We start from the raw sequence: 56263 nt of genomic DNA, 5'->3' as shown, positions 1-56263 counted from the left end.
CGTGGGTCGAGCGAGATCATTTGGTGGCGCTGGACTTCGATCCCGATGTGATCGGTGTCGTGTCGCAGCCGTTCTGGCTGGTGTGGCGGCAGGACGGAAACAAGCAGCGTCGGCATGCACCGGACTTCTTGGTGCGAATGACTGGTTCGCGATGGTTGGTCCTGGATTCTCGGCCGGCGGAGTTGATCAGGGATCGGGATCGAGCGGCGTTCGCGGCGATGTCGCATGCGTGCGCGGCGGTGGGCTGGAGCTATGCCGTGTGGGATCGGCTGGATCCGGTGCTGGTAGCGAATCATCGCTGGTTGGGGGGCTATCGCCATCCCCGCTGTTTCGACGGGTCGGTGGCGGGCGAGCTTCTGGAAACGTTCACGCGGCCAAGGCCGTTGATGGACGGGGCTGAGGCGGTGGGCGATCCGCTGCGCACGTTGCCGGTCCTTTATCACCTGCTCTGGCGGCACTGGTTGGTCGCGGACCTGTCGGTGGTGTTGTCGCATCGCACTGCCGTGGGCGTCTCACCGAAGTTGTCGGATCTGTCGGATACGGCGCAGGGACCCTCGCACAGCGAGGCGGGCTGGTGATGCTGGAGCGGCCGGGCGTGCTCACCGTTGGTGACCGGGTGGTCTTCGGCGGTTTCGCGCATGCGGTGGTCGCGATCTCGGGGACCAAGATTCGGTTGCTGTCCGACAGTGGTGAGGCGAGCGTGGTCGCTCTGCCATTCCTGCTGGCGGCAGAGGATTTCGAGCTGGTGGGCTCGGCTCCACTGCCCAAGATCGAACCGAGAGGGCTGCTCGAGTCTTTGCCGGAGAAGGCGCTCGCGGAAGCCAGGGATTGGGAACGTCACGTGATGGAGGTCGAGACCGGGCTACCGCCCGGCGCGCCCGATGGCGCGCAGCCGCGACCGCAATTCGATCCGGCGACAGCGGTTGTCACCGATCGCGAGAAGGCCAAGGCAGTCGAGTTGAAAGTGAGCACTCGGACCGTTCAGCGTATGCGACGCCGATACCGTGATCAGGGATTGTGGGGTCTGGTCGATTCACGATACGTCCGGCTGTTGGAACCGACCGGGCAGGTCGATCCGCGCGTGGTCGCCGCAGCGACAGCGGTGATCGCCGCGCAAACCCACACCTCGACCGGCACCAAATCGCGTGTGATCGAGCAGGTTCGGCGGTTACTCGACGACGAGCACGGGCCCGGAGCAGTGCGGTTGCCGTCGAAAGCGACGTGCTATCGCCTGCCGGAAGTGCTGGCGGTTGGTCGACACACGTTCGGGTCGGCGGTGACTCGGCGCCAGACGGCGAACAAACCCGACCGGGTTTACACCCCGACCGCTGCGGCGCGGCCCGGAGAGTTGGTGCATCTGGACACGACTCCGCTGGATGTGATGGCGGTGATGGACGATGGGGTCCTCGGTCGCGCCGAGTTGGTGCTGGCGGTCGATATCGCTACCCGCACCATTTGCGCGGGGGTTCTGCGGCCGGTCGGCGCGAAATCAGTTGATGCGGCGTTGATTCTGGCACGCATGATGGTCCCCGAGCCGATGCGGCCGGGCTGGGATCAGGCGTTGGCGATGTCGGCGTCTCGGATTCCCTACCAGCGGCTGGTGTCGCTGGATGCGCGGATGGCACTGGCTGCAGCCAAACCGGTGATCGTTCCGGATACGGTGGTTGTCGACCACGGAAAGGTCTTCATTTCGGAGGTGTTCTCCCGCGCTGCGGACACCCTGGGCATCTCGGTTCAGCCCGCCCACGAGTTGACCGCGACCGACAAGGCGATCGTCGAGCGCACCTTCGGATCGATCAATACCCTGTTCTGTCAGCATGCTTCTGGCTACACCGGCCGCGATGTCACCCGCAGGGGCAAGGACGTCGAAGACCGCGCCGTTTGGCCGCTGGCGGACCTGCAAGAGTTGTTCGACGAATGGGTTCTGGCCGGATGGCAGACCCGTCCGCACGATGGTCTGCGGCATCCGTTCACCCCGAACCAGAACGCCTCACCCAACGACACCTACGCGGCGCTGATCGCTGCCGCCGGCTACGTCCCGGTCACCCTGTCCAGAACGGACTACATCGAGTTGCTGCCCGCGCACTGGCGGTCGATCAGCGACGCGGGCGTTCAGATCGACTACCGCACCTACAACAGCAACGAACTTCGGGTCTGCGCAGGTCAAAGCTCCGGGATCACGTCCAAGGGCGGACGCTGGGAAGTGCATTACGACCCTTATGACGTTTCGCGGGTTTGGGTTCGCAACCACCGCGGCCACGGATGGTTCACCGTTCCCTGGACCCACCAGAGCATCGTCCGGCAGCCTTTCGCCGACTTCACCTGGCGGGCGGCACGCAAACTCGCCGCGCAGCGCGGCGTCGACGATGCCAACGAAATGGCCGTCGCGGTCATACTGGCCGCGCTTCTACGCCGCGCCGAGGTTGGACCCGATACCAGCCGTCCGCTGGCCCGCACTGCCTCCACGCGGGCCATGACCAATCACCTTCCCGCCGAACTGGTCTCCGAGGTCGGGCGCTGGCCCACCGCGATTCCAGGACCTCCGCCGCGACCGGCGCTCGCATCAAGCGAAGCGGCCGACGACAGCGACGGCTCGACGGTGATCGAGGCTGACGGCGTCGAGGTCGTTCCCTTCGGCCTGCTAGATCCCTTCGATGAGCGGGAAGGACGCTGGTGACCTCCCTACAGCTGGACGCGCGGCACCCGCTGGCGACCAAGGAAGGATGGTCGTTATTTGTCGGGCAAGCCAATCCCGAACCACCCCAACTACTGTCGGACAACGACCTCGAGAAAATCGACGATCTCGAGCGGGATCTCTACAACGAAGCCCGCCAGGACTACCACTCCTCGCTGCTGCTGGTCGCTACACCCGATATCCGCAAGATCATTCACACCGGCCAGAAATTGATCGTCAACAACCGTGGCAAGCAACTCGGCCGCCGCGGCCTACTGATCTCCGGAGCCAGCGGGACCGGCAAGTCCACCTCGATCACCCAGTTGGGCAAGCGATTCCAACTCGACTTCGAACGCCGCAACCCGGGCATCCCCGATCGCATCCCGGTCGTCTATATCCTGATCCCTCCTGACGCCGACCCGAAATCCCTTGCCGCGGAGTTGGCGGTGTTTCTCGGACTGCCCGTCGGTCGCTTCGATGGCCCCCAAACCTTGGCGCACGCGGTTGCGGCCGTGATGCGCCGGGCGGGAACGAGACTCGTCCTAGTCGATGAGATCCACCGCCTGGATCTATCCACGAAACGCGGAAAAGTGGCCTCTGATCAGCTGAAATACTTCTTCGATACCGTCTCGGCGACCTTCGTCTATTCCGGATTGGACCTCGAGGAAACCAACCTGTTCTCCGGAGTTCGCGGGCGTCAGATCGCCGGCCGGTTCATCCCGGTCAGCACTGCCGCGTTCTCCTACAACACCATTGCCGCGAAAAACGATTGGATGAAACTTGTCGCGACGATGGAGCAATCACTGCGGCTGCATCGTCACAAGGTCGGCGCTCTCCTGGATTGGGCCTCCTATCTCCATGCTCGCACCGGCGGCATGATCGGCAGCCTTGATCAGCTCGTTTACACGAAGCGGCCAACGATGCCATCAGCGACGGCGCCGAGAAGGTCACCAAAGCTCACCTGGAAGCGGTGATCCTCGATATCGCCGCAGGCAATCAATACGAACCTCGCCGGAAGCCACGGGAATGAGCCCCGGTCTCTGGCAGCAACCAGCGATGTCACTTCCCTTCCAGGTCCGCCCAGTTGGCGGCGAAACCACCCTGTCCTATGTCTTCCGGCTCGCCAACGCCAATGACGTCATCGCCCCCACCACGTTGCTGCGCGCCATCGCTGAGCCTGCCCGCAATCAGAATCTGCACCAGTTCCTGCTGCGCGACCGCACCGAGATCAAGCTCAATCACGCTGCCCAGCTACGGCTTGCGCACTTCGCCGGGATGCCGCTTGAACGGCTGCGCCGCAGCTTGCCGTTACCCTGCCTCGCTGACAATCCATCCGAAAGCCAGTCGCCGCGCACAGCAACCCAGGGGATCGGATCGCGAACCCGCGACCACTGCGCATTCTGCTGCGCTCGAATCCCGGGAAACCCTCCGATTCAGGTCTACGTGACGCATGCCTCGATCATTTGCCGACGGCACCGTCGATGGCTCGGCACTCGATTCGAGCGAGTTCAGATCGACCTTTCCGGGTCTCCGGAGATTCTCACCGCATACCGTCGCCGCGACAGACTCTTTCGTGCTGAGGAGAATCAGCGCTGGGTCGACACACAGTTCACTGCCGCGCAGACGATCGCCCGGGCATGGTCCCGCATCACGGACTCGTTCTGGCACACGCCTCTGACCCGACGCTGGGAAGCACGATCGGCTGTTTTCGCTTCTGCGGGACAGGACCGCGCCCCTGCATCGCTGATCATGATGCCCGAAACCATGGTCATCGCCGAGGCGATCTGCGATCCGATCTGGCGCCGTCAACTCGCTACCGCTGAGCACTACTACCAGCAGAAGCGTTTCTACGACCACGTGATCGAACAGCTCGGCCTACGGCGCGGCGCGGCCTACGCCTTCAGCGCCTACAACGATCCGCTGCGAGAATGGGTCGAACAGCATCGCCTTCAGCACCGAAGCACCTACAGCACCACGAAGACCTACGCCACCAAAAAGCGGCGGACTAGACGATAAGAACACCCAGAATCCGCCACATCAGATCAGATCAGAGGGCCAGGAACCATGCTCCACAGCTTCAGATGCGAAGTGACATGCACCCCTGGACTTCCGGCCAGTTCTTGTGACTTCTTGTGATTTCTCAGCCCATCTGGCGGATTTCTCACGTGTGCAGCGGAGCACTGGCGCCCTGCCCGGCGCTGGGCGTCTCGCGGTAACGATCGTACGAGCATCGGTGTTCACCGCAGCTGCTGCTCGGCGATCACGGCCCAGTCGTCCGCTTCACGGCCGTCGGCGATTGCCTGGTCGAACACGCCTCTGAGCAGTTCGCCGAACGGCAGGGAGACCGCTTGATCGGCTGCTGCCTCCAGGGCGAGGTGGAGGTCCTTGCGCCCGAGTGCTGTGGTGAATCCGGCCGGCTGGTATCTGCGCTGCGCGATCATCGATCCATATCCGGAGTAGACGGGTCCAGGAAAGAGGGTCGAAGCCAGCAGCTCGACGAACTGACCCGGGTCGGCGCCAGCCGCGTCGGCGACGCTGACCGCCTCCCCTAGCGACTGGATCGCGCAGGCGATCAGGTAGTTGCCCAGGACCTTGGCGGTGTTGGCCTGCTCGGGCCGCTCGCCCAGGCGCCAGGTGCGCGATCCGATCGCGTCGAAGAACGGCTGAACTCGGTCAATGAGCCCGGGCTCTCCGGCGGCGAGGATGTTCAACGCACCGGCCTCCGCGACGCTGACCCGGCCGAACACCGGCGCAGCGACATAGCCGATCCCGTGCGCGGCGTGCGCCTCTGCGGCCCGGCGGGCCAGTCCAACGCTCACTGTGGCCACGTTGACGTGGACCGCCCCAGGTCGAGCCTGGTCCAGGACCCCGGAGTCCAGGAAAGCCTCCGCGAAGGCGGTGTCGTTGGGCAGGACCGAGAACACCACCGGGCACCGGAGGGCCTCCGCGACGGATGCGACGCGGAGGGCGCCGGTCTGCGCGAGTTCTTCCGCAGGCCCCGCTGAACGGTTCCACACCACGGTCTCATGGCCTGCCCGCACCAGATTGCGCGCGATCGCCCGCCCCATCCCGCCCAGACCAATGACCGCAACCTCGCCCATCGCACAACCTCCACAGTGTGAACCTTCTAAGACGGTTCACACTATGGCAGGAGTCGACGCCCATGTCGAACCGTCTAAGATGGTTCAGGTAGGTCCATGGTGGTACATGCGGAAAGGGGCGTGATCGTGGAGGCCCGTCGACTATTCCGGCTGGACAACGAGGTGCTCGCGTTCCGCTTCACCGCCACGGTGAGCGACCGGGCCGGCACGGAGCCCCTGGAGCGGCTCTTCAACCCCGGCCGGTTCGAGCTCTGGTTGCATGCCGCGGGGCTTGACGTGCCTGACGTCTCGCCCGCCGAGCTCCGGTATGCGCTAACCCTGAGAGAAGCGATCTACCGTGCGGGGCTGGCCGTGGCGGCCACCCAACGCCCCGATCCGAGTGACGCGGCGATCCTGAACGGGGCCGCGGCCGCAGGGCAGCCAAGGCCCGGCCTCGAGAACGGCCTCGCAGTCTGGCATCTCGGCAAACAAGCGCCGGTAGCGGACGCACTCGGAGTGCTTGCCGCCGACGCCATCCAAATACTCGGAGGCCCCGACCGCAGCCGGATCAAAACATGCGAAGGCCCCGGCTGCGCCGGCCTCTTTCTCGACACCAGTCGCGGCACAAACCGCCGCTGGTGCTCAATGAACACCTGCGGCAATAGGGTCAAGAAGGCCCGGCTCGCCGACAAATAGCGACTACAGGGAACCGACCTTCTCGCAAGTGGGTCGATCGATCTATGAATTTGACCGACCCTGGATGACGGAACAGGTGATCGGATATCTCTACTCAACCTCCCTACCGCTTGGCCGGCGGCTCGGCGACCACCGCGCCGAGTTCGAGCAAGAAGTCGCCGACACCCTGCACGCCAGTGTTCGTACCACTTTCCACCGCTACCAATAGATCTCGGCCCAGCCAACCGACCGTCATAGTTTGCGGGTCGCCGGCATCAGAAGTCATCAACGAATCCAGCAGACCGCCCTCCCGTCTTCAACGAAGGTTGACCTGAAATCCGCCACTTCGGATGAGAAGCTATGACTGACGACAGCGAGGCAGAAGGTGGCGACCCGCAGATCAGGCGCTCCCGCTGCGCCAGTTCATCTGAGAACCGACAGGACCGCACTGCACGCGGAATCGTTCACCGATCGTGTCGAGGGTCTGCCGGTTATGTTCCCGGTCGCGCCGATGGGTCCGAGCGAAATGCGCCACGTCGCTCATACGCCGGTGTATCGGATACCACCGGTCGAAATCGACGCCACACCGCAGGAACACCGACGGTCCGAGCGAGTCATAGACGAGGCTCAGATTGTGTAGGTGCAGCGCCATGGCCGTGTACGCGAGTGGGGCGGCCGTTGCGGTCTTCGTCCGCAGCTCGTCTGAATCAACCGCGTACAGCGGCAACTCCCGGAGCTTGTCCCGAAACATCAGGTGAGTGAGGAAGTACCCGCTGAACGAGAGGAATCCGAATGTCGCCGAACGTGTTTGAATCGAAAGCACCGAGCCGCTGGGCGACACGTAAGGCTCATAGGGTGTGCTCGTGTGCAGCAGGTAACCGGTGCAGTTCACGATCCAGCTGTCGGCTGCGGTCACCGCGGTATCACCGCTGCGAAACGTCAACTCGACCGCACCATCGCGGTCCGCCGCATCCTGGAGGTGGTCCATGACCACCGTATTCAGGCCCTGCTGAATGGTCCGCTGCTCCGCTTCAGACAACAGGCCCACGAAGAAGTTACTCGCTTGCGGGGTCACGGACAGTCCGACGGTGGCCAGCAGCCAATCCTGGACCTCGGACTCATTGGTTCCATCGAAATGGCGTGCGACGTCGATGAACAGACGGTTCGGCATGACGCCGCCCCACCAGCGGCGTGCCCCGGGCGGCACCATCCGATCGCGATTGAGGAAGATGGTCCCGGGCCCCGCAACCAGGTTCACTTCCCGGCCCGGGCAGGTCGCCATCAGTGCCGAGGCGGTGTCCATCGCGGTCTTACCACCGCCGATGATCCAGACCGGTGTGTCACTACGGGCCATTTCTCCGGTCCGCACGTCGCAGTAATTGGGTGACACCGAGTGCACCCGACTGCTCGACACAGGTATCGGGTCCATCGGCGCGACATTGGTACCGAACGCCTTGATCAGCTTGGTCGCCATGATTACGAACGGCGTGCCATCCGGGCCGGTGCAGGTGATACGCACACCGCTCTCGGTCTCCTCGTGCGACTGGTAATCGCAGCCGAAGTACTTCTCGACCTGAACGCGTTGTTCGATGACCCGCACGCAGTGCGCACAATGCTCCAGTACCTCGCTCCGGGTCGCGAGGTAGGACCGATCCTTGTGGATCGTCCACTTGATGTCGCCCGCGGTGAACAGTGAATGAGGTTGGTCCAGCCGAACATACGGATATGTGTCGACCCACATCCCGCCGGCCTGCGGGTGCCGGTCCACCAGGATGATCCTTTGATCACGGCTCAGGTAACGGCTCGCGACGAATAAGGCATTCAGCCCCGCGATCCCGGCGCCTATGACGCACACATCGCAGGAATGCGTAGCCATCGGATTCAAGTCGGGTGGTTTCATCGCAAACTCCCTGCTACCGATCATGGAACCACCGGTAGCGATTGTCAACGAACGGCGAACGGCCGTTAGTCCTTCATTGGTGGACGCAGAGTCGCACCGCCGACCATCGGTGCAGAAACAAAAGCCAGGGTGATCCGAACCGCGGCCAGCGCGGGGTTGATCAACCCACCAGGAAGGTGAGAAGACCATGACCACTGCCCCCAAGCCCGCGCTGAAGCGTGCCGTAATGGTCGCTTCGGCGTTTGCGCTCGCCGCCGGCGCGCTTCAGATCGGCACGGCTCCGGCGTACGCCGTGGCGGGTCCGACCACGAAGTACGAGTGCCGTGATGTGCAGACTCCCGGCAGCCTTTTCCCCGGTGACGAAGTGGCGTGCACGCTCACCGTGAGCACCGCCGGGAACGACTCGTTCACCAATGTTGTTGCCGAAGTGACCATTCCGAACAGCACGGTCTACCAAACCGGCGGGACTCGGCAGGGTACGCAGAAGGTCGTCTTCAATCTGGGCGAGATCACCAAGGCCAAGAGCGGATCCGCCACCCTCACCGTTATGGTCGACGGCCAAACACCCGCGAAGACCGCCATTTCCAGTGATGCGGTGGTCAAGGGCTTCGCGCCGAACGGCGCGTTCGACACGACCGCGGCATCCAATACCCTCACCACCACGACAACCGGTACCGGGCAGGGCGGTGCGAAGCTGACCGCCAAGGAAGACCGCGCCTCGGTGAATACCTTCGGCCGGGCCGAGACCCCCGTCTCCGATCTGGTCGACGCACCGGCCGGGGTCACCCCCAAGATCGTGCAGGTAACCAGCGCCGAACCCAAGAAGGGCTACGTCGGGTTCTCGATCATCGACAATGGCCAGAAGATCGCCTGGACCGCGAATTGCACTGCGACGGCAAAGGAGAAGACCGAATCCTTCACCGTCAAGATCACGGCCACTGGTCAGGCCCCCGTCGAGGCGAAAGTGACAGTCCTGCTCGGAAACAACGTGGCAAACCAGGGATTCGCGCCTCCTGCTGATTGCGCCCCGCAGCCCTGACATTCCCCCGAACCGCGCATGCGGACTTCGGATGACACGGTCGGTGCGGCTCCTCGAAGCCGCACCGACCGTGCCTTGTGCTGCGCATATTCCGAACATGCTGTGGCGCAGCGTGTTCGGCCCGCTGCGGGCAGGCCCCGGCCGCCGGATCGTCTGACCGCGTCACGACCGGACGAGTTCCTCCTCGCGTGTCGCGACCACAGGCCGGTACAGGCAGACGAAGAACAGTGTGAAGCCGACGGTCATGAGGATGTGGCCGCCACCTGCCAGGTGCGACAGCGGATTGCTCTCGGAATGCCCTTGCACGGTGCGGATCCCGATGATGGTCATGGTCGTCACGGTCCACAGGACACCGACGTTGTAGGTCCAGAAGAACCAGCGATACAGCCTTCCGGAAGACAGGGTGAACTGTTTCTCCAACCCGATGACGATCAGGAAGAACAGCGTGCCCAGCGCCAGCAGGTGGGTGTGCGTGACCGCGAGCTCGGTCTTTCCCGTGAAATTGTGGGACTTGGTGAAGTCGCGATAGAACAACCCGGCCACCAGACCGAGCACGGTATACAAGACTGCCGCGTAATAGAGCTGTTTCATCGAGTTCCCTTGTCGCGTACGTGGATCGGTCGACGGCGAAAGGGATGAAGCGGATCGCTGCGTCTATCGCCTGAGGAATTTCTGTTCATCACTCGACTACTCGGCGCCGCGACTGGTGAAGTCGAAGGATCCGCCGTCGATGCCCCAGGAGATGACCCGTTCGGGGTGAATTCGGATGATCGCGCGCTCCTGAGGCGGGAACGGTGGCTCCTCGTCATCGAGCGCCTCGGCCGTGCCGCGTACCTCGATGCCACGAATCACGTACGGCTCCAAGGAAACCTGCTGGTCTATGACGAACGACACCCGGCTGTCCGCCTCGACATTGCGGTACTTCCGACTACCCCGCATCCCCATGCCCCCGATGTCGATCGTGCCGTCGGCGTTCACCCGATAGCCGGTCGGATTGTTCTGCACAACGCCGTCGGGCGATACCGTGGCCAGCCGCCCGATCCCGGCCTCCGCGAGAAACTGCTGTTCGTTGATGGTGAAGGTCATGTCAGTTACCCCTCGGTGAATTCAGGTGTGTCCCCGGCGATCAGCCGGAAGTTGTCGGGTGCGGAAAGCGCAAGCTGTGTTGCCTGCCGCGTCCCGCGCGTCTTGCGTCGTGGCATGGGCCTTTCAGCTTCCCTTCTCAATTCTAGCAGTGATAGAAACCAGAGCAACGGTAACATTCATCCGCTACCTTGTCTAGCTGTGCTAGATTTCCGCAGGACCTGAAGGTAGTTGCCAAGGTGCGCATGGCAAATGCCGCGCGCAGCACCGCATCGCCCCAGTTCTCCTCGGCAGCACGCGCGTAGGAGCCGCTGAACAATCCTCACCTGGTACGCGCAGCTCGCCGCTCTCTCATTTATGTGGCGGGTACTGGCTGATTTCTCAGACACCTGGCAGCCGGAAAATCAGATGCTCCCCCGCAGCGACCGACGGTAACGTCGCCCGATGGTCGGACTCCCAAGGCGGCAAACGGTTTCGGCGCTCGGGAGACACTTGGGCGGAGTTCGAACGCGCTTGACGATGGCGGTGGGCGCGCTCGGTATTGCCACCTCGGGCGTATTCATCGCCCTCGCGGGCGTCTCCCCCGCGACCGCCACCTTCTTCCGCTGTGCGCTGGCCTTGCCCATCCTGTGGCCGCTCGCACGCATGGAACGTCGTCGGGAAGGCCCACCACATCGGCGGCACGGCATGGTCGCGACGCTGGCCGGGGTGCTGTTCGCTGCGGACGCACTGCTGTGGACGCAAGCGGTTTTCGAAGTCGGGGCCGGGCTGACTGCGGTACTTGTGAACGCGCAGGTCGTCATCGTCCCGGTGCTGGCCCTGCTCATCGACCGCGAGCCGATTTCGCGCACATACCGGCTGATGCTGCCGCTCATGGTCGGTGGAATCCTGCTCACCGCAGGCGTTTTCGAGTCGGTCCCCACCGGCACCGACCCACTCCGAGGCGCAGTCCACGCCCTGCTCGCCGCGCTCTGCTACGCGGTATTCCTCTTCCTACTCCGCCGCACCGCGCATGCCGGACCGCCGGTGCAGTCCTACTTCGTCATCTGCGTTTCCGCAGCGACCGTCGCGGCATTGTGGCGAGGAATGGTCTTCGCCCCGGGGTGGCCCGCCCTGGGCTGGCTCGCATTGACTGCCGCGTGTGGCCAACTCATCGGCTGGCTTGCCGTCGCCCTCGCCGCGCCCGCGCTGAGCAGCACGGTGAGCGCCGCCATCCTCATGCTGGTCCCGGTCGGCGCGCTCGCGCTGGCGGCGCTCATCCTCGGTGAAAACCCAACGGGGCTTCAACTATTCGGATGTGCCTTGATGCTCGCCGGCGCCTACACGGCGGCGACGCGGGGCTATCGCGATCAATCGGCAGGTTGATCAGGATCGGCGCCAATTGGCCTCGCAGCCGAGGCTGGGCGATGGGTAACGCTCCCGAAAAATGACTTGCGGGGTAGAGCCGCGGGTTGCCATTCTGCTGACTTGGGTTCCGATCAGGAGAGTGATGATGCGCCAGGTTTTCGATACACCCCAATCCCTCTATCGGATGGCGACTTTCGAGGACTCAGGCATTGCCTACCCACCCCACTCTCAATATCGGGATCCTTGCCCATGTCGACGCGGGTAAGACCAGCCTGACCGAGCGCCTGCTCTTCGACACGGGCGCTATTCACACACTCGGCAGTGTCGATGCCGGGACCACGCAAACCGACACCGGTGCCATCGAGCAGCAGCGCGGCATTACCGTGCGGACAGGAGTCGCCGCGTTCGCGCACCGCGGGGCGCATGTCAATGTCATTGATACGCCCGGGCATCCGGACTTTGTGGCCGAGGTCCATCGCGCGGTGGAGGTGCTGGACGCCGCCATACTCGTGGTGTCGGCGGTGGAGGGCGTACAGTCCCACACTCGGACGCTCATGCGGATGCTGCGCGGCTTGCGGGTACCGACCGTCGTCTTCGTCAACAAGGTCGATCGTCCCGGTGCACGCACCGGCGACCTCATTGTCGAGATGCGGAGAACGCTGACTCCTCATCTCCTGGCTATGACATCGGTGCGGCATGCGGGCACCGAAGTCGTGCGGGTGATCCCGGAAATACTGGCGGACAACCGTTTCCGGGACAACCTCACCGAAAGGCTCGCCGACATAGACGACGCCGTGCTGGCCCGGATCGTGGAAGGTACGGGACTCGGTCCTGGTGAATTACCGCTGCTGCTGGCCGAACAGACCGCCGCCGCCCGTATTCATCCGGTCTACTTCGGTTCGGCGCGTGGTGGGCAAGGGATTCCGGAACTGCTCAACGGCCTCATCCAACTGCTGCCATCCGTCCCCGCCCACGGCTCGTGTGCGCCCCGTGGGACCGTGTTCGCCCTCGAGCGCTCGGCTTCGGGAGCGAAGACCGCGCATCTTCGGCTGTTCGCCGGAGCACTGAGCGCACGCCAGCAGATCACCCTGGAACGTATTGCGCCCGATGGGACAATCGCGCGGAATACCGGTCGCATCGCGTCACTCGAGGTGGTTGGCCGTCGCGGAATCGACCTTCTGTCGGCGGGCGACATCGGCGCGATCAGGGGGCTGCCCTGGGTCCGCGTCGGCGATCGGCTCGCCGCACTCGATGACGCTCCAGAGGTCGGGCGGCGCGCGGACTTCCCGGCACCCGTGCTGCGCACCCTGGTCCGCACCCGCGGTGGCCCGGCAACGCGCCTGCACGCCGCACTCGAGTTGATGAGCGAACACGATCCGCTCCTGCACGTCCAACTCGAACCCGACGGCTCCATATCGATCCTGCTCTACGGGGAGATCCAAAAAGAGATCATCGCCGCGACTCTCGCCGCAGAATTCGGCATCGACGCCGAATTCCGGGACAGCGAACCGATTTACGTCGAGCAAGTCACCGGGATCGGTCATGCGATTGAAGAACTCGGCCATCGCGCGCCCAGCCCCAGCGGATACTGGGCTACTCTCGGATTGCGTGTCGCTGCGGCCACAGCGGGTTCGGGGGTCGCGTTCCTCCGGGAGACAAGGTTCGGCACGCTGCCACGCGCATTCCATTCCGCCATTGAAGAATCCGTGCACGCCTGTCTGCGGCGCGGACCGTCGGGGCATGCGATCACCGACTGCATCGTTGTGCTCACTCATACCGGTTTCGTCGGACCGATCACCACGGCCGCGGACTTCCGCGCCCTGACACCGATCGTGCTCGACCGCGCACTACGCGCAGCCGGGACGCGACTACTCGAGCCGTATCACCGATTCGAGGCCACCGTGCCGACCGCTGCCTTTGCGACCGTCTCGTCCTATTTGAGCTCACTCGCAGCAGATATCGATGACGCTGTCCCGAATTTGCGGACCTGTGTGATCCACGGATCGATTGCTGCCCGCCACGTGGATACGGTCCACCGGGCGCTCGCAGGCATCACATATGGTGAGGGCATCTGGTGGTCCCAGCCATTCGACTACCGTCCCGGTGTCGATTGAAAAGAACGCCCCAGCAACGGCGTTCGTTCAGCTGTTAACGGGCGGGCCCGAGCGCCCAGCGCACTGCGGCCGTCGCGTAGTCCGGGCGGTGCTCGGCGTAGGAGGCCGCAGCCGAACCGAACGACGAGGCATGGAGTAGCCGCACATCGTGATCCATGCCGTCACCCTATTTTGTTCCGTATGGGAACTCCCGTAGCCGCTGCAACTCTTCATCCGCGAACACCCGCGGCGCTACGACCCCATCCTGCACGCTGCTGATCAAGCCTCGTCAGCAACCAAGCGCCAATCATGTTGCCGCGCACCACGAACCGTGCGACACCGCCTGACCAGCAGCTACATGAACTTCCATCTCTGGTGAATGTTGTTGTGGGTCCTGGGCTTTGCGGGTGCTCCTAGCTGCGCCTACGGATGCCTATCCGTTCACCAGTCGGCGGATTGCGGCGGCGACTTGTTCGGGTTGTTCGGCGGGGATGATGTGTTCGGAGGCTGAATCCTCGAAGTGTGCGCCGAGCTGGTCGGCGTATCGGCGTTGGTATTCGCGCATGGTATCCAGGTTGCGGGACTGGTAGCGGGCAGCGTGGGTTGCCGAGATGACGGTGATGTCGGATTTCGGGGGTTCTGGTGGGCGGGTGCGGAATTCGGGGATGGCTGCGGCGACGGCCGCTATTTCGTGGCGGGTTTGGGCTAGGCCGGCGGGGGCGAAGTCTTCGGCCAGCATGGTGGCGTAGGTGTCGGCGGGGAATTTGCGACCGTAGGAGCGGGTCAGGATTCGCATGAGTGGCGGGATATGGCTGAGTGCCTGTTGTACTGCGAGAATGCGGTCGGTCTGTTTGACGGTGGGTGCCCAATTGTCGTAGGTGGGAGCGTTTTCCGGCGTTGGATCCATGAGGACGAGGCCGGACGGGGAGAGCGATTCCGCGGCGCGGCGCACGATCAGTCCGCCCATGCTGTGGGCGGCCAGGATTACTCGTTCTGGTGCGAGCGCCTCGACCAATGCCACCAGGGTGGCCGCCATGTCGTCGATGCTCTGTGGTTCGGGGGCGTGGCTGCTGCGGCCGCGGCCGGCGCGGTCGTAGGCGACGGTGTGCGCGACGTTCGCGAGTAGCGGTACGATCCGATCCCAGAGGGTTCGTCCGGCGCCCGCGCCGGATTCGAAAACCACCAGGGTGTCCCCGGTTCCGGCCTCTTCGTAGTAGATCTCGTTGCCGCACAACATGATTCGTCGTCCAGGTACATTTCGCATGGCGGTGACCCTCCGGTTCAATACCAACTTTGGAAACGGTACCAGAAATGGGATAGTAGGGGTATGGACCCCACCGAGCTCCTGCTGCACCCGGTGCGATTGCGCATCATCCACGCACTGTCCGGCGGCCGGTTACGTACGGCCGGAGAATTGTGCGACCGCATGCCCGACGTGCCGCGCACCAGCGTCTACCGCCAACTCGGCCTGCTCACGGACGGGGGCATGCTCGAGATCGGTGACGAGCGACGAGTGCGCGGCGCGGTGGAACGCTCCTACCGCTTGCGACCCGACCGACCGGCCATCACCGCCGACGCGGGCAGCGTGATGACCCCGGACGACCACCGCCAAGGGTTCGCGGCCGCCATGGCCGTCCTGATCGCGGAGTTCAATGCCTACCTCGATCGAGCGGACGCCGACCCCGTCGCCGACTCGGTCGGTTACCGCCAGGGCACCGTGTGGCTCAGCCCCGAAGAGCTCGAAACCATGCTCACCGGTTTCCGCGATCTCGTCGCACCGCTCGCCGCGAACCAGCCCGGGCCTGGCCGCAGACCGTACTTGATCAGCCCGATCCTCTTCCCGGGCGAGCAACCGCCATCGCCGAAGTGACAAAGCACGTTTGACGCACCGGCCGATCGAGTCAGGCGAAGCACCAAGACGCGATGAAAACGCCGAATGATGTCGCGACGAAGACGATGGCCAAAGTCTTTGCCAGCCAAGGACGCCACGAGTGCAGCTTCTCGACTCCCATGTACAACCAGCTGATGAGAACGATCGGCAGGATGGCGGGGATTATCAATGCCACCAGCGGACCGATGATCCACCCGGCGATTCGGAACTTTCCCCAGGTGATGCCGAGCAGCAGCGGGATGACGATCGCCCCGGAGAGACCGCCGACAATCGCGGCGATCGGCCGCTCCCCCATCCATGGCAGCCCCGGAACTCCGGGAACATTCAGCAGGTCCAGGGTCGCCCAAACGCCGAGCAGCACGATTACGGCCAGGGTGCCCCAGAGCGCAATTCGGTAGTGCCACTTCTGGATTGTCGTCCAGTCGACCTGCCGTGCCTCGTGCATGGTCGCGACCGTGACGGCGGACCACACCATCCAGCGACGGATGAGGCCGGTGCCGGTCGTGGCCATCGCATCCCGGAAGATTCGGTCGGCCTCATCGCGATGGATCTTGCGGCGGGCGATATAGCTCTGCGGTTCATCTTTGTTCAGCACCAGACCGTCATGCAGGATCGCCGCGGGCAGATGGGCTCCGGTCTTGGGTACCAGCCAGGTCAGGAAGGACGGCACCGAGGTGAGGTCGGTGGTCCAATGCTCCAGATCCGCGGGCACCAGAATCTCGCCGACACCTATCCCGGGAGCGTCGTCGAGATAGCCGATCCGGTGTAGCAGTCGGAATTCCTCCCGTGCACCGGCTTTGTCGTACAGCCGCTCCATGGAGATGGTGAGATCGGGTGTCGGCTCGGCCGGTGGTTCCGGTGGCCGCGGCGGTTCAGGAGTCGGCGTGGTATTGATCACCACGGCCCCGGGTGCGATCTGCTCGGCCGCTTCCTGGGCCGCCTCCCGACCGCCGTCGTAGAACGATCCGCCGCTCTGCTCGACAGTGAGCTTCATGCCCTCAGAATGACAGGAACATGCAGGACACGCGGGGTTTCCTACGGCGGCGATTCGGTCTCGGCCAAGGTCGAAGGCGGAGCGTCACTGTGACGCCATCGGTCGGAACCGGAACCCATTCCGGGGTCTCATCATTGGAGTCTCGATCTGCCCAGAGCAGGGTTATTTTCGACCCCACCCCAAATACTTCGTTTCGGCAACTACAGCTGAGACCGCACCTAATCGGCTGGGCCGCTTCAGCTCCCGCGCCCGCACCCCGGCTGGCGAAACCGATAATTTCCCGGCGGGATACATTGCGCAGGAGCTTTCGGCAATCGCAGTTCATCAACTGACCCATAGGGACGGGAGTCCGGACGTGTCCGACGCAGAACCGATCAACTGGGACCACCTCAAATCTCGGCAGCCCAGCGAGGCCGATCGCAAGGCGCTTCAACAGGAGCTGGTCGAGCGTGCCGTCGCGGTGAAAAGGGACAGTTGGGACGAGTATCGCGAGGCGTGGGCGAGCGGGGATATCGCCGGGGTCGCCTACCTGCTGCAGGACACCGAAATGCTGGAGGAACTCGGTGAACAGGAGGGGTCTGTGCTCATGGTCTTCGCGGGCAGCCTTTACGGATTCAACGGCGCTCGCAAGGACATCGAAGCCGGACTGGTCGGCACGCAGGCGTGGTTCGCCGAAGCCCGCAAGCAGCTGGATGCGCGCGGCTCCGGAGCTTGAGATCCGTCCACGCGACACGCGGCGAGACTGAGCTGAACCTCTATGGCTGAGCCGCTGTGAGTGAATTCGACACTCACAGCGGCTCATTCACTTGTGTCGAGGCACGGCTCCGGAGATTTGCGCGACCAGTTGCCAGGGGCGGCCGGTGTCGGCGACAGCTTTACCGCTGGTGAGAATTGCGCCCGAGAGGCCGCGGGCCGGGTCGGACCAACCGTATTGCGTGGTCAAACCGCTACGGCCGAAATGGGTTTCGGTGTGATGGCCGAATTTCGAGCGGCGTGCGCCGAGTTCGTATCCGGCCACCGAGACGCGGCCGGCCGCGCCGGGGATTCGGCGAGCGGGTTGGGTGGCCAACTGGAGGGTTTCGGGGCGCATGATCCGGACACCATCCAATTCGCCTCCGCGCGTCAGGATCTCGTAGAACCGAGAAAGTTCGAAGGCGGTCGTGACTAGATTGCCGGAGGGCAGTTCGGCGGTGAGGAAGGCTCGGGTGTCGGCCTCGGAGGTGGGGCCGGAGAGGCCGCCGCCCAGTGCGCGGCCCGCCAGGTGCCGCCACACGCGGGACGGTCCGGGGCCGACTTTCACGCTCGGGACGACCTCATCGACGTCTCCGGGTGCGACGCCGAAGTTGGTCCAGCGGAAGCCGAGTGGGTTCAGCACCTGCTCGCTCAGATGGTCGCGCATATGTTTGCCGGTCGCGCGTTGCACCAGCAGCCGCTGGATCAGGCCGCTGGTCAGTGCGTGGTAGACACGGAATCGCCCGGGCCGCCAACTGGGTTTCAAGTCCGCGAGTCCGTGCACGGCCAGATCCTCGTCCAGGACGAGATCGGTGCCGCGGTACGGCGGGGTGATGAATGGGACGCCCGCCGAATGCGAGAGCACATCGCCGATGGTGATCCGTTGTTTGCCGTTGGCCGCGAACTCCGGAATGTAGTGGCTCACCGGATCATTCAGCGCGAATGCGCCCTGCTCGATGAGCATGAACATCAGTGCCGCGGCGACGCCTTTGGCGGTGGAGAATCCGCAGAACGGCATATCGGGTGTGATGAGTCGTTTCGGCGCGTCGGGTGCATCCGCGGGTCCATTGCCCCAGCCGTGGCCGATCGCCCGGTTGAGCAGGATCTTGCCGTCGCGGCGCAGGCAGATCTGGATCGCGGGGGTGGTGCCGAGGCGATACCAATCCTGTACGGACTCCCAGATCGCCTCGATCGCGCTCGGGTCGACGCCGGCGGTGGCGGCCTCGTCCTCCGGTCCGGCGGTCGTCACGGTTTCCAGCTTCGGGTCGATCGTTATCGCACCTGGGCTCATTCGACCAGGATAGAGAGGACCGATCGGTAGAGATCATTGCGCGCGCTGAGGATTCCATGAGAACTCGCCGGATTCGCCTCGACGCGCGGGGACACGAAAGTGAATTCGGACCTCCGGCTGACGTTTTCGCCGCCGCGCAGGCAGCATGGTGATCATGCGCGTGCTGATTCAGGTTCGTCCGACAGTCGATCTGGTTGCCGCAGTGGCCGATCCCGCTGTCCATGTCACCGCCGCCGAAGTGCTCGGCGGATTGCCCGATGTGGTTATCGACCACACCTACACACCGGTCGCGGTCCCGGGATATCGGCAGGACAGTGCTGTCCCGTACTCCATGGCACCCGAACACGCGACGGTGCTGGTGCGAGGCGAGATCGCCGACGAGGACCTCGCCACCGTCGTGCCACGACTGACCGAGTCCGCCGCGATCACCGGCATCTTCGCCGATCCGGTCGTCGAAGGTGTGCTTACCTGCGGCGACACCGGTCCCGTCGGGACATCGAGGGATGTCGGAACCCTGTTGCACACAACCGAATTCGCTACGGCCGGGCTCACCGGCGCGGCGGTCGCGCTCGCCATTGTGGACACCGGTATCAATGCCGCGTTCGTGGAAAAAATCCACGGCGGCTCGGTCAACATCGACGCGCAACGCAGTTGGAATCCGCCGGGCGTCACCGGCAAGCCCGGGCAATTCCCGGTCGATCACGGCAGTATGTGCGCCTTCGACGCGCTGATCGCCGCACCGCAGGCCAGTCTGCTCGACTTCCCGGTGCTGCGCAGTACCCGGCACGGCGGCACCACGATGGATGGACTGCTGTCCGATGCCCTCGCGGGCTACGCGCAGCTGCGCACGGTGCTCACCGACCAGCCCGCCGCCACCCGTGCGCTCGTGGTCAGCAACAGTTGGGGTTCGTTCTCGTCGCAGTGGGACTTCCCGGTCGGGAATCCGGGCAATTACTCGGACAATCCGTCGCATCCGTTCAATGTGATCGTCGGCTCGCTGGAGTCCGCCGGAGCCGACATCCTTTTCGCCGCGGGCAATTGCGGCCGCGACTGCCCCGACGGTCGCTGCGCGTATAAGGACAAGCCGATCGGCGGCGCGAATTCGCATGCGAGCGTGCTGAGTATCGGCGGCGTCGACACCACCAATACGCGGGTCGGCTACTCCTCCCAGGGCCCGGGTCGGCTCACCGCTCGGAAGCCGGACGTCTGCACCTACACCCATTTCCTCGGCTCAACCGCGTTCGGCGCGGGCACACCCGACACCGGAACCTCCGCGGCCACCCCCGTCGCCGCCGGCCTGGTCGCCGCCATCCGCACGCACTGGCCCGCCACCACCGTGTCTCCGGCGCAGCTTCGGGACATGCTGCGCCGCAATACGATCCGACGCGGAACGACGGATTTCGACTATGACTACGGCTACGGCGTCATCGATAGCGCCGGCGTGCTCACCGAACTCCGCGAGATCGAGGTCCGCGCGTAGCGTGGAGGCATGCCGCTGCTCACCCTCCGACTATCGGCAGACGCGACATTGGCCGACGCACTGAAAACCCTGCGCCTGACGGAGGACGAGGTCGATATGCCCTTCGGCCTCGTCCCCGTCGACCCGGCCGCAGGATTGTTCGCGCTGCGGGTGAGCGACACGGCAGCGGCACGACTCACCACGGGCGTCCCCCTCGTTCAGATCTACGCGGACCCGCGCATCAGCCCGACCGAGAGTGACGCGTAACAACCGCAGCGACAACCGGATCCGCGCTTGGTCAGGCGATTTCGCCGATATTGCCGATCGCGCGATGCAGGGTGACGCGGCCGTCGTCCAATTGGTAGGTCACGCAGGCGATCGCGCATTCGCCGGCCGCGACGCGTTCGGAGATGATGATCGAGCGTTGCATGAGTACGCGGGCGGTCTCCTCGACGTGCCGGGCTTCGAGGTCGTCCACCTCCTCGAGGCCCTCGCGGCGGCCGATGAGGATGGAGGGTGTGACGCGTTCGACGATGCTGCGAATGAATCCGCCTGGGACATCACCATTGTCGAGTGCCTCGATGGTGGCGCGCACCGCGCCGCAGCTGTCATGGCCGAGCACCACGATGAGCGGAACATCCAGTACGTGCACACCGTATTCGATGGATCCGAGCACCGAGCTGTCGATGACATGCCCGGCGGTGCGGACCACGAACATATCGCCCAGGCCCTGATCGAAGATGATCTCGGCCGCGACCCGGGAGTCACCACAGCCGAACAGAATCGCATGCGGTTGCTGTCCGCCGACGAGCTTGGCCCGGGCGATGGCACCCTGACTCGGGTGCTGCAGTGTGCCATTGACGAAGCGCTCATTTCCCTCGCGCAGCGACTTCCAGGCACCAATCGGATCGGAGTGCGGCATAAGCCCCAATCTTCCATAGCGGATCCGAGCCGACAGCGGCAATTCAGTTACGGTCTAGCAAATCTCCAATCTGCGCCGGCCTTCCCGCAGGCGAAGAACGAGCCGGACCTTATCCGCTTTCCTTGGGAGCTCAGCACATCAGACCGATGGGTATGCGAACATATGTTCGTGTCCATTGGTGAGCAGAGTCGTGGGGAGCGCCCTGAGCGGGCCGCGATTCTGCATGCTGACCTGGACTCTTTCTATGCTTCGGTGGAGCAGCGGGATAATCCTCGGTTGCGGGGGCGGCCGGTGTTGGTGGGGTCGGGGGTGGTGTTGGCGGCCAGTTATGAGGCGAAGGCGTTCGGAGTGCGGACGCCGATGAATTCACGGCAGGCGTTGCGGCTGTGTCCGCATGCGGTTGTGGTGCTGCCACGAATGTCGGCGTACTCGGCGGCCAGTAAGGCGGTGTTCGAGATATTTCGGGATACCACTCCGGAAGTGGAGGGCATCTCGATTGATGAAGCCTTCCTGGATGTGAGTGGGTTGTGGCGGATCGCGGGATCGCCGGTGGAGATCGCGCGGGAGTTGCGGGAGCGGGTTCGGCGGGAGGTGGGTTTGCCGATCTCCGTGGGGGTGGCGCGGACCAAGTTTCTGGCGAAGGTGGCCAGTGCGGTGTCGAAACCCGATGGGCTGCTGGAGGTTCCGCCGGATCGGGAGTTGGAGTTTCTGCATCCGCTGCCCGTGGAGCGGTTGTGGGGTGTAGGCGAGGTGAAGGCGCGGGAATTGCGGGAGCGTGGGATCACCCGGGTCGGGCAGTTGGCCGAGATGGGTGAGGGACCTTTGGCGGGGGTGCTCGGGCCCGCCGCCGGACGGCATTTGCATGCGCTGTCCTGGGCGCGGGATCCGCGGCGGGTGGAGACCGGGAAGCGGCGGCGGTCGATCGGTGCGCAACGGGCGCTGGGTCGCCGGGTACGGACCGACGACGAGATCGAGGCGTATCTGCTCGGATTGGCGGATCGGCTCGGTCACCGATTACGCGCGGCTCGGCGAGTGTGCCGAACCGTGGTGTTGCGCTTGCGATTCGATGATTTCGGGCGGGCCACCCGCTCGCATTCGATGGCGGAGGCGACCGATAGCGGCGAGGCCATTCTGCGGGCGGCGCGCACTCTGCTCGCCTCCGCGCTGCCGCTGATTCACGAGCGCGGACTGACGCTGGTCGGGTTGGCATTGACCAATCTCGATGACGCCGAGACCATGCAACTCTCACTCCCGTTGGAGCATCGCGCGGAATCGACGCTCGACTCGACCCTGGATGCCCTGCGCGACCGCTTCGGCGCGGGCACGGTCACGCGCGCGGCACTGCTCGGGCGCGGCGAGGGGCTGTCGGTTCCCATCCTGCCGGACTGACCCGAGCGCGCGAAAAGCAGTCAACCTCGGGCGGGCGTGATGAGTTGCCTGAGCATGTTCCGCGACAGCGGCGGCGAGGCAGGGCAGGATTGGGGGATGCTGAACACCATCGCCCCCGAGGACACCGCGCTGCGGGTCGCGCTCTGGCGCGCATTGCATGTCGAGGTCGATCCGCTGCCGCATGTACTCGAAGACGTGATCGGCTTGGAGTTGGCCGCGCCCGGCGATAGCTGGCGGCAGCGGCCGGATATGAATCCGGAGGTCATGGCCCGGGTGCGCGCGACCATTGTGGCGCGGGCTCGGCTGATCGACGATCTGGTCGCCGAGCAGGCGGCGCTCGGGGTCGATCAGTATGTGCTGCTGGGTGCGGGAATCGATACTTTCGCGCAGCGGCGGCCCGATATCGCCTCGCGCATAAGGATTTTCGAGGTCGATCAGACCGGGCCGCAGGAGTGGAAGCGCCGTCGTCTGATCGAGTCGGGTTATGGTGTGCCGGAGCATCTCACACTGGTTCCGGTCGATTTCGAGGCGCAGTCCTGGTGGGATCGGCTGGTGGTGCACGGATTCGATCCGGCGCGGCCCGCGGTGGTCGCATCGCTCGGTGTGACCATGTATCTCACCGCCGAGGCGAATGCCGATACTTTCCGGCAGGCCGCCGAGCTCGCGCCCGGTTCGACGTTCGTCACCACGTTCACACTGCCGTTGCCGCTGGTGGAACCGGCGGAGCAGCCCGGCCGCGCCAATACCGAACGGATGGCCCGGGCCGCGGGCAATGCGTTCATCAGCTTCTACTCCCCCGATGAAATCGTCTCGCTCGCAATGGATTCCGGGTTCGCGGCGGCACGGCATGTTTCCGCCGACGAGCTTGCCGACCGGTATTTCCCCCACCGCCCCGATGGTTTGCGCCCGTCCAGCTCCGAGCAGATTTTGATCGCCACCATTTAGCAACCGATGGTTGCGTGTTGCCGGGTCGTCGACTAACGTGATGTGCAACCAAACGTTGCACATGGAGGTCGGTATGACGAGTCTCGAATTTGGCAGCATTGAACGGGAAATACACGTGGACGCCCCACCCGAGGTGGTGTTCGAAGTGGTCAGCAGCCCCGAGCATATTTCGGAGTGGTGGACCGATGACGCCTCGTTCGAGGTGCGGCCCGGCGCGGTCGGTGAACTCGTCTGGGGCGACTGCGCCAAAGTCATGCCGATGACCGTGGTCACCGCCGAACCGCCCCGGGTATTCGCGTTCCGGTGGTGCTATCCCGACGATAAGGCCGACGATTCGGTCAATTCGATGCTGGTGACCTTCGAGCTCACCCCGTCCGGCAGCGGTACGAAGATCCGCATGGTCGAGACCGGATTCCGTGAAATGGGCTGGGAGGTGGCCAAGCTGGAGGAGCAGTACCAGGAGCATGTCGACGGGTGGGATACCTTCATCCCCCGCCTCGGAAACTACATCGCGGGGCTGGTGTCCACGCTATGACGATTGTCGTCGACGACGACCTGTGGTCCGCGATCGGCGATCCGACCCGTCGCCGCATGCTCGACCTGCTGCTGGCCGATGGCGATGGCACGGCCACCAGCCTCAGCGAACGACTACCCGTCACCCGGCAGGCCATTGCCAAGCACCTCGGCGTGCTCGACCGAGTCGGTCTGGTGCACGGCACACCCGCCGGGCGTGAGCGCAGATACCGGGTGGACGAGACGCAATTAGCGCGTGCCGTAGCGCAATTGGCCTCGGTCGGCTCCGAATGGGACGCCCGACTGCGCCGGATCAAACGTCTCGCCGAGGCGATCGCGCGCGCCGGCGAACAGCGCTCCGCGCAATAGACCCGCGAATTCATCGAAGTACAACCAACATGGAAAGAAGATCCGAAATGGTGAACATCCTGCATCGCGTGGCAATCAAATCGTCCACGGCCGAGGTCTATTCGGCGCTGACCAGCGCCGAGGGACTGGCGGGTTGGTGGGCAACCGATACCACCGGCAAAGGCAATGACGTCGGCGGCATACTCCAATTCCGTTTCGCCGCAGGCGGATTCGATCTGAAGGTGATCGAACTGGACCCCGGCAAGCATGTGCAGTGGGAGGTCGTCGAGGGACCCGAGGAGTGGGTCGGCACCCGCGTGGACTGGTCTCTACAGCAGGCCGACGATTACGCCGTCGTAATGTTCGAGCATCGGGGCTGGAAGGAGCCGGTCGAGTTCATGTACCACTGCAGCACCAAGTGGGCGATATTCCTGATGAGCCTGAAGTCGCTGGTGGAGACCGGCGAGGGCGCACCGGATCCCCGCGATGTGAAGATCGACAACTGGAACTGATCGCGGCGCGGCGGCTGGTCGCCGGTGGTCGGCGATCGTTCGATACCCGGCCATGCTCGATGCAACGCATCCTGCCGGTAAGGCCGGGCGCGCTGATCACCGGCGACATAGCTATAGGCCGCGGAAATACCCGGTTCGTGCGCGAATAATCCGGTCGCCGACCGGAATTCACAGCGGTCTCCCAGCTCGGAGCCAGCGTTCTCACCGCCGCACCCGCGAGACTCCCGGCGGTGACCGTCACCATCGCGGAATCCGCACCGCCCGTATCGACGCCCCCCGCCGAGCTCTCCACGGTTCAGTTGCCACCCGCCCGGAAATGGGAGCGACTTGGATTGGTAGTGCTCCTGGTGGGCACGGCCGTGGCCTATCTGTGGAATATCACCGTCAACGGTATGGGCAACGGCTTCTATGCCGCCGCGGTGTGGTCGGGGTCCTCGAATTGGAAGGCGCTGCTGTTCGGGTCATTGGATCCGGGCAACTTCATCACTGTCGACAAGCCACCGGTCTCGCAGTGGGTGATGGCGCTGTCGGGACAGCTGTTCGGTTTCAGCAGTGCGAGCATGCTTGCACCGCAAGCACTTATGGCGGTCGCCGCGGTCGCGTTCATGTACGGCGCGGTGACACGCGTGACCGCGAGTCGCACGGCCGGACTGCTCGCGGGCTTGGTCCTGGTCGTGACGCCCGTGGTGGCCTTGATGTTCCGTTTCAATAATCCCGATGCCGTCATGGTGTTGCTCATGACCGCGGCCGCCTACTGCACGATTCGCGCGTTGCCGAAGGCGAGTATGCGCTGGCTGATGCTGGCGGGCATCGCACTCGGTTTCGCGTTCCTGGCGAAAATGCTCGAGGGTTTGATGGTGCTGCCCGCCCTGGGGCTGGCGTATCTGGTGGTCGCGCCGACGTCACTGCGCAATCGATTCGCGCACCTGTTCGCGGCGGCGGGCGCGCTGATCGTCTCCTCGGGTTGGTATGTGCTGCTGACCATCTTGTGGCCGCAGGACTCGCGGCCGTATCTTGCGGGATCCAAGGACAACACCTTCATGGATCTGGTGCTCGGCTACAACGGATTCGCGCGGTACCTCGGACACAACCATCAGGGTGGCCGCAATCCCTTCGAACTCCCCGAGGGCTATCAGATGCCGCACGGCGTCGAGCAGCGCTTCGGCGGTGGTTTCGGTTCCGGCCGGGACCGCATGTTCACCGGAGAGATCGGCTTCGAGATCTCGTGGCTACTGCCGGCCGCGCTCCTCGCCTTCGTCCTGGTCCTGATCGCCCGCGGCCGGTCTCCGCGCACCGACCTGATGCGCGGCGCGGCACTGGTTTTCGGGCTGTGGCTGATTATCGACGGCATCGCCTTCTCCGGCATGAAGGGCGGCATGCACGCCTATTACACGCTCGCCGTCGCGCCGGCGATCGCCGGTGTGCTCGCACTCGGGGTACACGAATTGTGGCGACGCCGGACCGACGCGTTCGGCCGAATCGGCGGTGCCGCACTGATTCTCACCATGGGTGGTTGGGCCTTCGCACTGCTGCAGCGCAATTCCGGCTGGCAGCCCTGGCTGCGCTGGACGATTCTGGCAGTGACGATCCTGGTGGCGCTCAGCCTGATTCTGGCGTCTCTGCCACCAGCCAAGCGTGCACCGAGCCGTGACCGGATCACATCACTACTGCTCGTGACAGGCGTCCTCGCCGGTCTGGCAGGTTCGGTCGCCTACACCGCGGCCACTCTCCCGGAGTCACACACCGGCGGAGGTCCGACCGTGGGCCCGCCCGCGCCCGCCAAGGATCTCGGCCCACTCAGCGCCTTCCGCAGTCAAATGAGCATGATGACGGGAACCGGCGACGTCGACCCACAATTGCTCGCCATGCTGAAGGCCGCCAACACCAAATGGTCGGCCGCGATCGACCGTTCCGGCCCGGCAGCCGGGCTCGAATTGGCCAGTCGTACTTCGGTAATCGCCATCGGCGGCTTCACCTCTGAAGACCCGGTCCCGACCCTCCCGCAATTCCAGCAGTACGTGAACGACCACCAGATCACCTACTACATAGTCCCCGAAGTGACACTGCCCGACTCGTGGCGAACCGACAAGAAGCCGACCGACGCGACCGCCCCGAACCCGGATCCGCAACCGAACCCTGCTATCTGGCGTCCCGCAGGCAACAAGCAAATCCTCGACTGGGTCATGGCGCACTACACCGAACAGCACATCGCCAACCTCGCCGTCTTCGACCTCACCGCACCGGCCCACTGACGGCTGTCGCGCGGCGGGTGAGATCGCTATCGGGTCGTCTGGGATGCGGCTGCGGTCGCATCCAGGTCGGCGAGTGAAAGTAGGTGGCGGGGTGGGTCTTTCCGGATGATGGTGGAGTCCACCTGTAGCTTGCCGTCAACATGCAGGAGTTCACCGGGCGCCAGGAGCCGCCAGGATGGGTCGGAGTCCATGCGTTCGGTAGCGATCACAACCGCCGCGCGGTCTGCGAGTTGTCCACTGGAGGCTTGGATTCCGATGCGGCCGTGATGGTTCAAGTGTCCGCTGCCGTTCGGTCCGCCCGGTGCGCGTTCGAGAACGAATAGGTCATGGGTGTCCGGGTAGCGCACCGCCCACATTTCGGTGGCCGTGGTCAGTATCAGGTTGAGGGCGTAGACGGGGAGGTTGTCGGCGATCCATCGCACAGCGTCGGCAATGCCCGCGCTGACATCTCCCCCATGCCGATCGGTGCACTTCGTTATGAGCGCGAAGAACCGCTCCGAATCGGTCTCACCGTGCACCAGATCTCGGTATTCACACAGCTCCGCATCCAATTCGCGCAAACCCTGCAGGACGCCATTGTGCGCGAACAGGCGATCGCGCTGCTCGAACGGGTGAGTATTCTCCGGCCGTAACCCACCCGTGGAGGCATATCGGACATGGGCGATAAAGGTTGTCGACTCGCGTTCCCGCGCCTCCAGCGCGAAGTCGGCGTCCCGATACGCCGCGATCGGCTGCTTCTCCACCAGCGGCTTCCCGCCGGCCGAAAACGTCCCCAACCCGACCCCATCCGGCTCACGATGGCTCTGCCGCACCAAACTGTCCGGCGCGTTCAACAGCCAGAACGTGGCCTTCACCCGCTGCGGCGCAGCCGACAAACCGAAAAGGCGGCACACGGCATCCTCCTGGATCGCAGTCCTCGAAACAGTGGAAAATCGCAGAGCGGCAACACCGCCACGATAGTCCGCCGTCCAGCACCACCCCGCCTCGCGACCCTGGTCTGACGGTCCGACACCAGCTTGCGGCCCGATACAGCGACACCGGTCAGTCCATCAACGCTCGGACCTCGTCCCTACGGTGCCGACGCGACCATAGCCGAACCTACTGACATGGTGCATAAACGCGGACTGAATCGGTCAGGGAGGGGCGCGAGCGCGCAAGGTGGAAGGCGTTCATGATCGTGTCATGGTTAGCGAAACACCGAGCGGTGAGCAATTTCGGTTTGTAGTCGAGGCCGCCTTCACCCTGACAGGTCGCGGGACTGCCGTCGCTGGATACATCGAGTCCGGCGTAACGGCCGTTGGCGACCGGCTCAGGGTAGTGCGAGCCGACGGTCGGCCAGGCCCGTCGGACACCTGCATCGGAATCGATTCGGTGAATAGGGCCAACCGGCAGCCGGGGGATCCGGCACCGATCGGCCTCATCTTCCGAGAACTTCGAAAATCAGACTTCGAGACCGGCGATGTCATCGTCAGCGATGCCACAGTTTCGTAGCGGTCGATCCAGGAGGCACGTGCGTGACTGGGCCGCATTCGAAATATCCCGCCGCCCAAGGAAGTTGGCATCGCACATGACCGATGTAGTACGTCAGAAGATGAATCAGGACATCATCGACGAGTTTCGCGCCAATGGCGGCAAGGTGGGTGGGCAGTTCGCGGGACACGAACTGCTGTTGCTGACCACGACCGGGGCGCACAGCGGTGAGCCGCGTACCTGGCCGCTCGGGTTCTATATCGACGATGACCGCTGGGTTGTGTTCGCCGCCAATGGTGGTCGCCCGAATCGCCCGGGCTGGTACTACAACCTCGTGGCGCATCCCGAGGCCACGGTCGAGGTGGGCACCGAGACGTTGCCTGTACAAGCTGTCGTCACCACGGGCGCGGAGCGGGAGCGGCTTTGGGTCCGGTCTGTCGAAGCCTTTCCCTTCATAGCCGATTTCCAGGCGAAGGTGCCCTGGAAGATTCCGGTAATCACGTTGTCCCGCAACGCGAACTGATCCGCCGACCTGCACGCTGTGTGATCCCTGATCGCACGGCAGGGCACGGCGTGTCCGGGAATCGGACGCTACCGTGTATCCGAGACCGGTCGAATGGCGGCGGGAAGACTGATCGGCCGGCCGAGGAGTACGGGGGAGAATTCATGCTGGAAGTTGTGCATCTGGTGCGTCGATTCGGCGAGAACGTTGCCGTTGATGATGTGTCGTTCGTCGTCCAGCCGGGCGCGTTGACCGGATTCGTCGGGGGGAATGGTGCGGGCAAGACCACGACCATGCGAATGGTTATGGGGGTCTTGGCCACTCATGGCGGGGAGGTTCGCTGGCGGGGGCGTGCGGTGACGGCTGCGGATCGGCGGGCGTTCGGGTATATGCCCGAGGAGCGTGGGCTGTATCCGAAACAGCCGGTGCTGGATCAGTTGATTTATCTGGCACGGTTGCGGGGATTGTCTGTCGTCGAGGCCAAGCGGCAGGCGCGGGTGCTGCTGGAGCGGTTTCAGCTCGGTGATCGGGGGCGGGACAAGCTGGAGTCGCTGTCCCTGGGTAATCAGCAGCGGGTGCAGATTGCGGCGGCGGTCATCACCCATCCGACCGCGCTGATTCTCGATGAGCCGTTCTCGGGGGCTGGACCCGGTGGCCGTCGACGCCATGGCCGAACTGCTGGGAGAGTATGCTGCCCAAGGAGTTCCGGTGCTGTTCTCCTCGCATCAACTCGATCTGGTGGAGCGGCTCTGCGACCACCTGGTGATCCTCGCCAAGGGCAAGGTGGTGGCGCAGGGCGCGGCCGCCGACCTGCGGAGCACCGGTCCGGCGCGGTATCGCCTCGCGTTCACCGGCGATACCGACTGGCTCGGCGGATTCGCCGGTGTGAATGTGCTGGAGCGCAACGGCTCCGGTGTCCTGTTCGAATTGACCGGCGCGACCACCGACGAACTGCTGACCGCCGCGCTGGCGAACGGTTCGGTGCGTGAATTGGCCGAGGTGCGGCCGTCGGTGTCGGAGATCTATCGCGAGGTGACCGCATGAACCGCGAAACCGCCGAAACCACAGTCGATTCCGCGCCCTCGGGGGTATGGCGGATTGTCGCCGCCCGGGAAATCGCGGTGAAGCTGCGTGACCGCAATTTCCTGGTGTCCACGATTCTGACGGTGTTGGTGATCGTCGCCTCGCTCGCCATCAGCGCCTTCGCGAGCAGCCGCCCGACCACCGTCGATGTGGGCATTGTCGGCGCGGAGGCCGTCCCGATCGTCACCACCGCGAATACGCTGGCGGACAGTGCGAACAAGAAGATCACCTTCACCGCGCATGAGGTCGCCGATACGAGCACGCTCGAACAGCAGGTGAAGGATGAGATGGTCACCGTCGGTCTGCTGCCCGATGCGAGTGGCTGGCGGTTGATCGGAAAATCCGCGAAGAACGACGACGCCTCGACCTATCTGACCGCGGCGGTGCGCCAGATCACCTTGCAGCGCAATGCCGTTGCGGCGGGGACCTCCATCGAGCAGTTGTCTCGCGGCAGTGCGGTCAGCTACGACCTGATCGACAAGGCTGCGGTGGATCCGGCACTGGCCAAGGTGGTGTCGATCGTCTTCGCCTTCCTGTTCTATCTGTCGTCGATTCTGTTCGGCCTGTCCATCGCGCAGAGTGTGGTCGAGGAGAAGCAGAATCGGATTGTCGAAATTCTCGCGAGCGCGATTCCCCTGCGGCAGTTGCTGATCGGCAAGGTCGTCGGCAATACGGTGATGGCGTTCGGTCAGCTCGTCCTGTTCGGCGGCGCGGGGCTGATCGGACTGGCGGCCATCGGCAAGGGTGATCAGGTCACTCAAATCGCCGGTGCCGCAGGATGGTTCATTATCTTCTTCGTCGTCAGCTTCCTGGCCCTGGCCAGCCTCTGGGCGGTCGCCGGTGCGCTGGCCACGCGCAATGAGGACCTGCAATCCACCTCGACTCCACTGTCGATGTCCATCATGCTGGTGCTGTTCGCCGGAATCTTCCTCAGCGGCACCGGTCGGGTAATCGCCTCGTATGTCCCGATAGTCAGCATTGTCGCCATGCCCGGCCGCCTCGCCGACGGTAGCGCCGCCTGGTGGGAACCGTTCATCGCCCTGATCATCACCGCCGCGGCCACATACGGCATCGTGGTGACCGCCGAGAAGCTCTACCGGCGTTCGCTCATGCAAACCCAGGGCCGCCTCACAATTCGCCAAGCCCTGCGAGTGGAGGACTGAACGACCTCATATCTCTTGCGGCAGCGGAAGATTCGGTTAGCTTGGGCGGCATGGGACTTTCTGCTGCCGAGGTGTTCGACGAACTCGGTAAGGATTATGAGAAGGCGTTCGCCGGGCTGACGGCGCACCGTGAGGAACTCGAGTGGCTGTTGAATCAGCTTTCCGCCGGAGCCACCGTGCTCGACATCGGATGCGGGACGGGGCGGCCGACGGCTGAGGTGTTGGTGGCCGCGGGGTTCGACGTCACCGGTTGTGATGTTTCGCCCGGGATGATCGAGATCGCTCGTGAGCAGGTTCCGGGTGCGCGGTTCGAGGTCGCGGATTTGCGGACGCTGTCGTATCCGGCCGGAAGTTGGAGCGCGGTGACGGCGTTCTTTCCGCTGCTGCAGTTGACCCGGGCCGAAATCGATGCGGCGCTGGTGAAATTCGCCGGATGGCTGGCGCCGGGCGGGGTGTTCCTGTTCGCCACGGTGCCGGCCGATGTCGAGAGCGTCGATATCGAGTTCATGGGAAAGCCGGTCACGGTCAGCAGCTATTCGCCCGAGGAGTTCCACCGCCGCCTCGCCGACGCGGGATTGGAAGTCCTGCGTCAGCGAGTCGTCGAATTCCTGCCCGATCACCCGGATGCCGTCCCGGAACATGACCTGTTCATCGCCGCCCGCAAGCGGGTGAGCGGAGCATGATCCCGGCCCATCCGGTCACCCGCCGCTATTAGGGCTTGCGGCCGATACCCGCCCAGTACCAGGCACTTTCGGCTTCGGCGACCACCGCGGGGCGATCGATGAGTTCCGGTCGCCACGATGCGACCGGAACCAGGCCCGGATCCACCAGCGTGGTGCCGGAGAACAGTTCACTGGTGTCGGACTTGCTGCGCGGATGGAACGCGATACCGGAAGCCTCCGCGGCCGCCACCACCCCGGCCATCGCCTCGGGAGCGAAATCCGCTGTGGGATGGGTGATTACGATATAGCTGCCCGACGGTACCGCCTCGAGCAGCGTGCCGATGATGTCCTGGGGCCGGTCATCGTCGGTGAAATACATCATGATCGCGACGAGCATGATCGCGACCGGCTCGGACAGATCCAGGGTGTCGGTCAAGTCGGGATTTTCCAGGATCGACCGCGGATCGTGCAGGTCGGCGTGAATGAACCGGGTGCGGCCCTGCGGGGTGCTGTCCATCAGTGCCCGGGCGTGCGCCAGCACGATCGGATCCTTGTCGACATAGACCACCCGCGCATTGGAATCGAGCTGCTGAGCGACCTCGTGAGTGTTTCCGGCCGTGGGGATTCCGGTGCCGATATCGAGGAACTGGGTGATCCCGGCGTCGGCGACCAGATGCCGGACCGCGCGGGACAGGAAGGCGCGATTGGCGCGCGCCATGGCCTTGATGGTGGGAACGTGCTCGGCGATCGCGTCGCCGAGCGCCCGGTCCGCCGGGTAGTTCTCCTTGCCGCCGAGCCAATAGTCGTAGACCCGCGCCTCATGGGCGATGGTGGTGTCGATCTCGGTCGGCAGTTGGAAAGCGTTGTCGGGCATGGGTTCTCTGTTCCGATCGTGTCGCTGGCGAGTGATGTCTACGCGGGTCGGGTAGTGCGGAGAGTGTCGAGAAACTCGATGGTCTGCTCGGGCGGCGCGGCGCACACGCACAGGCGGGCCCAGATCGTGTTGAATTGGTCCACGTCGCCGGGCCGATCCAGGAATTGCGGGCCCGACGGGTGCGGGAAATGCGCGAGATCACTCAACTCGGTGGCAGCGAACCGCAGCATGGTGAACGGGGTACCGCAGATGGCCGGGCCGCCGATGTGATCGGGCAGCACCTGCACGGTGATATTCGGGCGCGCCGCCAACTCGGCGAGATGCTCCAATTGGCCTTGCCAGACCGCGTTTCCACCGATCTGGCGCCGTACCGCGGCCTCCTCGACGACGAACCACGCCTTCGGCGCGCCGGCGCGCGTGAGCAGCCGCTGACGCCGTGTCAGCAATTCGAGTCGGCGGTGGATATCCACCGCCGGTTCCTGGTCGGCAATGGCGAATACGGTGTGCGCGTAGGACGGCGTCCACACCAGGTCGGGCAGCAAACTCGGTGCGTAACAGCGGATCAATGCCGAGGCGTCCTCGAGGGCCAGATAGGTGTCCGGGCGCGCCGTTGCCAGATCCGCACCGGCCTGCCACCGCCCGATCGCATTGGCGCGCTGCGCCAATCGCCGGAATTCGGACCGCGTGACGGCATCGCACACACCGTAGACGGTCAGCAGATCGTCGATATCCCTGGCGCGGAAACTCACTCGACCGGCTTCGAGCCGGCTGATCTTGGAATGCGAGGCGCGGATCGCCCGCCCGGCGGTTTCACCACTGATTCCGGCCGCCTCGCGCAGCCGCCGCAGCCGCAGCCCGAGCACCCGGCGCAGCAGTGCCGGATCCTCGTCCGGATCGTCTTCGGCGCTGGTCGCCACGCCGGCGGTCAAATCCTCGATCACTGCCACTCCTGTCGGCTTCGGTGTCGCGAACACGAGTGTGCCACAGCCAATTACACCGCACCTCGGGAAACTGTGCACGTGCCGATGCACGTGCATCAAGGTATGCTGCGTGCGGGAGTCGGCCGGGACTCCTATTGGGGGCCCACATGGAAAAGTGCTACACCACCGCAGGATTCGGCTCCGCAGCCCACGACAGGCTCGGAATCGCCGACGTCGTCCGATCATATGGACTGGATACGGTGCACCGCAGGATCGAGCAGCTACGTGTTACCGGAATGCATTATGCGGCAACGGCTATCGAGCGTGAGCTGGCGGCCACACTGCTGACCGGACCACCCGATCTCTTGGAGCGGCGGTCGGCGTGAACGTTCACCTGTCCGCGCCGACCTCGAAAGAGGCAGCTCCGAGGCGGACATTCGCAGCAAGCTGAAGGACCACTTCACTCCCGAAGTCCGGAACGGTTTGGTGGAAAACCGTTTTCGGGAGATCATGGGCGCGTGTCGAGCGGTGCGGGCGAGGTCCCGAGGCGGCGGGCGGGCGTTTCGCCACGCAAGGTTTTCGCCGAGAGGTTGACGGCGCTGTTCGACGCGGCCGGAAGCCCGACCCTGCGATCTGTCGCGTCCGCGGCGGCCGCACGGATGGCGGCCGCGGGCGGGAGCAACCCGGCCACGGTGCAGCGGATCAGCGATTGGCGCACCGGCAAAGCCGTTCCGGCCGAGTTCGAATCGCTACTGCCCGTGCTGCTCACCCTGATCGAAAAGGCCACCAAGGCAGGCGCGCCCGCACCCGAATTGATCAAACTGCCCGCGTGGAAGGCGATCTGGCGGGCCGCGCAGGCCCGCGGCCCCGAGTTCGAAACCGCCTGCCCCTATCTGGGTTTGACCGCCTACGGCCCCGGCGACCGCGAATGGTTCTTCGGCAGAACTCGCGCGACCGCGGAGATCGCGGATCTGCTGCGCCGGACGGTGGACGGCCCGGACGCGGGTCCGGTCGTGGTCATCGGGGCCTCCGGGGCCGGTAAATCCTCGGTGTTGCACGCGGGCGTGATCCCGGCGCTGCGGGCCGACCGGGACTGGAGCGTCGCCAGCATGACTCCCGGTACCCGACCGTCCAAAACCCTGGCAGAGCTGCTGGACCCACCCGGCGACGCCGCCGAGCGCCCCGATCTCGTTGTCATCGACCAATTCGAGGAGACCTTCACACTCTGCCAGGACGAACCCGAACGCGAGAGGTTCCTGCGCGCGCTCGCCACCCTGCACGAGAACGCCCGCACCGCGGTGATTCTCGCGGTGCGCGCCGACTTCTACCCGCACTGCCTGGCCTACCCGGTGCTCGAGGACGCGATCAACGCCCGCTGCTACGCGTTGGGACCGATGCGGGTGGCCGAACTCGGCGAGGCCATCACCGGACCCGCCCAGGCGGCCGGTCTGAACTTCGAGCCCGGCCTGCCCGAATTGGTCGTCACCGAACTGTGCGGCCTGGGCGCGGGACATGATCGGCGCAGCTACGATCCCGGCGGGCTACCGTTGTTCTCGCACGTCATGGCCACCACCTGGCAGCATCGCGCGGGCGCTCGGCTGACAGTCGCCGGCTACCGCAAGGCCGGCGGGGTCGCGGGATCGGTGGCCGCCACCGCCGAACAAGCCTGGCAGGCATTGAGCTCCGCCGAGCAGGCCGCCGCCAAAGAACTACTCCTGCATCTGGTCACCGTCGGCGTCGACAGCCGGGATACCAGACGGCGGGTTCCGCGCGCGGAATTGCTCACTCGCACAGGCAATTCCGATGCCGCGCAGACGGCTCTGATCCGCCTGATCGACGCACGGTTGATCACCGCGGACTCGACCGGCGTCGCCGAGCCCGCTACCGCTGCCGCACCGACCGGCATTGCCGAACGCCCTGTCGCTGCCGCACCGGCGGGTGGCGCGGAACCTGAGAGCGGCGCAGCGCGGGAGATCGTGTGGTTCACCCACGAGATCGTGCTGGATGCCTGGCCCCGCCTGCGCGCCTGGATCGACGAGGGCCGCGTCGATCACCTGATCCGGCAGCGACTGGAGCTCGACGCCGCCGAATGGGCTGCGGCGCAGCGGGATCCCGCCCTGCTGTATCAAGGTGCGCGGCTCACCACCGCCGAACAGGCGGGCGAGACACCCGGCGGTGTCATCGGCGAATTCCTCACCGCCGCGCAGACCACCCGCACGCGCACCCGCAGACTCGCCCTCGCCACCCGCAGCGTGCTCGCGCTGCTGGGCGTCGGGGTACTGGTGCTCGGCATCGCCGCCTACGCCCAAACCAGGCTCTCGGCGCAGGAACACGAAAACGCCGATCTGGTAGCGACATTGGCCGAGGCCGACAGTGTCCGGGGCACCGATCCGTCACTCTCCGCCCAGCTGGAACTGGTCGCCGACCGGCTGCATCCCGGCGACCCGGATATCCGCTCGCGCCTGCTGCGCACCCAGAACCTCCCGCTGTCGGCACCCCTGGCCGGGCATCGGGGTGCGGTGAAACAGGTGGTGTACCGGCCCGACGGACGAGTGCTGGCCTCGGCGGGGCAGGACGGCACCGTGCGGATGTGGGATGTCGCCGACCTCGCCCACGCCACTCCGCTCGGAGCACCGCTGGACTGCGGAAACGGCTCCACCGCAACGGTGTTCAGCCCGGACGGCAGGCTGCTCGCCGCCGCGTGCGGGACCGAGATCCGGCTCTGGAACGTCGCCGATCCGGCGCATCCGAATCAGCTCGCATCACCCGGTGCGGGCAAGGTGAGCGCGCTCGCCATCGGTCCGGACGGCAAGACCCTGGCCGCGACCGACGGTACGAACGTGACGCTGTGGAGCATCGAAAACCCCTCCGCGCCAGTGCAATCCACTCGGCTGCCCAGCGCCGGGCCGGTGCCGGCCATCGCCTTCGGGCCGGGCGGCCTGGCGGTCGCGGGCGGGCACACCGTCCAGTTCTGGTCGCCCGGTCCGACAACAGCAGCCCTGGGCGCGCCGATCACGGTGCCGGGTCCGGAGATTCAGGCCATGGCCATGAGCCGCGACGGCACCACGCTGGCGGTCGGCGGCGGCGATGACGCGTTCGTGGCGACCGGCAACGCCGATGCCACCGTGACTCTGTGGGACCTGGCCCAGCGACAACCGGTGCAGATGGGCAGCCCACTCGTGGTGACCACCAAATCCGAATTGCGGTCGCTCGCTTTCGATCCCGAGGGCAGCATCCTGGCCACCGGTGACCGCGACAACGTCACCCTGTGGTCCATCGTCGACCGTGCCCACCCGACCCGTCTGGGCGAACCCCTGGCCGCGCCGTCACCGCCGTGCCCGGACGCCAGTAACTTCCAGCCCTGCCGGGACAGCCCGAGCACCTTGGCCTTCGCCGCCGACGGGCACACCGTCGCCGTCGGCGGCGCGCAGGGCGGGTTACGACTGTGGTCGCTCCCGCCCGCGGTGATCGGTGGCCGCATCGGCTGGTCCGCCAACTCCGGGGCGCTGAGTGCGGTCGGCACCATGGCGACCAGCGTGGTGGACGGTCGAATCGAGCTCTGGGACATACACGATCGTCAATCGGTGCGCCTGCTGGCCGACCTGGGGCCCGGCCCCGGCCGGGACTTCACCGGCACTCCCTCACTCAGCGACGACGGCCGCCTGACGATCACCACCGCGGGACCGCACGCGGGGGTGCAACTGCTCGATGTCGGCGATCCCGCGCACGTCCGCTCGCTCTACCGATTCCCCGACGCCATCGCGGGCTGGTTCGGTCAGGGCGGCCGCGTACTGGTGACCCTGGAGTCGCTGTGGGGGGCGCGCCTATGGGACCTGTCGGATCCCGCGCAGCCGGTCGCGATCAGCCCCCTCATCGAAATAGGTTCGGCCCCTGTCGGTTTGGCGGGTATCGCGATTCCGCACAGCGGTCACTTGATGGTGACCCTCGCCCCCGACAAGAATGCCGCCGGAGCACCCGAGTATCTGATCAAGCTCTGGGATATCACCCACCGCGGCAGCGTGACCGAGCTCGATCGCATCGCCGGCGATCCCGCGCACCCCGTCGGGGCATTCGGCCTCACCCCCGATGAGCGCACCATGGTCACCCTGTCCGCGAACACCCTGCGGATCTGGGATATAAGTGACCCGGTGCAGGCCCATCCGCTCGGGGAGCCGATCATCGGGCACGCCTTCAATATCCAATCGGTCGACTTCAGCCCCGACGGCACCCTCATGGCGACCGCCGGCGCGGATTCCACGGTGCGGCTGTGGGACTTTCACGATCGCGCCCACCCGCGCCCCCTCGGGCAGAGCATCACCATGCCGAGCCACACCACCTGGAATTTGAGTTTCGATCCCGCCGGTGGACGGCTGATCGGCGTCGGCAACAGCGTCATGAGCATCTGGGATCTCGACGAAGACCAAGCGCGGCAACGGATCTGCGCCGACACCCACGGCGTGCTCACCCGCGAGGTCTGGGCCGCGCATCTGCCACGACTCCCCTACTCCCCGCCCTGTCCGGAGGCGAAATGAGCCGAAACCGCCTGCGGGCCATGCTTTTCACCGCGGTACTCACCCTCACCGGGACCGCCGCCGCCACCGCGGACACCCCGCCGGCACGCGAGCGGGCGCAGGTCGGCGGCGGATCCGGGCTGGCCATGCTGCGCGGTGGACCGCTGACCGACCATTCCATCGTGTACCTGTGCACGCTCACCGCCATCGGCTATGACGCGGCGGGCAACCTCATCGGACTCACCAACGCGCACTGCGAATACGACGGTGATCGACAGTGGCTCGGCGACCTGGTGCTGCTCGAATCCGAGGCGTTCGCCCCCGGTGCGACCGTGCCCGATCTGCATCTGCTGGGCCGCATCGAATACATCAGTGGCGGCAACCCGGTCGTACCCGGCCCGAACGGTCCGGGACTGGACTATGCCGTCATCGTCTTCGACAAATCGGCCGTCGAACCGGTCGCGACCGTCGGCGAGACCACCATCCGCGCTCTCGGCGACCCGCCCCCGAACGGCACCCCGGTGTGCAAACAGGGCGCGACCAGCGCCCGCACCTGCGGCGTCACGCTCGCCACCGCGGGTCCGTACCTGCTGACCACGGTCCCCGAGTACCCCGGCGACTCCGGCGCTCCCGTCGTCATGGGCGACACCCTCATCGGCAACCAATGGTCTTGGGGTGCGGGCACTTCCATGACCGCCATCCTGGCCGACCTCGATCGCCGCGGCGGCGTCGGCGCGGGCTTCCATCTCTGATACCCAGTCGATCAACCGGTCGAATGGCCCGAATCGGGCTCCTGCGCGGCCGCCGGCGAGTAGTTTTCGGTCGTGGCGGACTACATCATCATCGGTTCCGGGAGCGCCGGAGCCATTATCGCTCGCAGACTCGCCGACACCGGCGCCGCCGTCACGCTGATCGAGGCGGGTCGGCGTGACAACACCAGGCTGGTACGCAAACCCGGCCTGATCGGCCCGATGCACAGCGTGCCCCAACTGAAGAAGAAGATCGATTGGGGCCACTACACCGTCGAGCAGAAGCATGCGCTGGGCCGCACCATCCCGCAGACGCACGGCAAAGTGGTCGGTGGTTCGAGCTCTGTCAACGGCATGGTGTTCGTGCGCGGCAACCGGCGCAACTTCGACGATTGGGCCGCGGAAGGCAACACGGGCTGGTCGTATGACGACGTGCTGCCGAGCTTCAAGAAGTTCGAATCCTTCGAGGACGGCGCGAACCAGTTCCGTGGTGACGCCGGTCCGATCAAGGTGATCCGCGCCCGCGATCTGACGCCCGCCTCCGAATCGTTCATGCGAGCGCTGACCGAAACCACCGGCGTAGCAAGCAATCCCGACTACAACGGGGCGGAACAGGAAGGCGTTTCGCTGTTCCAGCAGAGCAACAGCGACGGGTTGCGTTACAGCACCTCGGTCGGATATCTCGACGATCGCCCGAAAAACCTTATGGTGCTGCCGAATACACAGGTGGTGCGCATCCTGATCGAGAACGGCCGGGCGACCGGCGTGGAGTACCGGACCGAGCACGGAATCGAAGTATTGCGGGCCGAGCGTGAGGTGATCGTCAGCGCGGGCACCTTCGGCTCCGCACAACTGCTCATGCTCTCGGGCATCGGACCGGCCGACCATCTACGCGCCTTCGGTATCGACGTCGTCGCCGACCTCCCGGTGGGCGACAACCTCCACGACCATCTGTTCGTTCCGATGACCTTCGCCATGCCGACCGCCGTGAACCGGTCCTCACCAGGGTATTTCGCCCGCGCGTTGGTGCGAGAGTCGTTGCGCAACAACAGCACCTGGCTGGCGCGCAGCGTATTCGAAGTGGTTTCCTTCCTGCGCACCCCGCACGCGGCAGGCGCACCCGACCTGCAGCTGCACGTGCTGCCGTGGGGATATCCCGACCCGAATCAGGATGCCCCGATTCGCCACACCCCCGATCCGCGGCGGTCACTGACGATTCTGGTGACGATGATCTATCCGCGGAGTCGTGGCACCTTACGACTGACCTCGGCCGACCCCACCGCGGCACCCGCCATCGACCCCAACTATCTCGCCGAACAGCGCGATCTCGACACGCTGGTATACGGGATGGAGCTGACCCGGGAAGTCATGGGCGCCAAGTCGATTCGCGACGCGGTGGACACCGAGATCTCCCCCGGTCCGCAATACCCCGCCCGGGCGGATCTGGCGGCCGAGGTCCCGAACCGGGCAACCACCGTCTACCACCCCGTCGGCACCTGCCGCATGGGTGTGGACGAACGCGCGGTGGTGGACCCGACATTGCGCGTACGCGGCGTGCTGGGACTACGGGTCGCGGACGCGTCGATCATGCCCAGCATCGTCGGCGGCAACACCAACGCCGCCACCATGATGATCGGCGAACACGCCGCCTCACTCATCCTGGGCTGAACCGCTGGTGGCGAATCCGCTGTTGCACATCGACTTTCACCGGCTGTCGTGCATCGAGTCATTCAGTTGGGCACCGTTACCCGGCGGCGCGCAGCAGGCCGTGCGCGGCCACCGAGGCCACCAATTCGCCGGTGCGCGTGAAGATTTGGATTCGCTCGAACATCCGGCCGGCGCCCGCGAATGGGCTCTCACAGCGCAGCAATAGCCAGTCGTGCAGGGTGAACGGGCGGTGGAAGGTGATGGTCTGCGAGAGCATGGCCGCTGCCCCGCGGCCGCCGCGTCGGATCATCTCGGCCTGCGGATACGGGCGCATCGCGACCGGGCCGAGGAAACCCTCGCTGGCGTGAGCCAGTAGCGCGCGGGCGATCCCGGGTAGGTCGGGTGCCTTCTCGCAGCGCATCCATACGTCCAGTGTCGGCGGGCCCGCGAGGTCGAGAGCCACCGCGGCGGCTCCGCCGATCGTGCGAACTTCCCAGGGCAGCAGCGCACATGGCAGGTCCGCGCACTCCTCCGGCCCGGGTACGTCCGCGACCGCGCCGTGCGCGAGGAAGTCGGGTTCGTCGACGCTGAGCATGACCAGCACTCGTGCGTGCTCGCGCCCGTCCTGCTGGAACGACACTTGTACGGTCGCCAGCGCCCGCCCCGACTGCACGACCTCGACCTCGACATCGACTTCGCGATCGGCGTACCCGCCGCGCGGGAAGACACCGTGCAGGGATTGCACCGCCATGTGCGGCACCGTGCGTTCGGCGGCGACCACGGCCTGCGCGAGGGTCTGGCTGCCCAAGGTGGTCGGCAGTGTCGAGGTCACGTTCCGTGCGCGGAATCGTCCCGGCCCGACCGCACCGAGGTCGAGCACTTCGAGGAGGTCGGCCAGGTCGATGACCGGCCACAGATCGGTTCCACCAGCCATCGCGAAATGCTCACACACACATCCGATTCCGGAAAATCCGAGTAGCGGTGAGTGGGACCGCCATTCCGCTGAGCCGCCTGGTTCTCCTCCAGCCGCACCGCCGTCCCGGCGAGTTTGTCAGCGGCTTCGGCAAATACGACACCGAGTGCGGCACGCGCTCCGTCCTCGTTCTCCGATGCGGTGAGCAGCGCCGGGCCGTACGGCGCTATGACTTCCCAGATCTGAGGATGCAGTCTGGCGGCGATGGCGAGTAACTTGCTGTAACTCATGACGATCACTGCTCCCGTGGTTGCTTCCACAATCAGCGTGGACCGCTGTCACCTGCGTGTATCGAGTAGCGAACTACGCGAATCGGACTGATCTGGGTGACCGGGGCGCGCCGAGGGCGTCATGGCAGGAGGATCGACTCCGTGAATCAACCATCGAGATCGGCGAGGCAACCCTCGAACGCGCTGCTGGTCATTTCCGCGGTGTGCGCGGTCGCCGTTGCCGGTCTGCTTCTGGTCACGGTCCTCGTCAGCGCCACCGGCGGCGGCACCGCGAACTCCAAAGCGGCTGCACCCCAGCCACAATCGTCTGTCGCACCTATTCCGGCACCCGCCGCGCCCATCCCCGCGGCGACCGAATCGAGCTTGGCGCCCCCGGCTCCCACCCTGGCGCCCGCCGAATCGAGGCTCGACCCGGCGACCGTGGCGGCCGCACTCCCGTCGGTGCTGCGCAAGAGCTACGGGATCGCCGATGTCGAGGACGCCAGCTGCCCGGACTCGATGCCCGCTCGGGTCGGCGCGGTGTACGACTGCACCCTGACGATCGGCGGTGAGAACAAGACGGTATCGGTCCGGGTGACCACTCGCCAAGGCACCTACGAGGTGGGCAGGCCCTCCTGACATAGTCCGGAAGTGGTTCGGACTCAGTCGGTTTCGGTGGCGGGGCCGAACCACCTCGGCAGGTGGGCGAACAGGTCCCGCTGATCCGCGCCGGCCCATGCCACATGGCCGTCGGGTCGCAGCAGTACCGCCGGGGCATCCAGTTCCTCGCTGACATCCACGATGCGGTCGACCCGGTCGGACCAGCCCGCCACCGAGAGGCTGCCCGTCTGATCGAGTAGTAGTCCGCGGCCTCGACGCATCAGTTCGTAGAGGCGGCCGTGCTTCAAGGCGATGTCTCGCAACCGTTTCCCGAGCAGGGCGTGGCCTTCACCGAAGTCGTAGTGCACCGACAGGGCGGTGATCTTCTCGGTCAGGTAGCGGCTCACCTCGTCGAACTCCATCAGCTCCGCGACCAGTCGGCGGACCGCCTGAGAGTCCGGATCCGGGGACATCAGCACCTTCTGTGCGCGGGTGTTGTCCAGGACAGCGGCGGCAACCGGACGCCGTTCGCTCTCGTAGCTGTCCAGCAGGGTCTCCGGCGCCCAGCCGTTGATCTCCGCAGCCAGCTTCCAGCCGAGGTTGAACGCGTCCTGGATACCGAGATTCAGGCCCTGCCCACCCATCGGCGGGTGCACGTGCGCAGCATCGCCCGCCAGTAATACTCGGCCGACCCGGAACTGGTCGGCAAGCCGGGTGCCGTCACCGAAACGCGAGAGCCAACGCGGATCCCGCGCGCCGAAATCGGTCCCGGCGGTCGCCACCAGTTGCTGTTTCAACTCATCCAGCGTGGGCGGAACAGTGCGATCCTCGGCCACATCGGCGGCGGGCACGACCACGCGATACACCCCGTCGCCGAGAGGCCCTGCGCCGAAGAACAATTGGGTCTTGCGGACTTCGGTCATCACGGCGGTGATGGTCTCGGGATCAGCGGTCAATGTCAGTTCACCGAGCAAGCAGTCGGATCGACTGGGTTCGCCAGGGAACTCGACACCGAGCAACTTGCGTACGGTGCTGCGCCCGCCATCGCAGCCGACCAGGTAGCGCGCTCGCAGCCGAGTTCCATCTGCCAAGTCGACATCCACCCCCTGATCGTCCTGAGCAAACCCGACCACCTCGCACTCGCGCCGGATCTCGACGCCGAGTTCGATGGCATGCGCGGTCAACAGTCGTTCGGTGACCGGCTGCGGAATGCCCAGCACATACGCGTGCGCAGTATCGAGCCGCTCCGGCTGCGGCTTCGCAATCCCCGCGAAGAACCCACCCAGCGGATGCTGCTTCCCATGCTCGAGAAACCGCTTCAGCACCCCCCGCTGATCCATGATCTCAACACTGCGCGCATGCATCCCGAGCGACCGCACAATCTCAGTAGGCGCGGCATCCTTCTCCACCACAACCACCCGCACACCCTGCAACCGCAACTCACTCGCCAACCACAACCCGGTAGGACCACCACCGGCAACAATCACGTCGATCATGAAACCCCATTCGACTCAGATATCCGCAGGTACCGACCTCGGCTGCAGATTCTGCACCACCCCCGGGGCCTTGCCGCAAGCCCCGGGGTGCGATATATGTTGAAAGGGATAAGGAGTGAACGACCCTCCCCCTCGCTTTCAATCCCCCATCAAACGAACTTCCAATTGAGGCGCCTGTTGTGCGCCGGAGCGTAGCTGCGTCGGCCCGCTCTCGTATGTCGAGGGATTCGGTGCCATCGGTAATGTGTCCGCGTTCAGCGCAACGGATCCCGTGAGGGGGCGTGAATGGGTGTACCGGGCGAATTTCGATTGGAGTCTTCTGCGGTGTGTCGAGCCGACTCCCTGGTGAAATCCAGGAGGTCTTGCGCGAGGCGGGCGGCGTGGGTCAGGTATAGGCCGTGGGGGGCGTTTTCGTAGATTTTCAGGCTGGCGTTCGGGAGAAGTTCGGAAAGGGGTTCGGCGGAGATTTCGGCTGCTACGGATGCGTCCATGTCGCCGTGGATTATCAAGGTGGGCAGGGTTATTGCGGGGAGTTCGGGGCGGAAGTCGGTCTCGATTATCGAGTGGTTGCAGGCGAGCATTGCGTGTAAGGGGACGGACATCATGGAGCTCAGGGTCCAGGCTTGAACATGTTGGGAGACAATGCGGTTGGGGAGGGTTTCGCCGAAGTAGGCGGGGGCGTTCTCGTGTAGCCAGGTGCCGAAGTCCTGTTTCCAAGAGGTTCGGATTTCTTCGACTGCGGCGGCGGGGACGCCGGACGGGTTGTCGGGAGTGGCCAGCATGAAGGGGAGGACCGGGCCTATCAGGACCAGCCGGCGGGTTCGGGCGGTGCTGTGGCGGGTGAGGTAGCGGACGATCTCGCCGGTGCCCATGGAGTGGCCGACCAAGCTGGCGTCGTATAGGTCCAGGTGGGTGAGGACGGCGCTGAGGTCGTCGGCGAGGGTGTCGTAGTCGTAGCCGTGGCCGGGGTCGTCGGAGCGGCCGTGCGAGCGGCGATCGTAGGAGATTACGCGGAAGCCGTTTTCCACGAGATCGGTTGTTTGATATTGGAATTCGGTGCTGTCGAGGCCCCAGGCGGAGCAGAAGACGATTGGGCGGCCGGTGCCGCGGTCACGGTAGAAGAGGGTGGTGCCGTCGTGTGAATCGAGGAAAGGCATTGGGGGTGAGTCCTTTTCGTGTCGGTGGTCCTGATCGGCCGCTGTCACAACACTCGGTGGTACCGCAGTGGGAGGGTCAACCGCTGATGCGAGGGCAGACTCTCCCCTCAGGGGAGACAGCAGAATGGTGGACATGCTGTCGATCGGGGACTTCGCACGCGCCACCCATATGACCGTCAAGACACTGCGGCACTATCACCGGATCGGGTTGCTCGAACCCGCCGGAGTGGACACGAGTACCGGGTATCGGCAGTACACCGCCGAGCAGATCCCCATCGCGCAGGTGATTCGCCGGTTTCGGGATTTGGATATGCCCCTCGAAGGGATTCAAGCGGTGCTCAGCGCACCTGACCTATCCACCCGCAATGAACGGATCACCGCACATCTGGTCCGGCTCGAGGATGAGCTCACTCGCACACAGCGAGCGGTCACCTCACTGCGAAACCTGCTCGCGCCCGGTACTTCCGAGAAGACACCGGCGATCGACCTACGGGCCGTTCCCGCCACACCGGCCGCAGTCATCACCGAGGTCGTGGACGCGGAGCATTCGGTGGCCTGGTTGCAGGGCGCCCTGGGCGAGCTGTCGGCGACGCTGCTCGCACAGCAGCTTCCGGCGGCCGGACCGGCGGGCGGAATCTTCAGCGACAGCTTGTTCACCGAACACCGTGGGCAGGTCACGATTTTCATCCCCTGCACCGGCAAGCTCCGCCCGCTGGGCCGGGTCACCGCCGCCGAAATCCCCGCGGCGGAGCTGGCGATCATCGAACACGCGGGCGCACCGACCGAGGTGGATCGTGCATACGGGGCGCTCGCCGATTTCGTCACCCGCCATGCCCTCGCCGTCGACGGTCCGATCCGCGAGTACTACCTCATCGGTCAGCGCGACACCTTGGACACCGCACGCTGGCGCACCGAGATCTGCTGGCCGGTGTTCCGGGTCGGGGCCACGCACCCGGTGCCCTAGACTCGGCGAGGTGTCCACCGACTCCGCCGCGCCCACCCTCGGCGGTCGGCAGGCGCGCTGGCAACCACATAATGACGAGCGGCGCGAACGGATTATTGCCGCTGCCATCGAACTGCTCGACGAGAACCCGCCGGGCGGCGAAGCGTCCATGCAGCAGATCGCCGAACGCGCCGGGCTTGCCAAATCCGTGGTGTACCGGCAGTTCTCGGGGCGGGATGAGCTGGATCGTCAGGTGCGCAGCGCGATCTGCGGCGAGTTCGCGGCCACGGTCGACGTCGCCCTGGATATCGGTGCTGGGTCGATTCGCGTGATACTGGTGCGTGCGGTCGGTGCGGTGGTCGACTGGATCGCCGAACATCCGCGCCGCGACGAATTCGTGCGGCGCGGGCCCGGCGTCGGCGATCCGGGCAATATCTCCGCCATGGTCGGACTTCAGGCCGAAATTGCCAGTCGGGCACGGCAATTGGTCTCCGGACTGGCCGGGGTGGTCGGCGTCGCGGACGAACCCGCCATCGACACCATGACCTTCGCCATCGTCACCATGACCGAATCGACCGTGAACCGCTGGACCCGGGATCCCGATCCAGCGCTGACCCGGACCCAACTCGTCACGGCGGTAGCCGGTTACGCCTGGAGTGTCCTGGACGGCGTCGCCCGCGAACACCAGCTCACCCTGGACCCGGATCGCCCGCTGCTCACTGTGCTGGGCGAACTCGCAGCGGGGACCCCGGCTCGATCAGCCCACAGCTGACCCCTTGTCATACAACGATATTCCGAGTCACAGGCGTTCGTAGAACCCGTCTATGCGGCCGCGGGCGTGGGCGCGGGCGGCGGCCAATACGGCTCGAGGCTTGGCTTTTTCGGGCGATTTCCCGCCGATAAGGGTCAGCGGGTCGGTCAATGCGAATATCTGGAAGACATAGCGGTGCGGGCCGTGACCGGCGATCGGGGCTGGGCCCGCATAACCGCGACCCCAGCCGGACCGCAGTATGCGTACACCCGGCACGGAGGTATCCGAAGCCAATGCGCCGCTGGGCAATTCGGCGACCGTGGGATCGACCAGTGCGACACAGTGCACGAACGGCACTGCGGTGGGGGCGTCCGGATCCTCGACGACCACCAGCAATTGGGCCGTCCCGGCGGGGATCCCGGCCCAGGCCAGTGCCGGGGAAATATCGCCACCGCCGATTCGCTTCGAGGCATGGACGACATCCAGCGGTTCCTCATGGGCGAAGTCGGCGCTAAAAATCTCGAAAACCTTGTCCGCCGCGAGATTCGGCATGTTCCACGCCATCGCGCTCTCCCCCGCATGCCGGTTCTTCAAGATTGTGCCGAGCAATGACATCGAATTCTCCTTGGCGAATAGGGTTTTCAGAGCTTGCGCGCGGCGGCAGGAGTCAGCGGCGGCTTCGCGAACCGCCAGATCTCCTCGGCGGCATCGAATTCCATGGTCGAGACGGCACCCGGATACCCGGACCACTCGGCCGGGACCGGGAGTCCGGGCCAGGTGTGTCCGCCACCGAATACCGTCCATTCGACGACCTCGGTACCACCGACACCACCGCTCATCCGGCGGCGGTCGGAGAATTCGGTGCGGCGGGTCTCGCCAATGGGAGAGCAGTCGTCGCGCTCGCGCCACCACGCGGCGCTCTCCGCCAATCCCCAAGTGCGGCCGCGTAGTTCACCATCGGTATCCCGGTGGCGCGAGTATCCGCCGGTGATCGGGGTGACGGGGTCGGCATCGCCATTGATGAGCATCGCCGAGACAGCGTGGGTGGCCGTCCGGTCCGTCAGCGCCTCCGGCAGTCCACCGGCGACCGCGGCGAATACCGCCACCTGATCAGCGGCCTGCACGGCCATACGGTGGGACATGAACGCGCCGTTGGAGATTCCGGCGATGACGGCCCGGCCGGCCGGACTGCCGAACTCGGTCGCGAACCAGTCGATCACGGTGCACAGGAAGCCGACATCGTCGACACCCGCCGTATCGGCGGTGGTGACGCCGCGGCCATCGGCCCAGCAACCGTCCCAGCCGTCCGGGTAGGCGACCGCGATTCCCCATTCATCGGCGCGCGCGGCGAATCGTGCCCAGTCGCGCGGGGATCGGTCCGGAGTGCCGGATCGGTTGCCGTGCAATACCAGCACCAGCGGTGCGTTGTCGCAGGACGGCGTATGTACGGCGAAGGTACGAGTGCGGCTATCGCATTTCAGTCTCACTTCGAGCAGGTCTGGGCCCACCTACCAGCCATCCTTCCGCAGGAATACAGTCAAACTGCGCAGTTTTCCTGTACTCTAATGAATCGTGAGCGAATGGACAAGCGACTGCGGACATTTGGCGGACGAGCTGCAGGCCGTGGTCGGTGCTCTGGTTCGACAGATGCGGGCGGCGTCACCGGACCGGGAACTGCCCCTGTCCCAGGTCTCGATACTCAAGCGCCTGGACCGCGAGGGGTCAGCGACCGTCGCCGATCTCGCGCGCGCCGACAAGATTCGCCATCAGTCGGCGGCCACCACCGTTGCGGCCCTGGCTGATCGCGGTCTACTGCGCCGCACCCCCGACCCCGCCGACCAGCGCCGCAAACTCCTCGAGATCACCGCAGCAGGCCGCGCGCTACTCTCCGAACGCCGCGAAGCCGGCTCCGGCCGACTCGCCACCCTCATCGAGGGCCGCCTGACCGCCACCGAACAGGGTCGGCTCGCGGACTGTCTGCCACTGCTGTATCGACTCCTCGAGTAGTGCGGTTCAGGCGGTGCGGCGGTCGGGTTCGCTGCGATAGCGCGACGGCGGGCCGTCGATGTGCAGGCGCGACCATAGTTGGCGGGCAATGGGATTCATCAGGCCGAGGTCGTGGGCGAGGGAACGCATATCGCCGAAATAGCCGGACAGGATGCGACGCGAGTGCGGGGCATCCCAGAAGGCTTCGCGCATCACCTCATCCGGGATGTCGAAGCGGCGGGCGAAGGATTTCGGCGGGGCCATGATCTCCCCTGCCAGCCAGCGCATGGCGACCGGGAACGCGACCGAACACACCGCGCGGCCCGCGGTGCCCATGCGGGAGATGTGGGCGGTGAGGAAGTCTCCGGCGAAAGAGATGTGCCGGGCCTCCTCGGCGATGTGAATCTCCATGGTGCGCAAGACCGCCGGGGGAACATTGCCGCCGTGGCGGATGAGCGCCTTCTGATAATGGTCGATCGGCTCCTCGCCGCCGAGTACCCCGATGAACAGGATGACGTGCGCGTATCCGCCCGCGACGCCGATGAACGGGGACAGCATCCGGAACAGTGGTCGCATACCGGGCACATCCACGCCGATGCGGTTCACCAGTTCCTGGAACATCTGAATGTGGTTGCACTCCTCGGTCATTTCGTGGAGGCAGTAGCGGAACTCCGGCGAACCGTTCGGGAGTTTCATGAGGTACTGCATCATTCCGCGAATGAGGACGCTCTCGAAGGCCGCGCCGACCTTGATGACATTCGCGATGCGCCAGCGGCCGATCTCGATCTGCCGTTCCAGGGGCAGGCCGCGATACCACTCGGTCGCGCCGAGCGGATCGTATTCGGGGGCCAGTATCCAGCGAGGATCGTTCGGTTCGAGCGCGAAATCCGGTGCGTCCCAATCGATATCGAGATAGGGGTCGAATTTTCGGTGTACCGAACCGTCGGACAGGGTGGCCAGCGCCGCGCGGTAGTCGGCGTCGAAGAAGTCGGTGCGAACCGAATCTGACAGCGTCATCGATGTCTCCTCAGGCGATCGGGTGGCGGTGGGCCACCTGACCATTCGAGGATATATGGGACTCTCGGTCCCACACAATAGTTCGGTGGATCGTGTCAGCGGCGATCTCGGAAGGTGCGGCGCAGGTCCGCGACCCACTCGTCGGGGATCTCCCAGGGGATGAAGTGCCCGCCGTACTCGTGTGCGGTCAGGTTGATGTGGTTGTACCAGGCGGCTCGATCGGTCTGGAGGAAGTGCTCGACCCGCTTGTCGGTGGTCACGCCGGGCGGATTTTCGTGCGCGACGAAGGTGATGCCGGCGGGTGCCTCGATCGCCGGCTGCCGATCGTGCGACGGCGTCCATGGATAGCGGTTGTGGTTGGCGTAGATCCGCATCGAGCTGCCGATCGAATTGGTGACCCAGTAGATGGTGGCGTGGGTGAGCAGCTCGTCCTTGGTGAAGACGCTTTCGATATCGCCGTGATTCTCACTCCAGGCGGTCCAGCGCTCCAGAATCCAGGAGAGCATGCCCGCCGGTGAATCCGACAGGCTGTGCGCGAGGGTGCTCGGGGCGAGCATGTGCGCGGCCAGGTGGACGGCAAAACGCTTCTCCAACTCCAGGATTCGAGCGTGTGCGTCGGCGGGCAGGCCCTCGGGAATCGGGCGGCTGCCGGTGATATCCCAGGCGCGTTCACCATTGAACATATCGAGCCGCTGACCCGAACCGATGTGGATGCCGTACAGCTCATCGGCGTACTTGTGGCCCAGCTGGCCGGTGACCAGCGCGCCCACATCGCATCCGGCGGCGGCGTACTTCTCATAGCCGAGGACCTCGGTCATGAGTGTGTGCCAAATATCGGCGACCTTCCAGAAATTCAGATCCGGACGGTCGGGTACGGGGGTGGAGAAACCGAATCCGGGGAAGGATGGGACGATCACGTCGAAGGCTTCAGCTGGATCGCCGCCGTGCGCGCCCGGATCCGCCAGCGGGTCGACGACTTTGGACCAGTGCCAGAAGGTCCAGGGCCAACCGTGCGTGAGGATCAAGGGCGTCGGGTCGGGTCCGACACCGGGTATGCGCATGAAATGCACTGGCACGCCATCGATTTCGACCCGATAGTGCTCGTACTCGTTGATCTCGGCTTCGGCTTGTCGCCAATCGAACTCGGTACGCCAGTAGTCGACCAGCTCGTGCAGGTAGGCGCGCGGCACACCATAGGACCCGTCGGCGTTGCCCGTGTCGTCGGACCAGCGGGTCAGCGCCAATCGCTGACGTAGATCGTCGAGCACCTCGTCCGGTACGTGAATTGGCGGCTGCCGCAAGGGAAATGAACGTCCCTGCCGACCGGTTTCGATGCTCAAGCTCAGCTCCTCCGTCTGTTGCGAGTCCTCCTGCCCGACCCTACCGAGGCCGGAATCATCGGCCCCGCGATGGTGTGACAGTGCCGTAATTGCCCGACTTCCAAGGCACGCACGGCGTTTCCGGAACCGGCCGTGCACCGGCAGCGGGACGAAATCGCCACCGGCAAGCCATTGGTTCGCGGTCCGGCCCGGGGTCCGGATGATCGGCGGATCCGGCGCGTCCACCAGGATCACCCGATCGGTTTGTCCGCGGGCCCGCGCGGCGGCCGCCAGCTGCGGGATATCGGTGATCGGAGTCCGCCGCGCCGGTAGACCAGGCATGCGGAAGGTTCCGGCAGGGTCCGCCCCGAAGGCGGATACCCTCCGGCCCGCCGACATCGCCGAGCCCTGCGCCCACTCTGGCAGCATCCCACGGCTTGACACGGCAGTCCATAAGCGCCCCACCAGCGCGGATCAGGTTCCATGGCGACGGTTCAGCGGCTCCCCGAAGATCGGTCATCGAGCCTGTCCCGAGGTTGATGGGCCACGGAGATCGAGTGCGGCGGTGGAGGGCACCGCTGGATTTTCTCGGCGTGTCCCTCGTGCCGCGCCGGACGACGAGAAAATTCGCTGCCGGGGTGGAGATTCCGGGTCCGCCGCACGTTCTGTGTAGTGAGGCCGCCCCCTTGCGGCCTCGCGGCCCGTAACGCGCCGCACCTGCTGTGGCCGGTGCGGGTTGTTCCGGACACCGTGACGAGAAGTTGGAGGTACGACATCGTGCTGGTTGAAGAACCACCGTCGATGTGCAACCAGCAGGGCGATCCAAGTACGGAAGGACCGCCCTATAAGGAAAAGTTCGCGCAGTTCGTCGCTCAGACCCAGGACAAGCTATATCGCCGCGCGTTCTATCTCTGCGATAACAACGACCTGGCCCAGGACCTCGTGCAGGAAGCGTACATGCGCGTGTACAAAAGCCGGGGAGATCTGACCATGCGCTATGTCATCACCGCGCTCAATACGTCGTGGTATGACTATTTGAGGATGACTCAGCGCCGACCACTGGAGAATCTCGTATGTGACCTCCCGGAATTCGCCGAACTTCCTGAAACCCGGACCGAGATCGATGCCGAATTGCACGCCGCGATCGGTGAACTTCCGGAGAAAATGCAAGCGGTCGTATTCCTCCACCACTACCAGGACATGAAACCGGCGGAGATCGCTCACCATGTGGATCTGCGCCCGGATCAGGTCAGCCGTTATCTCAATCGTGCCCGGACGAAAATCCGTGCGCGGCTCCGCGACCTTGTTCGCGCCGCCCCGCACGAGCATTGACATCAGGGCCCCTATTTATCAAAAAGCGGGAAGGGAAACCGTGGACGTTGAAAAGCGCCTCGCTGCGGATGCCCGATACATTGACGAACAGATGGCAAAAGTGAATTTCGACGCCCTGTACGCGAGGATCATGGCAGCCGCGGACGACCTCGACAACTCCGAGTGACCCAACCCTCCAACCATGGACAGGGCGCGGACCGGGCGCTACACAACCGGCTGCGCCCAGTCCCTGGGGCCGACCCTAACGGCCCGGAGGGTAATCCATTTGAGGGTTGAAGAATGGCCACACGGCCGAGGAATGCAGGTTGAAAGGATATTTAGCGCCTCTGACGGGAGTGCCGTACACACTCGGACGTCAAGAATAGAAGGCGAGATACATCAAGATTGACCCAACAGCTCGGACGGAACCGGAAACAAGGGGAATCGTTCGGAGAAGCCGCGAGTTTCCCCGAACGGATATGAGGTAGTAACTGAATTTTTACAACCACCATGAAAGGTTATCAATGCACTCGCTCTCAGTAATCGGTGTACCCGTCGTGACCGCACTTGTCTTTCTCGTCGCATTCGGCGCATTACTGCTAAACGCAGTGGTGGACCGATATGGGCTCTTGAACGATAATTTCGCCGCATACCGCGTCGATCGATCGGCGGATAGGACCTGACCTGAGTGATATCCCAGTAGTCTGATGTCCTACCGGTAAATAGGGAGAGGCAGGGACCGATCGGTACTCGGTTCCTGCCTCTCCTGCGTTGTCAGAGAGCTCCCGTTTCCTGGAGCTTGATCACCGTGTTGAAGATGAGCACGGTTATACCGCCCGCGCCGGTCCCGGTGGCCCAGATCAAGCGCAGAACCTTATAGGCGTCGGCGCGTTTCCCGGCATCGGGGCAGGAGATCGCCACGTGCGCCGAATAGGCCACGAGCACCCCCACGAAGACGACATAACCGATAACGAACCAGAACAGCATATGCACCCTTTCGAAATCGACCGTCGACGATAAAGAACGTCCGCTCGATACCGAATCTCCACATACAGTCGCTCTCGAGGTGTCAGGGGCCGGAGCTCGGGCTCTCCGCCGATCAGACTCGGGTCCAGGCCCTGCGGTGGATGGCTATCCTCGCCGGTGTGAGTGAGGTTTCGGTGCGAGCAGTGACCGGCGGTGAGGTCGCGGCACGGTTGGAGGCGATCAGCACCCTCTACCAGCAGACATTCGCAGTACCACCGAACGTGGCCGAATCCCCCGCCGAGCACCGCGCGACGATGCTGAGCCTGCTCGCGAACCCCACTTTCGGCTGCGCGCTCGCCGCCGACAGCAACGGCGAGCTGATCGGCTTCGCCTACGGGCGCACACTGACCTCCGACCGCTGGTGGGAAGGACTACGCACCCCTGTCCCCGAAGGATTCACCACCGAATGGGACGGCCGAACCTTCGCGGTCATCGACATCGGTATCAGCCCACGATGGCGACGACACCACATCGGCACCCGGCTCATGGACACCCTGCTGGCCGCACGCCCCGAGCAGCGCGCCAGCCTGGGAATGATTCCGGCACTGGAGGATACGGCCGCGTTCTACGCGGCCACCGGATGGGAGCTGGTCGGTCGGCAGGACAGCCCCCGGATGCTGGCTGGACCTCACCGATATTCGATGTCTACGTGCGAGACCTGGGAACTCCCCGAAGCCGGGAAGCGACTGGGTGACAAGTACATTCGTTGCCGACCACGTGCGAGAGGATCTACCCCCGGCCCAGTTCGGTGCGCGCCACGTCGGTCCACTCGTACGCGCCGCGGTCGCGGTTGAGCTGGATCAGCGACACCGCAGTGATGTGGACCGTGGCCTGGACGTGCGCGTCCCCGCCGGTCACCAGTCGGCTGTGGATATCGCGGATCGAGGCCGCGCCGGTCGAGTAGGCCACGGTCAGGTGTGGGTGGAACACGGTGCCTCGCTCGGGCACGTTCTCGCTTCCCCACTCCTCACCGATCGCGTCCTGAAGGTCATCGCGGATCCCTGCCAATGGCGCGAGGTCTGCGATGGGTAGTTGATGGTTTCGCTGTCCACGATCGGCGGCCCGACCTGCAGCGTGAACGATGCGCGCGCGGCGAGCCTGCGACCGGCGGCCGCGACGATCCGGTCGATATCGCCCAGATCGACTTCGTCGGTGAAACCGATGCCATGGACCGTGATGTGCAGGCCCTGCTCGGCCACCGGTGCCATGGTGGGGATTTCGGACATGATCGGTGCGAACCTGGGAACCAGCGCGCGGATGGGTGAGTCCGGACCGAAGGTGATGTGCCAGGTGAAGAAGGACCGGCTCACCGACCAGCCCGGCCGCCACCACCAGTGATCGCGGGTGAGTTCGTCTTCCCCGAGCATCACGTTCCTTCCGTCAATCGGCCAGCGCGGGAACGAATCCGGGGTCCGCGTCCCGAGCGTACGCAGTCGCGGTGCACTCGGCCCCGGTCGTCGAAATTGCCTTGACAGTGCGAGATAGGCTGGAGCCCTTGCCTGTAGCAGGCCGAGGTCCCAGAAGACGAGAATCCGATGCCTCTGATGCAGGGTCAGCCTGCCGCCGATGACCGTGGACTGTTACCGATTCCGCCGGGGCCTGGTCGAGAGCAGTTGCGACGTAAGTACCGTGCGCTCGGAGACGCGATCAATCGGGTATGGTCGGCGACGGTGAACAGCGACGTGGCGATGGACCGCGACGGCTTCCACATCGACACCGAACAGGTATCGATCGATACCGCTGACGCCGTCACGCTTATTCGTACGATCGACTTGTCCATCAGCGAACTGTCGAGTCGGGTCGACCGCCGTCGCTACGAGGAGTTGCGGAACATTGACGCCGACGGCCGAGTGGTCCGCGGGCTAACGCTCATCCGCAACTCCGAGATCCATCGGCATGTACTGGTCGATATGGACACCGAGCGCCTGATCAGCGGGACGGGTATCTGCGCATGGCGTGTTTTCCCGCAGTGGAAGGCCTACTCCGATCTCCCCGCAGATGTACGCGTTCTCGGCCAGAATGAAAGCCGCGGACCCCATGACCGCTACCAGGACTCGGTAGAGGGCCGTCTGGTGATCGAGACCCTCATGGATGTCATGCGGTTCTTCGATCGATGCGATCCGACGCTGACCCGACGCAACGCCGACGGCGATATCGTGGGCTTTCCGCTCCACCCGTTCATCGAGCACACTTACGAGTGTCGGCACCCGTACGGCCTGCGCGCAGCCGAGATGAACGACGCCCTGCTCGACCGCTGGACCCTTATGGCACCGACTGGTCGGCTTCGGCAACTCCGCCGCGCGGTTTCGTACGGCGAGACGACCCTGTATGTGGGACTGACTGACCTCGGCCATCGTGCTGAATCGTTCGTCGAGTCGGCGGATCAGATCGCCTGGGATATCGCTGGCGGCTACTCCTACAGCGCTGTCACCAGAACTGGCCAGGTCATCGCCATTACCGAGCACCACCGAATGCTCATATCCGGTGCAATCCCGCTGACCGATATCGAATTGGCCGACACCGCAACGAATGCCACCGCGATGCTTGGTCTCAACGACGAGCAAATCCGGGCATGGTGGACCACCCAACTCAATGACGCGTTCCTCTACCGCACACACCGCCGCCCTTAGACGGCGTCTCACGTCGTCGAATTTGGTTTCTGGCGTGTCGTGATGGGTTGTGCTGCATGATGTTCGGCCGTGACCGACGAGTTGTCGCTGCGCCTGGTGCCCGACGAGCTGTGGGCGGTGGTCGA

Annotated in this window: 57 protein-coding genes and 1 pseudogene (1 of these 58 cut by a window edge); 34 read left to right on the top strand and 24 right to left on the bottom strand. The window is 65.0% G+C overall.

What is annotated here, in order from left to right; translation table 11 throughout:
• The 4 genes from GFY24_RS24420 to GFY24_RS24405 all read left to right on the top strand — a co-directional run.
• Positions 1–578, top strand: the 3' portion of a protein-coding gene (locus GFY24_RS24420) for a TnsA-like heteromeric transposase endonuclease subunit (RefSeq protein ID WP_228566612.1). Its footprint begins 25 nt before the window's first position; only the last 578 of its 603 coding nucleotides appear in the window; the start codon falls outside the window, past its left edge; its stop codon occupies positions 576–578.
• Positions 578–2677: a Mu transposase C-terminal domain-containing protein gene (locus GFY24_RS24415; protein WP_153807552.1), complete on the top strand. Its 2100-nt coding sequence runs from the start codon at positions 578–580 to the stop codon at positions 2675–2677. Before GFY24_RS24420 ends, GFY24_RS24415 begins: the two co-directional genes overlap by 1 nt.
• Positions 2674–3648: an ATP-binding protein gene (locus GFY24_RS24410; protein ID WP_309231277.1), complete on the top strand. Its 975-nt coding sequence runs from the start codon at positions 2674–2676 to the stop codon at positions 3646–3648. Before GFY24_RS24415 ends, GFY24_RS24410 begins: the two co-directional genes overlap by 4 nt.
• A gap of 82 nt (positions 3649–3730) precedes the next feature.
• Positions 3731–4690, top strand: a complete 960-nt coding sequence (locus GFY24_RS24405; RefSeq protein ID WP_194853006.1) for a TniQ family protein — start codon at positions 3731–3733, stop codon at positions 4688–4690.
• 221 nt (positions 4691–4911) lie between these two features.
• Here the strand turns inward: GFY24_RS24405 and GFY24_RS24400 are convergent, their stop codons facing one another.
• Positions 4912–5775 (bottom strand): NAD(P)-dependent oxidoreductase, encoded by an 864-nt coding sequence (locus GFY24_RS24400; protein WP_153807436.1) that lies wholly within the window; start codon positions 5773–5775, stop codon positions 4912–4914.
• 96 nt (positions 5776–5871) lie between these two features.
• Between GFY24_RS24400 and GFY24_RS24395 the strand changes: the two genes are divergently transcribed.
• Positions 5872–6450: a CGNR zinc finger domain-containing protein gene (locus GFY24_RS24395; RefSeq protein ID WP_153807435.1), complete on the top strand. Its 579-nt coding sequence runs from the start codon at positions 5872–5874 to the stop codon at positions 6448–6450.
• 103 nt (positions 6451–6553) lie between these two features.
• Here GFY24_RS24395 and GFY24_RS24390 read toward each other — a convergent pair whose 3' ends face one another.
• Both GFY24_RS24390 and GFY24_RS24385 read right to left on the bottom strand, forming a co-directional pair.
• On the bottom strand, positions 6554–6715 hold the full coding sequence (locus GFY24_RS24390) for a hypothetical protein (RefSeq protein ID WP_153807434.1): 162 nt from the start codon (positions 6713–6715) through the stop codon (positions 6554–6556).
• Positions 6716–6829: 114 nt separating this feature from the next.
• Complete coding sequence (locus GFY24_RS24385; RefSeq protein ID WP_153807433.1) at positions 6830–8329, bottom strand: FAD-dependent oxidoreductase; 1500 nt, start codon at positions 8327–8329, stop codon at positions 6830–6832.
• 187 nt (positions 8330–8516) lie between these two features.
• Here GFY24_RS24385 and GFY24_RS24380 point away from each other — a divergent pair, with 187 nt between their 5' ends.
• Positions 8517–9368, top strand: a complete 852-nt coding sequence (locus tag GFY24_RS24380) for a DUF11 domain-containing protein (protein WP_153807432.1) — start codon at positions 8517–8519, stop codon at positions 9366–9368.
• 162 nt (positions 9369–9530) lie between these two features.
• On the opposite strand, the gene GFY24_RS24375 is transcribed toward GFY24_RS24380, so the two are convergent.
• Positions 9531–9959, bottom strand: coding sequence for a DUF2871 domain-containing protein (locus GFY24_RS24375; RefSeq protein ID WP_153807431.1), 429 nt, complete (start codon positions 9957–9959; stop codon positions 9531–9533).
• Between the two features lie 96 nt (positions 9960–10055).
• The gene (locus tag GFY24_RS24370) at positions 10056–10454 is read right to left on the bottom strand and encodes a PPOX class F420-dependent oxidoreductase (RefSeq protein WP_153807430.1); all 399 of its coding nucleotides are present in this window, start codon (positions 10452–10454) and stop codon (positions 10056–10058) included.
• A 516-nt stretch (positions 10455–10970) separates the two neighbouring features.
• On the opposite strand from GFY24_RS24370, the gene GFY24_RS24365 reads away from it, so the two are divergent.
• Together GFY24_RS24365 and GFY24_RS24360 are read left to right on the top strand one after the other, a co-directional pair.
• Positions 10971–11816, top strand: coding sequence for a DMT family transporter (locus GFY24_RS24365; RefSeq protein WP_153807551.1), 846 nt, complete (start codon positions 10971–10973; stop codon positions 11814–11816).
• Positions 11817–12007: 191 nt separating this feature from the next.
• The gene (locus tag GFY24_RS24360; protein ID WP_153807429.1) at positions 12008–13912 is read left to right on the top strand and encodes a GTP-binding protein; all 1905 of its coding nucleotides are present in this window, start codon (positions 12008–12010) and stop codon (positions 13910–13912) included.
• Between the two features lie 34 nt (positions 13913–13946).
• On the opposite strand, the gene GFY24_RS43030 is transcribed toward GFY24_RS24360, so the two are convergent.
• A complete protein-coding gene (locus tag GFY24_RS43030) occupies positions 13947–14069 on the bottom strand; it encodes a hypothetical protein (RefSeq protein WP_255458725.1) in 123 nt (40 codons plus the stop codon).
• 255 nt (positions 14070–14324) lie between these two features.
• Positions 14325–15155 (bottom strand): alpha/beta fold hydrolase, encoded by an 831-nt coding sequence (locus tag GFY24_RS24350; protein WP_153807428.1) that lies wholly within the window; start codon positions 15153–15155, stop codon positions 14325–14327.
• 63 nt (positions 15156–15218) lie between these two features.
• On the opposite strand from GFY24_RS24350, the gene GFY24_RS24345 reads away from it, so the two are divergent.
• Complete coding sequence (locus GFY24_RS24345) at positions 15219–15761, top strand: helix-turn-helix domain-containing protein (RefSeq protein ID WP_153807427.1); 543 nt, start codon at positions 15219–15221, stop codon at positions 15759–15761.
• Positions 15762–15792: 31 nt separating this feature from the next.
• Here GFY24_RS24345 and GFY24_RS24340 read toward each other — a convergent pair whose 3' ends face one another.
• The gene (locus GFY24_RS24340; protein WP_153807426.1) at positions 15793–16776 is read right to left on the bottom strand and encodes a DUF1353 domain-containing protein; all 984 of its coding nucleotides are present in this window, start codon (positions 16774–16776) and stop codon (positions 15793–15795) included.
• Positions 16777–17131: 355 nt separating this feature from the next.
• On the opposite strand from GFY24_RS24340, the gene GFY24_RS24335 reads away from it, so the two are divergent.
• On the top strand, positions 17132–17491 hold the full coding sequence (locus GFY24_RS24335) for a hypothetical protein (RefSeq protein WP_153807425.1): 360 nt from the start codon (positions 17132–17134) through the stop codon (positions 17489–17491).
• An 87-nt stretch (positions 17492–17578) separates the two neighbouring features.
• On the opposite strand, the gene GFY24_RS24330 is transcribed toward GFY24_RS24335, so the two are convergent.
• Positions 17579–18799, bottom strand: coding sequence for a serine hydrolase (locus GFY24_RS24330; protein WP_153807424.1), 1221 nt, complete (start codon positions 18797–18799; stop codon positions 17579–17581).
• Positions 18800–18953: 154 nt separating this feature from the next.
• Here GFY24_RS24330 and GFY24_RS24325 point away from each other — a divergent pair, with 154 nt between their 5' ends.
• Together GFY24_RS24325 and GFY24_RS24320 are read left to right on the top strand one after the other, a co-directional pair.
• Entirely contained in the window at positions 18954–20279 is a 1326-nt protein-coding gene (locus GFY24_RS24325; RefSeq protein ID WP_153807423.1) for a S8 family serine peptidase, read from the top strand.
• A gap of 9 nt (positions 20280–20288) precedes the next feature.
• A complete protein-coding gene (locus GFY24_RS24320; protein WP_153807422.1) occupies positions 20289–20525 on the top strand; it encodes a hypothetical protein in 237 nt (78 codons plus the stop codon).
• A 31-nt stretch (positions 20526–20556) separates the two neighbouring features.
• Here GFY24_RS24320 and GFY24_RS24315 read toward each other — a convergent pair whose 3' ends face one another.
• Complete coding sequence (locus GFY24_RS24315; RefSeq protein ID WP_153807421.1) at positions 20557–21180, bottom strand: carbonic anhydrase; 624 nt, start codon at positions 21178–21180, stop codon at positions 20557–20559.
• 162 nt (positions 21181–21342) lie between these two features.
• Between GFY24_RS24315 and dinB the strand changes: the two genes are divergently transcribed.
• The 6 genes from dinB to GFY24_RS24285 all read left to right on the top strand — a co-directional run bounded on the left by dinB (position 21343) and on the right by GFY24_RS24285 (position 27139).
• Positions 21343–22569, top strand: a complete 1227-nt coding sequence (gene dinB, locus GFY24_RS24310) for a DNA polymerase IV (RefSeq protein WP_153807420.1) — start codon at positions 21343–21345, stop codon at positions 22567–22569.
• Between the two features lie 96 nt (positions 22570–22665).
• Positions 22666–23514, top strand: coding sequence for a class I SAM-dependent methyltransferase (locus tag GFY24_RS24305; RefSeq protein ID WP_153807550.1), 849 nt, complete (start codon positions 22666–22668; stop codon positions 23512–23514).
• A gap of 73 nt (positions 23515–23587) precedes the next feature.
• A complete protein-coding gene (locus GFY24_RS24300) occupies positions 23588–24049 on the top strand; it encodes an SRPBCC family protein (protein WP_153807419.1) in 462 nt (153 codons plus the stop codon).
• Positions 24046–24396 (top strand): metalloregulator ArsR/SmtB family transcription factor, encoded by a 351-nt coding sequence (locus tag GFY24_RS24295; RefSeq protein WP_153807418.1) that lies wholly within the window; start codon positions 24046–24048, stop codon positions 24394–24396. Before GFY24_RS24300 ends, GFY24_RS24295 begins: the two co-directional genes overlap by 4 nt.
• Before the next feature lie 68 nt (positions 24397–24464).
• Entirely contained in the window at positions 24465–24887 is a 423-nt protein-coding gene (locus tag GFY24_RS24290) for an SRPBCC domain-containing protein (RefSeq protein WP_309231276.1), read from the top strand.
• A 230-nt stretch (positions 24888–25117) separates the two neighbouring features.
• Positions 25118–27139 carry a glycosyltransferase family 39 protein gene (locus GFY24_RS24285; RefSeq protein WP_309231275.1) on the top strand — a complete coding sequence of 674 codons (2022 nt, stop codon included), beginning with the start codon at positions 25118–25120 and terminating at the stop codon, positions 27137–27139.
• 26 nt (positions 27140–27165) lie between these two features.
• Here the strand turns inward: GFY24_RS24285 and GFY24_RS24280 are convergent, their stop codons facing one another.
• Positions 27166–28032, bottom strand: coding sequence for a class II glutamine amidotransferase (locus tag GFY24_RS24280; RefSeq protein ID WP_309231274.1), 867 nt, complete (start codon positions 28030–28032; stop codon positions 27166–27168).
• Between the two features lie 674 nt (positions 28033–28706).
• On the opposite strand from GFY24_RS24280, the gene GFY24_RS24275 reads away from it, so the two are divergent.
• The 5 genes and pseudogenes from GFY24_RS24275 (at position 28707) to GFY24_RS24260 (ending at position 32040) form a co-directional block, all read left to right on the top strand.
• Positions 28707–29132: a nitroreductase family deazaflavin-dependent oxidoreductase gene (locus GFY24_RS24275; RefSeq protein ID WP_153807415.1), complete on the top strand. Its 426-nt coding sequence runs from the start codon at positions 28707–28709 to the stop codon at positions 29130–29132.
• A gap of 143 nt (positions 29133–29275) precedes the next feature.
• A pseudogene (locus GFY24_RS43415) lies at positions 29276–29686 on the top strand (ABC transporter ATP-binding protein); the annotation flags it as partial.
• Positions 29687–29735: 49 nt separating this feature from the next.
• A complete protein-coding gene (locus tag GFY24_RS43410; RefSeq protein WP_309231273.1) occupies positions 29736–30155 on the top strand; it encodes a DUF4162 domain-containing protein in 420 nt (139 codons plus the stop codon).
• Positions 30152–31357 carry an ABC transporter permease gene (locus GFY24_RS24265; protein WP_153807414.1) on the top strand — a complete coding sequence of 402 codons (1206 nt, stop codon included), beginning with the start codon at positions 30152–30154 and terminating at the stop codon, positions 31355–31357. The genes GFY24_RS43410 and GFY24_RS24265 overlap by 4 nt, the downstream gene beginning before the upstream one ends.
• Positions 31358–31407: 50 nt before the next feature.
• Entirely contained in the window at positions 31408–32040 is a 633-nt protein-coding gene (locus tag GFY24_RS24260) for a class I SAM-dependent methyltransferase (RefSeq protein WP_153807413.1), read from the top strand.
• Between the two features lie 28 nt (positions 32041–32068).
• On the opposite strand, the gene GFY24_RS24255 is transcribed toward GFY24_RS24260, so the two are convergent.
• Together GFY24_RS24255 and GFY24_RS24250 are read right to left on the bottom strand one after the other, a co-directional pair.
• Complete coding sequence (locus GFY24_RS24255) at positions 32069–32893, bottom strand: SAM-dependent methyltransferase (protein WP_153807412.1); 825 nt, start codon at positions 32891–32893, stop codon at positions 32069–32071.
• 38 nt (positions 32894–32931) lie between these two features.
• Positions 32932–33834 carry a helix-turn-helix transcriptional regulator gene (locus GFY24_RS24250; RefSeq protein ID WP_309231272.1) on the bottom strand — a complete coding sequence of 301 codons (903 nt, stop codon included), beginning with the start codon at positions 33832–33834 and terminating at the stop codon, positions 32932–32934.
• 146 nt (positions 33835–33980) lie between these two features.
• Between GFY24_RS24250 and GFY24_RS42220 the strand changes: the two genes are divergently transcribed.
• From GFY24_RS42220 to GFY24_RS43405, 4 genes are all read left to right on the top strand, one after another.
• Positions 33981–34199: a hypothetical protein gene (locus GFY24_RS42220; protein ID WP_153807410.1), complete on the top strand. Its 219-nt coding sequence runs from the start codon at positions 33981–33983 to the stop codon at positions 34197–34199.
• 132 nt (positions 34200–34331) lie between these two features.
• Positions 34332–38345, top strand: a complete 4014-nt coding sequence (locus GFY24_RS24240) for a hypothetical protein (RefSeq protein ID WP_153807409.1) — start codon at positions 34332–34334, stop codon at positions 38343–38345.
• Positions 38342–39076 carry a peptidase S1 gene (locus GFY24_RS24235; protein WP_153807408.1) on the top strand — a complete coding sequence of 245 codons (735 nt, stop codon included), beginning with the start codon at positions 38342–38344 and terminating at the stop codon, positions 39074–39076. Before GFY24_RS24240 ends, GFY24_RS24235 begins: the two co-directional genes overlap by 4 nt.
• Positions 39077–39148: 72 nt before the next feature.
• Positions 39149–40741 (top strand): FAD-dependent oxidoreductase, encoded by a 1593-nt coding sequence (locus GFY24_RS43405; RefSeq protein ID WP_309231271.1) that lies wholly within the window; start codon positions 39149–39151, stop codon positions 40739–40741.
• 76 nt (positions 40742–40817) lie between these two features.
• Here GFY24_RS43405 and GFY24_RS24225 read toward each other — a convergent pair whose 3' ends face one another.
• Both GFY24_RS24225 and GFY24_RS24220 read right to left on the bottom strand, forming a co-directional pair.
• The gene (locus GFY24_RS24225) at positions 40818–41654 is read right to left on the bottom strand and encodes an acyl-CoA thioesterase II (protein ID WP_153807407.1); all 837 of its coding nucleotides are present in this window, start codon (positions 41652–41654) and stop codon (positions 40818–40820) included.
• A complete protein-coding gene (locus GFY24_RS24220; protein ID WP_153807406.1) occupies positions 41549–41923 on the bottom strand; it encodes a hypothetical protein in 375 nt (124 codons plus the stop codon). The genes GFY24_RS24225 and GFY24_RS24220 overlap by 106 nt, the downstream gene beginning before the upstream one ends.
• Positions 41924–42064: 141 nt before the next feature.
• Here GFY24_RS24220 and GFY24_RS43400 point away from each other — a divergent pair, with 141 nt between their 5' ends.
• Positions 42065–42541 (top strand): DUF4333 domain-containing protein, encoded by a 477-nt coding sequence (locus GFY24_RS43400; RefSeq protein ID WP_194853005.1) that lies wholly within the window; start codon positions 42065–42067, stop codon positions 42539–42541.
• Between the two features lie 23 nt (positions 42542–42564).
• On the opposite strand, the gene rox is transcribed toward GFY24_RS43400, so the two are convergent.
• Both rox and GFY24_RS24205 read right to left on the bottom strand, forming a co-directional pair.
• A complete protein-coding gene (gene rox / locus GFY24_RS24210) occupies positions 42565–43998 on the bottom strand; it encodes a rifampin monooxygenase (protein WP_153807404.1) in 1434 nt (477 codons plus the stop codon).
• A gap of 254 nt (positions 43999–44252) precedes the next feature.
• Positions 44253–45155, bottom strand: a complete 903-nt coding sequence (locus tag GFY24_RS24205) for an alpha/beta fold hydrolase (protein ID WP_194853004.1) — start codon at positions 45153–45155, stop codon at positions 44253–44255.
• Between the two features lie 133 nt (positions 45156–45288).
• On the opposite strand from GFY24_RS24205, the gene GFY24_RS24200 reads away from it, so the two are divergent.
• Both GFY24_RS24200 and GFY24_RS24195 read left to right on the top strand, forming a co-directional pair.
• The gene (locus tag GFY24_RS24200) at positions 45289–46119 is read left to right on the top strand and encodes a MerR family transcriptional regulator (protein ID WP_228566611.1); all 831 of its coding nucleotides are present in this window, start codon (positions 45289–45291) and stop codon (positions 46117–46119) included.
• Between the two features lie 10 nt (positions 46120–46129).
• On the top strand, positions 46130–46870 hold the full coding sequence (locus tag GFY24_RS24195; RefSeq protein WP_194853014.1) for a TetR/AcrR family transcriptional regulator: 741 nt from the start codon (positions 46130–46132) through the stop codon (positions 46868–46870).
• Positions 46871–46897: 27 nt separating this feature from the next.
• On the opposite strand, the gene GFY24_RS24190 is transcribed toward GFY24_RS24195, so the two are convergent.
• Positions 46898–47464 (bottom strand): YbhB/YbcL family Raf kinase inhibitor-like protein, encoded by a 567-nt coding sequence (locus tag GFY24_RS24190; protein WP_153807400.1) that lies wholly within the window; start codon positions 47462–47464, stop codon positions 46898–46900.
• 26 nt (positions 47465–47490) lie between these two features.
• The gene (locus tag GFY24_RS24185) at positions 47491–48357 is read right to left on the bottom strand and encodes a PHB depolymerase family esterase (RefSeq protein WP_153807399.1); all 867 of its coding nucleotides are present in this window, start codon (positions 48355–48357) and stop codon (positions 47491–47493) included.
• A gap of 64 nt (positions 48358–48421) precedes the next feature.
• On the opposite strand from GFY24_RS24185, the gene GFY24_RS24180 reads away from it, so the two are divergent.
• The gene (locus GFY24_RS24180; protein ID WP_153807398.1) at positions 48422–48856 is read left to right on the top strand and encodes a MarR family winged helix-turn-helix transcriptional regulator; all 435 of its coding nucleotides are present in this window, start codon (positions 48422–48424) and stop codon (positions 48854–48856) included.
• A 6-nt stretch (positions 48857–48862) separates the two neighbouring features.
• Here the strand turns inward: GFY24_RS24180 and GFY24_RS24175 are convergent, their stop codons facing one another.
• Together GFY24_RS24175 and GFY24_RS24170 are read right to left on the bottom strand one after the other, a co-directional pair.
• The gene (locus GFY24_RS24175) at positions 48863–49852 is read right to left on the bottom strand and encodes a diiron oxygenase (protein ID WP_153807397.1); all 990 of its coding nucleotides are present in this window, start codon (positions 49850–49852) and stop codon (positions 48863–48865) included.
• A gap of 95 nt (positions 49853–49947) precedes the next feature.
• The gene (locus GFY24_RS24170; RefSeq protein WP_153807396.1) at positions 49948–51513 is read right to left on the bottom strand and encodes an epoxide hydrolase family protein; all 1566 of its coding nucleotides are present in this window, start codon (positions 51511–51513) and stop codon (positions 49948–49950) included.
• 435 nt (positions 51514–51948) lie between these two features.
• Between GFY24_RS24170 and GFY24_RS24165 the strand changes: the two genes are divergently transcribed.
• A complete protein-coding gene (locus tag GFY24_RS24165; RefSeq protein ID WP_153807395.1) occupies positions 51949–52503 on the top strand; it encodes an RNA polymerase sigma factor in 555 nt (184 codons plus the stop codon).
• Between the two features lie 753 nt (positions 52504–53256).
• Here the strand turns inward: GFY24_RS24165 and GFY24_RS24160 are convergent.
• Positions 53257–53469, bottom strand: a complete 213-nt coding sequence (locus GFY24_RS24160) for a hypothetical protein (RefSeq protein WP_153807394.1) — start codon at positions 53467–53469, stop codon at positions 53257–53259.
• Positions 53470–53627: 158 nt separating this feature from the next.
• On the opposite strand from GFY24_RS24160, the gene GFY24_RS24155 reads away from it, so the two are divergent.
• Positions 53628–54302: a GNAT family N-acetyltransferase gene (locus GFY24_RS24155; protein ID WP_194853003.1), complete on the top strand. Its 675-nt coding sequence runs from the start codon at positions 53628–53630 to the stop codon at positions 54300–54302.
• On the opposite strand, the gene GFY24_RS43810 is transcribed toward GFY24_RS24155, so the two are convergent.
• Both GFY24_RS43810 and GFY24_RS24150 read right to left on the bottom strand, forming a co-directional pair.
• Positions 54238–54516: a 2'-5' RNA ligase family protein gene (locus GFY24_RS43810; RefSeq protein ID WP_375336093.1), complete on the bottom strand. Its 279-nt coding sequence runs from the start codon at positions 54514–54516 to the stop codon at positions 54238–54240. The genes GFY24_RS24155 and GFY24_RS43810 overlap by 65 nt on opposite strands.
• Positions 54420–54734, bottom strand: coding sequence for a hypothetical protein (locus GFY24_RS24150; RefSeq protein ID WP_153807392.1), 315 nt, complete (start codon positions 54732–54734; stop codon positions 54420–54422). Before GFY24_RS24150 ends, GFY24_RS43810 begins: the two co-directional genes overlap by 97 nt.
• Before the next feature lie 444 nt (positions 54735–55178).
• Here GFY24_RS24150 and GFY24_RS24145 point away from each other — a divergent pair, with 444 nt between their 5' ends.
• Positions 55179–56138, top strand: coding sequence for a hypothetical protein (locus GFY24_RS24145; RefSeq protein ID WP_153807391.1), 960 nt, complete (start codon positions 55179–55181; stop codon positions 56136–56138).
• The last annotated feature ends 125 nt before the right edge of the window (positions 56139–56263 follow it).

Origin of the sequence: Nocardia sp. SYP-A9097 (assembly GCF_009649815.1) — a bacterium.
GTDB lineage: Bacteria > Actinomycetota > Actinomycetes > Mycobacteriales > Mycobacteriaceae > Nocardia.
This window is presented reverse-complemented; position numbering and strand designations above follow the sequence as displayed.

Coding starts and splice junctions, on each gene's coding strand:
- GFY24_RS24415 (WP_153807552.1), top strand. CDS start 578: ATGCTGGAGCGGCCGGGCGTGCTCACCGTTGGTGACCGGGTGGTCTTC.
- GFY24_RS24405 (WP_194853006.1), top strand. CDS start 3,731: ATGTCACTTCCCTTCCAGGTCCGCCCAGTTGGCGGCGAAACCACCCTG.
- GFY24_RS24400 (WP_153807436.1), bottom strand. CDS start 5,775: ATGGGCGAGGTTGCGGTCATTGGTCTGGGCGGGATGGGGCGGGCGATC.
- GFY24_RS24395 (WP_153807435.1), top strand. CDS start 5,872: ATGGTGGTACATGCGGAAAGGGGCGTGATCGTGGAGGCCCGTCGACTA.
- GFY24_RS24390 (WP_153807434.1), bottom strand. CDS start 6,715: ATGACTTCTGATGCCGGCGACCCGCAAACTATGACGGTCGGTTGGCTG.
- GFY24_RS24385 (WP_153807433.1), bottom strand. CDS start 8,329: ATGAAACCACCCGACTTGAATCCGATGGCTACGCATTCCTGCGATGTG.
- GFY24_RS24380 (WP_153807432.1), top strand. CDS start 8,517: ATGACCACTGCCCCCAAGCCCGCGCTGAAGCGTGCCGTAATGGTCGCT.
- GFY24_RS24375 (WP_153807431.1), bottom strand. CDS start 9,959: ATGAAACAGCTCTATTACGCGGCAGTCTTGTATACCGTGCTCGGTCTG.
- GFY24_RS24370 (WP_153807430.1), bottom strand. CDS start 10,454: ATGACCTTCACCATCAACGAACAGCAGTTTCTCGCGGAGGCCGGGATC.
- GFY24_RS24365 (WP_153807551.1), top strand. CDS start 10,971: ATGGCGGTGGGCGCGCTCGGTATTGCCACCTCGGGCGTATTCATCGCC.
- GFY24_RS43030 (WP_255458725.1), bottom strand. CDS start 14,069: ATGGATCACGATGTGCGGCTACTCCATGCCTCGTCGTTCGGTTCGGCT.
- GFY24_RS24350 (WP_153807428.1), bottom strand. CDS start 15,155: ATGCGAAATGTACCTGGACGACGAATCATGTTGTGCGGCAACGAGATC.
- GFY24_RS24345 (WP_153807427.1), top strand. CDS start 15,219: ATGGACCCCACCGAGCTCCTGCTGCACCCGGTGCGATTGCGCATCATC.
- GFY24_RS24340 (WP_153807426.1), bottom strand. CDS start 16,776: ATGAAGCTCACTGTCGAGCAGAGCGGCGGATCGTTCTACGACGGCGGT.
- GFY24_RS24330 (WP_153807424.1), bottom strand. CDS start 18,799: ATGAGCCCAGGTGCGATAACGATCGACCCGAAGCTGGAAACCGTGACG.
- GFY24_RS24325 (WP_153807423.1), top strand. CDS start 18,954: ATGCGCGTGCTGATTCAGGTTCGTCCGACAGTCGATCTGGTTGCCGCA.
- GFY24_RS24320 (WP_153807422.1), top strand. CDS start 20,289: ATGCCGCTGCTCACCCTCCGACTATCGGCAGACGCGACATTGGCCGAC.
- GFY24_RS24315 (WP_153807421.1), bottom strand. CDS start 21,180: ATGCCGCACTCCGATCCGATTGGTGCCTGGAAGTCGCTGCGCGAGGGA.
- dinB (WP_153807420.1), top strand. CDS start 21,343: ATGTTCGTGTCCATTGGTGAGCAGAGTCGTGGGGAGCGCCCTGAGCGG.
- GFY24_RS24305 (WP_153807550.1), top strand. CDS start 22,666: ATGCTGAACACCATCGCCCCCGAGGACACCGCGCTGCGGGTCGCGCTC.
- GFY24_RS24300 (WP_153807419.1), top strand. CDS start 23,588: ATGACGAGTCTCGAATTTGGCAGCATTGAACGGGAAATACACGTGGAC.
- GFY24_RS24295 (WP_153807418.1), top strand. CDS start 24,046: ATGACGATTGTCGTCGACGACGACCTGTGGTCCGCGATCGGCGATCCG.
- GFY24_RS24275 (WP_153807415.1), top strand. CDS start 28,707: ATGACCGATGTAGTACGTCAGAAGATGAATCAGGACATCATCGACGAG.
- GFY24_RS43410 (WP_309231273.1), top strand. CDS start 29,736: ATGAGCCGTTCTCGGGGGCTGGACCCGGTGGCCGTCGACGCCATGGCC.
- GFY24_RS24265 (WP_153807414.1), top strand. CDS start 30,152: ATGAACCGCGAAACCGCCGAAACCACAGTCGATTCCGCGCCCTCGGGG.
- GFY24_RS24260 (WP_153807413.1), top strand. CDS start 31,408: ATGGGACTTTCTGCTGCCGAGGTGTTCGACGAACTCGGTAAGGATTAT.
- GFY24_RS24255 (WP_153807412.1), bottom strand. CDS start 32,893: ATGCCCGACAACGCTTTCCAACTGCCGACCGAGATCGACACCACCATC.
- GFY24_RS42220 (WP_153807410.1), top strand. CDS start 33,981: ATGGAAAAGTGCTACACCACCGCAGGATTCGGCTCCGCAGCCCACGAC.
- GFY24_RS24235 (WP_153807408.1), top strand. CDS start 38,342: ATGAGCCGAAACCGCCTGCGGGCCATGCTTTTCACCGCGGTACTCACC.
- GFY24_RS24225 (WP_153807407.1), bottom strand. CDS start 41,654: ATGGCTGGTGGAACCGATCTGTGGCCGGTCATCGACCTGGCCGACCTC.
- GFY24_RS24220 (WP_153807406.1), bottom strand. CDS start 41,923: ATGAGTTACAGCAAGTTACTCGCCATCGCCGCCAGACTGCATCCTCAG.
- rox (WP_153807404.1), bottom strand. CDS start 43,998: ATGATCGACGTGATTGTTGCCGGTGGTGGTCCTACCGGGTTGTGGTTG.
- GFY24_RS24205 (WP_194853004.1), bottom strand. CDS start 45,155: ATGCCTTTCCTCGATTCACACGACGGCACCACCCTCTTCTACCGTGAC.
- GFY24_RS24200 (WP_228566611.1), top strand. CDS start 45,289: ATGCTGTCGATCGGGGACTTCGCACGCGCCACCCATATGACCGTCAAG.
- GFY24_RS24190 (WP_153807400.1), bottom strand. CDS start 47,464: ATGTCATTGCTCGGCACAATCTTGAAGAACCGGCATGCGGGGGAGAGC.
- GFY24_RS24175 (WP_153807397.1), bottom strand. CDS start 49,852: ATGACGCTGTCAGATTCGGTTCGCACCGACTTCTTCGACGCCGACTAC.
- GFY24_RS24170 (WP_153807396.1), bottom strand. CDS start 51,513: ATGCCTGGTCTACCGGCGCGGCGGACTCCGATCACCGATATCCCGCAG.
- GFY24_RS24160 (WP_153807394.1), bottom strand. CDS start 53,469: ATGCTGTTCTGGTTCGTTATCGGTTATGTCGTCTTCGTGGGGGTGCTC.
- GFY24_RS24150 (WP_153807392.1), bottom strand. CDS start 54,734: ATGTCCGAAATCCCCACCATGGCACCGGTGGCCGAGCAGGGCCTGCAC.